This is a genomic window from Pseudomonas fluorescens, assembly GCF_019212185.1.
Classification (GTDB): domain Bacteria; phylum Pseudomonadota; class Gammaproteobacteria; order Pseudomonadales; family Pseudomonadaceae; genus Aquipseudomonas.
On record NZ_CP078138.1, the window covers coordinates 750,891 to 808,561 of the forward strand.

47 protein-coding genes (1 of these 47 only partly in view) are annotated in these 57,671 nt (G+C 59.7%); 30 read left to right on the top strand and 17 right to left on the bottom strand.

The window, feature by feature from the left end; translation table 11 throughout:
• The first annotated feature begins 152 nt into the window (after nt 1–152).
• The 9 genes from rpsF (at nt 153) to KW062_RS03270 (ending at nt 13,218) form a co-directional block, all read left to right on the top strand.
• Complete coding sequence (rpsF, locus tag KW062_RS03230; protein WP_003217491.1) at nt 153–575, top strand: 30S ribosomal protein S6; 423 nt, start codon at nt 153–155, stop codon at nt 573–575.
• 28 nt (nt 576–603) lie between these two features.
• The gene (gene rpsR / locus KW062_RS03235; RefSeq protein WP_002551829.1) at nt 604–834 is read left to right on the top strand and encodes a 30S ribosomal protein S18; all 231 of its coding nucleotides are present in this window, start codon (nt 604–606) and stop codon (nt 832–834) included.
• A 36-nt stretch (nt 835–870) separates the two neighbouring features.
• Nucleotides 871–1,764: a hypothetical protein gene (locus KW062_RS03240; protein ID WP_027617541.1), complete on the top strand. Its 894-nt coding sequence runs from the start codon at nt 871–873 to the stop codon at nt 1,762–1,764.
• Between the two features lie 19 nt (nt 1,765–1,783).
• Entirely contained in the window at nt 1,784–2,230 is a 447-nt protein-coding gene (gene rplI, locus KW062_RS03245; protein WP_027617542.1) for a 50S ribosomal protein L9, read from the top strand.
• Between the two features lie 122 nt (nt 2,231–2,352).
• A complete protein-coding gene (dnaB, locus tag KW062_RS03250) occupies nt 2,353–3,750 on the top strand; it encodes a replicative DNA helicase (RefSeq protein WP_027617543.1) in 1,398 nt (465 codons plus the stop codon).
• A gap of 149 nt (nt 3,751–3,899) precedes the next feature.
• Entirely contained in the window at nt 3,900–6,203 is a 2,304-nt protein-coding gene (locus tag KW062_RS03255) for a YgiQ family radical SAM protein (RefSeq protein ID WP_027617544.1), read from the top strand.
• Between the two features lie 288 nt (nt 6,204–6,491).
• A complete protein-coding gene (locus tag KW062_RS03260) occupies nt 6,492–9,767 on the top strand; it encodes a transglutaminase family protein (RefSeq protein ID WP_105754003.1) in 3,276 nt (1,091 codons plus the stop codon).
• A gap of 77 nt (nt 9,768–9,844) precedes the next feature.
• On the top strand, nt 9,845–12,331 hold the full coding sequence (locus KW062_RS03265; RefSeq protein WP_105754002.1) for a circularly permuted type 2 ATP-grasp protein: 2,487 nt from the start codon (nt 9,845–9,847) through the stop codon (nt 12,329–12,331).
• The gene (locus tag KW062_RS03270; RefSeq protein ID WP_105754001.1) at nt 12,331–13,218 is read left to right on the top strand and encodes a transglutaminase family protein; all 888 of its coding nucleotides are present in this window, start codon (nt 12,331–12,333) and stop codon (nt 13,216–13,218) included. The genes KW062_RS03265 and KW062_RS03270 overlap by 1 nt, the downstream gene beginning before the upstream one ends.
• Nucleotides 13,219–13,255: 37 nt before the next feature.
• Here the strand turns inward: KW062_RS03270 and KW062_RS03275 are convergent, their stop codons facing one another.
• Entirely contained in the window at nt 13,256–13,441 is a 186-nt protein-coding gene (locus KW062_RS03275; protein WP_027617548.1) for a hypothetical protein, read from the bottom strand.
• 68 nt (nt 13,442–13,509) lie between these two features.
• Complete coding sequence (locus KW062_RS03280; protein ID WP_105754000.1) at nt 13,510–14,097, bottom strand: TIGR00730 family Rossman fold protein; 588 nt, start codon at nt 14,095–14,097, stop codon at nt 13,510–13,512.
• A 342-nt stretch (nt 14,098–14,439) separates the two neighbouring features.
• Between KW062_RS03280 and azu the strand changes: the two genes are divergently transcribed.
• Entirely contained in the window at nt 14,440–14,886 is a 447-nt protein-coding gene (gene azu / locus KW062_RS03285; RefSeq protein WP_027617550.1) for an azurin, read from the top strand.
• 182 nt (nt 14,887–15,068) lie between these two features.
• Here the strand turns inward: azu and nadE are convergent, their stop codons facing one another.
• From nadE to KW062_RS03300, 3 genes are all read right to left on the bottom strand, one after another.
• Nucleotides 15,069–15,896: an ammonia-dependent NAD(+) synthetase gene (gene nadE / locus KW062_RS03290; RefSeq protein WP_105753999.1), complete on the bottom strand. Its 828-nt coding sequence runs from the start codon at nt 15,894–15,896 to the stop codon at nt 15,069–15,071.
• A gap of 3 nt (nt 15,897–15,899) precedes the next feature.
• Nucleotides 15,900–17,126 carry a nicotinate phosphoribosyltransferase gene (pncB, locus tag KW062_RS03295; protein WP_105753998.1) on the bottom strand — a complete coding sequence of 409 codons (1,227 nt, stop codon included), beginning with the start codon at nt 17,124–17,126 and terminating at the stop codon, nt 15,900–15,902.
• Between the two features lie 92 nt (nt 17,127–17,218).
• Nucleotides 17,219–18,118: a LysR family transcriptional regulator gene (locus KW062_RS03300; RefSeq protein WP_105753997.1), complete on the bottom strand. Its 900-nt coding sequence runs from the start codon at nt 18,116–18,118 to the stop codon at nt 17,219–17,221.
• A gap of 163 nt (nt 18,119–18,281) precedes the next feature.
• Between KW062_RS03300 and amaB the strand changes: the two genes are divergently transcribed.
• The 8 genes from amaB to KW062_RS03340 all read left to right on the top strand — a co-directional run bounded on the left by amaB (nt 18,282) and on the right by KW062_RS03340 (nt 28,212).
• A complete protein-coding gene (amaB, locus tag KW062_RS03305) occupies nt 18,282–19,772 on the top strand; it encodes an L-piperidine-6-carboxylate dehydrogenase (protein ID WP_105753996.1) in 1,491 nt (496 codons plus the stop codon).
• A 126-nt stretch (nt 19,773–19,898) separates the two neighbouring features.
• Nucleotides 19,899–21,182 (top strand): L-pipecolate oxidase, encoded by a 1,284-nt coding sequence (gene amaA / locus KW062_RS03310; RefSeq protein WP_027617555.1) that lies wholly within the window; start codon nt 19,899–19,901, stop codon nt 21,180–21,182.
• Nucleotides 21,183–21,543: 361 nt separating this feature from the next.
• Nucleotides 21,544–22,677, top strand: a complete 1,134-nt coding sequence (locus tag KW062_RS03315; protein WP_027617556.1) for an ABC transporter substrate-binding protein — start codon at nt 21,544–21,546, stop codon at nt 22,675–22,677.
• 225 nt (nt 22,678–22,902) lie between these two features.
• Nucleotides 22,903–23,817, top strand: coding sequence for an ABC transporter permease subunit (locus KW062_RS03320; protein WP_027617557.1), 915 nt, complete (start codon nt 22,903–22,905; stop codon nt 23,815–23,817).
• 3 nt (nt 23,818–23,820) lie between these two features.
• A complete protein-coding gene (gene livM / locus KW062_RS03325; RefSeq protein WP_105753995.1) occupies nt 23,821–25,128 on the top strand; it encodes a high-affinity branched-chain amino acid ABC transporter permease LivM in 1,308 nt (435 codons plus the stop codon).
• Nucleotides 25,121–25,993 (top strand): ATP-binding cassette domain-containing protein, encoded by an 873-nt coding sequence (locus tag KW062_RS03330; protein WP_027617559.1) that lies wholly within the window; start codon nt 25,121–25,123, stop codon nt 25,991–25,993. The genes livM and KW062_RS03330 overlap by 8 nt, the downstream gene beginning before the upstream one ends.
• Nucleotides 25,990–26,706, top strand: coding sequence for an ABC transporter ATP-binding protein (locus KW062_RS03335; RefSeq protein WP_027617560.1), 717 nt, complete (start codon nt 25,990–25,992; stop codon nt 26,704–26,706). Before KW062_RS03330 ends, KW062_RS03335 begins: the two co-directional genes overlap by 4 nt.
• A 738-nt stretch (nt 26,707–27,444) precedes the next feature.
• Nucleotides 27,445–28,212 (top strand): SDR family oxidoreductase, encoded by a 768-nt coding sequence (locus KW062_RS03340; protein ID WP_027617561.1) that lies wholly within the window; start codon nt 27,445–27,447, stop codon nt 28,210–28,212.
• A gap of 7 nt (nt 28,213–28,219) precedes the next feature.
• Here the strand turns inward: KW062_RS03340 and KW062_RS03345 are convergent, their stop codons facing one another.
• The 5 genes from KW062_RS03345 to ureE all read right to left on the bottom strand — a co-directional run bounded on the left by KW062_RS03345 (nt 28,220) and on the right by ureE (nt 31,889).
• The gene (locus KW062_RS03345; protein WP_105753994.1) at nt 28,220–29,353 is read right to left on the bottom strand and encodes an AGE family epimerase/isomerase; all 1,134 of its coding nucleotides are present in this window, start codon (nt 29,351–29,353) and stop codon (nt 28,220–28,222) included.
• 130 nt (nt 29,354–29,483) lie between these two features.
• Nucleotides 29,484–30,056: a HupE/UreJ family protein gene (locus KW062_RS03350; protein ID WP_027617563.1), complete on the bottom strand. Its 573-nt coding sequence runs from the start codon at nt 30,054–30,056 to the stop codon at nt 29,484–29,486.
• 37 nt (nt 30,057–30,093) lie between these two features.
• Nucleotides 30,094–30,708: an urease accessory protein UreG gene (gene ureG / locus KW062_RS03355; protein WP_105753993.1), complete on the bottom strand. Its 615-nt coding sequence runs from the start codon at nt 30,706–30,708 to the stop codon at nt 30,094–30,096.
• Nucleotides 30,709–30,717: 9 nt separating this feature from the next.
• A complete protein-coding gene (locus KW062_RS03360) occupies nt 30,718–31,392 on the bottom strand; it encodes an urease accessory protein UreF (protein ID WP_105753992.1) in 675 nt (224 codons plus the stop codon).
• Complete coding sequence (gene ureE, locus KW062_RS03365; protein ID WP_027617566.1) at nt 31,389–31,889, bottom strand: urease accessory protein UreE; 501 nt, start codon at nt 31,887–31,889, stop codon at nt 31,389–31,391. The genes KW062_RS03360 and ureE overlap by 4 nt, the downstream gene beginning before the upstream one ends.
• A 333-nt stretch (nt 31,890–32,222) precedes the next feature.
• Here ureE and KW062_RS03370 point away from each other — a divergent pair, with 333 nt between their 5' ends.
• Nucleotides 32,223–32,741: a C40 family peptidase gene (locus tag KW062_RS03370; RefSeq protein WP_105753991.1), complete on the top strand. Its 519-nt coding sequence runs from the start codon at nt 32,223–32,225 to the stop codon at nt 32,739–32,741.
• A 5-nt stretch (nt 32,742–32,746) separates the two neighbouring features.
• Here KW062_RS03370 and KW062_RS03375 read toward each other — a convergent pair whose 3' ends face one another.
• Together KW062_RS03375 and KW062_RS03380 are read right to left on the bottom strand one after the other, a co-directional pair.
• Nucleotides 32,747–33,379: a TetR family transcriptional regulator gene (locus KW062_RS03375; RefSeq protein ID WP_027617568.1), complete on the bottom strand. Its 633-nt coding sequence runs from the start codon at nt 33,377–33,379 to the stop codon at nt 32,747–32,749.
• A gap of 172 nt (nt 33,380–33,551) precedes the next feature.
• Nucleotides 33,552–33,893, bottom strand: coding sequence for a hypothetical protein (locus KW062_RS03380; RefSeq protein WP_027617569.1), 342 nt, complete (start codon nt 33,891–33,893; stop codon nt 33,552–33,554).
• 389 nt (nt 33,894–34,282) lie between these two features.
• Here KW062_RS03380 and KW062_RS03385 point away from each other — a divergent pair, with 389 nt between their 5' ends.
• The 3 genes from KW062_RS03385 (at nt 34,283) to KW062_RS03395 (ending at nt 38,154) form a co-directional block, all read left to right on the top strand.
• On the top strand, nt 34,283–36,352 hold the full coding sequence (locus tag KW062_RS03385) for an AsmA family protein (protein WP_105753990.1): 2,070 nt from the start codon (nt 34,283–34,285) through the stop codon (nt 36,350–36,352).
• A gap of 223 nt (nt 36,353–36,575) precedes the next feature.
• Entirely contained in the window at nt 36,576–37,394 is an 819-nt protein-coding gene (locus KW062_RS03390; RefSeq protein WP_105753989.1) for a hypothetical protein, read from the top strand.
• Between the two features lie 52 nt (nt 37,395–37,446).
• Complete coding sequence (locus tag KW062_RS03395) at nt 37,447–38,154, top strand: hypothetical protein (protein WP_105753988.1); 708 nt, start codon at nt 37,447–37,449, stop codon at nt 38,152–38,154.
• A gap of 45 nt (nt 38,155–38,199) precedes the next feature.
• On the opposite strand, the gene KW062_RS03400 is transcribed toward KW062_RS03395, so the two are convergent.
• Complete coding sequence (locus tag KW062_RS03400; protein ID WP_027617573.1) at nt 38,200–38,730, bottom strand: ferritin-like domain-containing protein; 531 nt, start codon at nt 38,728–38,730, stop codon at nt 38,200–38,202.
• A 171-nt stretch (nt 38,731–38,901) separates the two neighbouring features.
• On the opposite strand from KW062_RS03400, the gene KW062_RS03405 reads away from it, so the two are divergent.
• Nucleotides 38,902–39,792: an esterase/lipase family protein gene (locus KW062_RS03405; RefSeq protein WP_105753987.1), complete on the top strand. Its 891-nt coding sequence runs from the start codon at nt 38,902–38,904 to the stop codon at nt 39,790–39,792.
• Here the strand turns inward: KW062_RS03405 and KW062_RS03410 are convergent.
• Nucleotides 39,789–40,664, bottom strand: coding sequence for a DMT family transporter (locus KW062_RS03410; protein WP_105753986.1), 876 nt, complete (start codon nt 40,662–40,664; stop codon nt 39,789–39,791). The two genes, KW062_RS03405 and KW062_RS03410, sit on opposite strands and share 4 nt — an antisense overlap.
• 95 nt (nt 40,665–40,759) lie before the next feature.
• Here KW062_RS03410 and KW062_RS03415 point away from each other — a divergent pair, with 95 nt between their 5' ends.
• The 4 genes from KW062_RS03415 to KW062_RS03430 all read left to right on the top strand — a co-directional run bounded on the left by KW062_RS03415 (nt 40,760) and on the right by KW062_RS03430 (nt 47,640).
• Nucleotides 40,760–41,542: an AraC family transcriptional regulator gene (locus KW062_RS03415; RefSeq protein WP_027617576.1), complete on the top strand. Its 783-nt coding sequence runs from the start codon at nt 40,760–40,762 to the stop codon at nt 41,540–41,542.
• A 217-nt stretch (nt 41,543–41,759) separates the two neighbouring features.
• Nucleotides 41,760–46,091, top strand: a complete 4,332-nt coding sequence (locus KW062_RS03420) for a dermonecrotic toxin domain-containing protein (RefSeq protein ID WP_256350884.1) — start codon at nt 41,760–41,762, stop codon at nt 46,089–46,091.
• Nucleotides 46,092–46,214: 123 nt separating this feature from the next.
• The gene (locus KW062_RS03425; RefSeq protein ID WP_027617577.1) at nt 46,215–46,520 is read left to right on the top strand and encodes a PsiF family protein; all 306 of its coding nucleotides are present in this window, start codon (nt 46,215–46,217) and stop codon (nt 46,518–46,520) included.
• A gap of 106 nt (nt 46,521–46,626) precedes the next feature.
• A complete protein-coding gene (locus KW062_RS03430; RefSeq protein ID WP_027617578.1) occupies nt 46,627–47,640 on the top strand; it encodes an AI-2E family transporter in 1,014 nt (337 codons plus the stop codon).
• A gap of 9 nt (nt 47,641–47,649) precedes the next feature.
• Here KW062_RS03430 and KW062_RS03435 read toward each other — a convergent pair whose 3' ends face one another.
• Entirely contained in the window at nt 47,650–48,924 is a 1,275-nt protein-coding gene (locus KW062_RS03435; protein ID WP_027617579.1) for an Hsp70 family protein, read from the bottom strand.
• Nucleotides 48,925–49,216: 292 nt separating this feature from the next.
• Between KW062_RS03435 and KW062_RS03440 the strand changes: the two genes are divergently transcribed.
• The 3 genes from KW062_RS03440 to KW062_RS03450 all read left to right on the top strand — a co-directional run bounded on the left by KW062_RS03440 (nt 49,217) and on the right by KW062_RS03450 (nt 55,766).
• Nucleotides 49,217–50,158 carry a DnaJ C-terminal domain-containing protein gene (locus tag KW062_RS03440; protein ID WP_027617580.1) on the top strand — a complete coding sequence of 314 codons (942 nt, stop codon included), beginning with the start codon at nt 49,217–49,219 and terminating at the stop codon, nt 50,156–50,158.
• 39 nt (nt 50,159–50,197) lie between these two features.
• The gene (locus KW062_RS03445; protein ID WP_027617581.1) at nt 50,198–50,503 is read left to right on the top strand and encodes a chaperone modulator CbpM; all 306 of its coding nucleotides are present in this window, start codon (nt 50,198–50,200) and stop codon (nt 50,501–50,503) included.
• Nucleotides 50,504–50,831: 328 nt separating this feature from the next.
• Complete coding sequence (locus KW062_RS03450) at nt 50,832–55,766, top strand: NEL-type E3 ubiquitin ligase domain-containing protein (RefSeq protein WP_105753985.1); 4,935 nt, start codon at nt 50,832–50,834, stop codon at nt 55,764–55,766.
• Between the two features lie 58 nt (nt 55,767–55,824).
• Here KW062_RS03450 and ureC read toward each other — a convergent pair whose 3' ends face one another.
• Nucleotides 55,825–57,525, bottom strand: coding sequence for an urease subunit alpha (ureC, locus tag KW062_RS03455; protein WP_105753984.1), 1,701 nt, complete (start codon nt 57,523–57,525; stop codon nt 55,825–55,827).
• Nucleotides 57,526–57,613: 88 nt separating this feature from the next.
• On the bottom strand, nt 57,614–57,671 hold the 3' end of the coding sequence (locus tag KW062_RS03460; RefSeq protein WP_027617584.1) for an urease subunit beta. The gene runs 248 nt beyond the window's last position; 58 of the gene's 306 nt are visible here — the last part of the coding sequence; its start codon lies beyond the right edge, outside the window; it ends in the stop codon at nt 57,614–57,616.

A 57,671-nucleotide genomic window follows, 5' to 3' on the forward strand; every position in this document is an offset into this window, starting at 1 on the left:
TTACCTTGCACCTCTCCCGCCCCTTCTCTACAATTGCGCCCCTTGCTGTGACGGCAGGCACGCATGTGTCCATCGCCGGCAAGTCCATAAGTGTCATTCACTCCTTGTCTGACCGCTTTTGAGCGGCAGGCTACAACCCGTAAGGAGCATTCATGCGTCATTACGAAATCATCTTTTTGGTCCACCCGGATCAAAGCGAGCAAGTCGGCGGCATGGTTGAGCGTTACACCAAGCTGATCGAAGAAGACGGCGGCAAAATCCACCGTCTGGAAGATTGGGGCCGTCGCCAACTGGCCTACGCAATCAACAATGTTCACAAGGCTCACTACGTGATGCTGAACGTTGAGTGCACTGGCAAGGCCCTGGCCGAGCTGGAAGACAACTTCCGCTACAACGATGCAGTGATCCGTAACCTGGTCATCCGTCGCGAAGAAGCCGTTACCGGCCAATCCGAGATGCTCAAGGCTGAAGAAAACCGCAGTGAGCGCCGTGAGCGTCGCGACCGTCCTGAGCACGAAGGCGCTGAAAGCGCTGATAGTGATGACAGCGACAACAGCGATAACGCTGACGAGTAATCCACGGACCTTTTAAGGAGCCTATCAAATGGCACGTTTCTTCCGTCGTCGTAAATTCTGCCGCTTCACCGCTGAAGACGTGAAAGAGATCGATTACAAAGATCTCAACACTCTGAAAGCCTACGTATCCGAGACCGGCAAAATCGTTCCAAGCCGCATCACCGGTACCAAAGCTCGTTATCAGCGTCAGCTGGCCACCGCTATCAAGCGCGCCCGCTTCCTGGCCCTGCTGGCCTACACCGACAGCCACGGCCGCTGAGACCGGGCAGTCGATACGTAGCAAAGGATTGAATGCATGCGTGCCATAGCTGAGTTCATCATGCGCGGCCGTATGCAGGCCACTCTGGTAGTGGCTGGATGTGCAGCATTGCCGTTGTTGTATTGGTTGGGTGCTGCCGCCGGGAGCCTGGTGCTCCTGCGGCGCGGATTGAAGGACGCCGCTGGCGTTCTTGCTCTGGGAATGCTGCCAGCATTGATTTGGTGGCTGTATTCCGATGATCCACGGGCGCTCATGGTGCTGCTGGGATCGTCGGGCCTTGCGTTGGTTTTGCGCGCAAGCGAGTCCTGGAACCGCACGCTGCTGGTCAGCGTAGCGATGGGAGTGGTGTTTTCAGTGGTGCTGGGTGCGGTTTACCGCCCTCACATCGAGATGCTGGCGCAGGAACTGGTAAAGATTCTGCCGCTGGCCCTTGGTGACCTCTACCAACAATTGTCGGAAGAGGAGCGAGCGCGTCTCGCCGCCCTGATTGCTCCGGTCCTGACCGGCCTGATAGCGGCCTTGCTGCAAATCGTCAGTGTGCTGAGCCTGATTGTCGGGCGCTACTGGCAGGCGTTGTTGTACAACCCCGGTGGTTTTGGTCGCGAGTTTCGCGCCATTCGAATCCCGCTGGGGCCAGCGATGTTGCTGCTGGCGTGCATGCTTCTGGGGCCGAACTTCGGTACCCAGATGGCCATGCTGACGCCGTTGTGCAGCGTACCGCTGGTGTTCGCCGGGCTGGCCCTGATTCATGGGCTGGTGGCTGAAAAGCGACTGGCCAAGTTTTGGCTGGTGGGGTTGTACGTAACGCTGTTGCTGTTTATGCAGCTGATCTATCCGTTGCTGGTGGTCCTGGCCATTGTCGACAGCCTGATTGATTTTCGCGGTCGTTTGACGCCGAAAGACGTCGATAGCGCGAACGGTGAAGGTTAAAAGTTAAGAGGATTTCCACATGCAACTGATCCTTCTGGAAAAAGTCGCCAACCTGGGCAACCTGGGCGACAAAGTGAACGTTAAGGCTGGTTACGGCCGTAACTACCTGCTGCCTTACGGCAAAGCTACCGCTGCGACCGCTGCCAACCTGGCTGCGTTCGAAGAGCGTCGCGCTGAGCTGGAGAAAGCTGCAGCAGACAAGAAAGCATCGGCTGAAAGCCGCGCTGCCCAACTGGCCGAGCTGGAAGTGACTATCACTGCCACCGCTGGTGACGAAGGCAAGCTGTTCGGTTCGATCGGTACTCACGACATCGCTGACGCGCTGACCGCCTCTGGCGTTGAAGTTGCGAAAAGCGAAGTTCGTCTGCCGAACGGCACCATCCGCAACGTAGGTGAATTCGACGTAGCTGTGCACCTGCACGCTGAAGTTGAAGCCACCGTACGCGTTGTCGTGGTAGCAGCTTAAGCAGTACTTGTCGGCTGGCACCCTCGGGTGCTTGTCGGTAACATCGGGCACGATCCTGTTTTCAGGTCGTGCCCTTTGTCTTTCTGCAGTTCCTGATTTTCTCAATCTGATTCCAAGTGGCCATGAACGATATCTCCGCTCCTGAGCAATACGATCTGCAAACCGCCGCGCTGAAAGTGCCGCCACATTCCATCGAGGCCGAACAGGCTGTACTCGGTGGTCTGATGCTGGACAACAACGCCTGGGAACGCGTGCTCGATCAGGTATCGGACGGTGATTTCTATCGTCATGACCACCGCCTGATTTTCCGTGCGATCGCCAAGCTGGCCGATCAGAACATGCCGATCGACGTCGTGACCCTGGCCGAGCAATTGGACAAGGAAGGGCAGACCTCGCAAGTCGGCGGCCTGGGTTACCTGGGCGAGCTGGCGAAAAACACGCCATCGGTTGCCAACATCAAGGCCTACGCCGCGATCGTTCGCCAACGTGCGACCTTGCGCCAATTGATCGGTATCAGCAACGAGATCGCCGACAGCGCCTTCAACCCGGAAGGGCGTACGGCCGAAGAAATCCTCGATGAAGCTGAACGGCAGATCTTCCAGATCGCCGAGGCCCGGCCGAAAACCGGCGGCCCGGTGGGTGTCAACGACCTGTTGACCAAAGCCATCGATCGCATCGACACCCTGTTTAACACCGACAACGCGATTACTGGCCTGTCCACCGGTTACACCGACCTCGACGAGAAGACCAGCGGCTTGCAGCCCGCAGACTTGATCATCGTCGCCGGTCGTCCATCGATGGGTAAAACCACCTTTGCGATGAACCTGGTGGAAAACGCCGTGTTGCGCAGCGATAAGGCTGTTCTGGTTTACTCGCTGGAGATGCCAGGCGAATCGCTGATCATGCGTATGCTCTCCTCCTTGGGGCGTATCGACCAGACCAAGGTCCGTTCCGGCCAGCTGGAAGACGACGATTGGCCGCGCCTGACCTCGGCGGTCAACCTGCTGAATGATCGCAAGTTGTTCATCGACGATACTGCCGGCATCAGCCCCTCGGAAATGCGCGCCCGAACCCGTCGTCTGGCGCGTGAGCACGGTGAGATCGGTCTGATCATGATCGACTACCTGCAGTTGATGCAGATCCCAGGCTCCGGTGGCGATAACCGGACTAACGAGATTTCCGAGATATCCCGATCCCTGAAAGCCCTGGCCAAAGAGTTCAACTGCCCGGTGGTGGCGCTGTCGCAGCTCAACCGTTCCCTGGAGCAGCGTCCGAACAAGCGCCCGATCAACTCCGACTTGCGTGAATCCGGAGCCATTGAGCAGGACGCCGACGTGATCATGTTCGTGTACCGGGACGAGGTGTATCACCCGGAAACCGAGCACAAAGGCATTGCTGAAATCATCATCGGCAAGCAGCGGAACGGCCCGATCGGCTTTGTTCGGTTGGCGTTCATCGGCAAATACACGCGCTTTGAGAACCTGGCGCCGGGTAGCTATAACTTTGATGACGATGAATAAGTTGTCTAGTGCCTGAAAGGGCCCCCTCGTGGGCAAGTCGGATCGCCGCGATGAGTTCGCCGTAATTTCCGACCGTCACCGTCGGAATTGGTCAAAATTTGTGCTATATTCCGCGCCCGCGATTTTTCACCTCAACACCGGTCACCGTCATGCAAACAGCCAAGCCGTTATTTGACTATCCCAAGTACTGGGCCGAATGCTTCGGTCCAGCGCCATTCCTGCCGATGAGCAGGGAGGAGATGGATCAGCTTGGCTGGGATTCATGCGACATCATCATCGTCACCGGTGATGCCTACGTCGACCATCCATCGTTCGGCATGGCCATCATCGGCCGGCTGCTGGAGTCCCAGGGCTTCCGCGTCGGGATCATTGCCCAGCCAAACTGGCAGTCAAAAGACGACTTCATGAAGCTCGGCGAGCCGAACCTGTTCTTCGGCGTCGCGGCCGGCAACATGGATTCGATGATCAACCGCTACACCGCCGACAAGAAAATTCGTTCCGACGACGCCTATACCCCTGGCGGCATGGCCGGCAAGCGTCCGGATCGCGCGAGCCTGGTGTATAGCCAGCGCTGCAAGGAAGCCTACAAGCATGTGCCGATCGTCCTTGGCGGCATTGAAGCTTCCCTGCGCCGCATTGCCCACTACGACTACTGGCAGGATCGGGTGCGTAACTCGATCCTGATCGATGCCAGCGCTGACATCCTGCTGTACGGCAACGCCGAGCGGGCGATTGTCGAAGTGGCTCAGCGCCTGTCCTACGGGCACAAGATCGAAGACATCACCGATGTGCGCGGCACCGCGTTCATTCGTCGCGACACGCCAAAAGACTGGTACGAAGTCGACTCGACGCGCATCGACCGTCCGGGCAAGATCGACAAGATCATCAACCCGTACGTCAACACCCAGGACACCCAGGCCTGCGCCATCGAGCAGGAGAAGGGGCCGGTTGAGGATCCTCAGGAAGCCAAGGTCGTGCAGATCCTGGCCAGCCCGAAGATGACCCGCGACAAGACCGTGATTCGCCTGCCGTCGGTGGAAAAAGTCCGGAACGACGCAGTGCTTTATGCTCACGCCAACCGCGTGCTGCACCTGGAAACCAACCCGGGCAACGCCCGCGCATTGGTGCAGAAGCACGGTGAAGTCGACGTCTGGTTCAACCCGCCGCCGATTCCGATGACCACCGAAGAAATGGACTACGTGTTCGGCATGCCCTACGCCCGTGTCCCGCACCCGGCGTACGGCAAGGAGAAGATCCCGGCCTACGACATGATCCGCTTCTCGGTGAACATCATGCGCGGCTGCTTCGGTGGCTGCACCTTCTGCTCGATTACCGAGCACGAAGGCCGGATCATCCAGAACCGTTCCGAAGAGTCGATCATTCGCGAGATCGAAGAGATTCGCGACAAGGTGCCGGGTTTTACCGGGGTGATTTCCGACCTTGGCGGCCCGACCGCGAACATGTACCGCATTGCCTGCAAGACCCCGGAAATCGAATCCGCGTGCCGCAAGCCATCGTGCGTGTTCCCGGGCATCTGCCCGAACCTGAACACCGACCACTCGTCGCTGATCCAGCTGTATCGCAGCGCCCGTGCCTTGCCGGGTGTGAAGAAGATCCTGATCGCCTCCGGCCTGCGCTACGACCTCGCGGTCGAGTCGCCGGAGTACGTCAAGGAGCTGGTGACCCACCACGTCGGCGGTTACCTGAAGATCGCCCCGGAACACACCGAGGAAGGTCCGCTCAACCAGATGATGAAACCGGGGATCGGCACCTACGACCGGTTCAAGCGGATGTTCGAGAAGTACACCAAGGAAGCAGGCAAGGAGCAGTACCTGATTCCGTACTTCATCGCCGCCCACCCGGGGACCACCGACGAAGACATGATGAACCTGGCGCTGTGGCTCAAGGGCAACGGCTTCCGTGCCGACCAGGTGCAGGCGTTCTACCCGTCGCCAATGGCCACCGCCACCGCGATGTACCACTCGGGCAAGAATCCGCTGCGCAAGGTCACCTACAAGAGCGACGGCGTGACCATCGTCAAGAGCGAGGAGCAGCGCCGCCTGCACAAGGCGTTCTTGCGCTATCACGACCCTAAAGGCTGGCCGATGCTGCGTGAAGCATTGACCCGCATGGGTCGTGCTGACTTGATCGGGCCGGGCAAGAATCAGTTGATCCCGCTGCACCAGCCGTCCACCGACAGCTACCAGAGCGCTCGTCGCAAGAACTCGACGCCGGCAGGTAGCCACAAAGTGTCGGGTGAGAAGACCACCAAGGTCCTGACCCAACACACCGGGTTGCCACCGCGCGCCAGCGATGGTGGCAATCCGTGGGACAAGCGTGAACAGGCCAAGGCTGCGGCGTTCGCCCGCAACCAGCAAGCGGCCAAGGAACGCAAGGACGCCGCCAAGGGCAAGGGACCGAAGCCGGCCCGCAAGCCGGTGGTGCCACGCTAAACAAAACGCCAACCTCAGGGTTGGCGTTTTGCATTTATCCCTCCAGGAAATGCAGTGAAGCGACCGGCCCCATCTTAAGCAGCGGAGCGCAGCCCGGGCTCCCACAAGGTGCTGGGAAGGCTCGTTCAGACACTCGCCACATTTACGTGCAATCCTGCACCTGCCACTGGGCGGTCGCCCGGTTTTGGTGCTGTACTTCCCTCAGGATCAGGGTAAAGCGTCGCACGCGCCATATGGCATAAGTCTTGCGCGCTTTGCGTCACGCCCAAGGCTCGCAGGAGGCACGCCGTGTCGATTCATGTCGCTTTGCATCACGTCACGCACTACCGCTACGACCGCGCAGTCGAACTCGGTCCGCAGATCGTTCGCCTGCGTCCGGCTGCCCACAGCCGGACGCGGATTCTTTCTTACGCGCTGAAAGTGTTGCCCGAGCAGCATTTCATCAATTGGCAACAGGACCCCCAAGGCAACTACCTGGCGCGTCTGGTATTCCCGGAAAAAACCACAGAGCTGCGTATCGAGGTCGATTTGCTGGCCGAGATGGCGGTGTTCAATCCGTTCGACTTTTTCCTCGAACCCTATGCCGAGCAAATTCCCTTCACCTATGCCGCTGACGAGCGCAAGGAGCTGGCGCCCTACCTCGAAACGCTGCCCTTGACGCCCCAGCTGAAGGCCTACCTTGACGGGATTGATCGTACCCCGCTGCCGGCCGTGGATTTCCTGGTGGCGCTCAACCAGCGCCTGAGCGAGGACATCAATTACCTGATTCGCCTGGAACCTGGCGTGCAGACCCCGGAATACACCCTGGAACATGCATCCGGCTCGTGCCGCGACTCGGCCTGGCTGCTGGTGCAATTGCTGCGCAATCTCGGTCTGGCGGCGCGCTTCGTGTCCGGTTACCTGATTCAACTGACCGCCGACGTCAAAAGCCTCGACGGCCCGTCGGGCACTGAAGTCGATTTCACCGACCTGCATGCCTGGTGCGAGGTCTATCTGCCGGGCGCCGGCTGGGTCGGCCTGGACGCGACCTCCGGGCTGTTTGCGGGTGAAGGGCATATTCCGCTGGCCTGTAGTCCCGATCCTTCCTCCGCGGCACCTATCAGTGGCTTGGTCGAACCCTGCGAGTGCGAATTCAGTCATGAGATGTCGGTTGAGCGAATCTGGGAAGCCCCTCGGGTGACCCAGCCCTACACCGACGAACAGTGGCAGGCGATTCAAGATTTGGGGCGGCAGATCGACGCCGACCTGCAAGCCGGCGATGTGCGCTTGACCATGGGGGGCGAGCCGACCTTTGTCTCCATCGATGACCCGGATGGCGCCGAATGGAACACCGCCGCCCTCGGGCCTGATAAGCGTCGCTTGTCTGCCGAGTTGTTCCAGCGCTTGCGCCAGCGTTACGCGCCCCAGGGCCTGGTGCACTTTGGCCAGGGCAAGTGGTACCCCGGTGAACAGTTGCCGCGCTGGTCGTTGAATTGCTATTGGCGGCGGGACGGTGTGCCGATCTGGCATGAGCCGGCGTTGATCGCCGATGAGCAGCAGGATTACGCCGCCGACAGCACCCTGGCTGGGCGTTTCCTGGCGAGTGTGGCCGAGCGCCTGAAACTGCCTGCGCGCTTTGTGTTCCCTGCCTACGAGGACAGCCTCTATTACCTCTGGCGCGAAGGTGCCCTGGCGCAGAACGTCAGCGCTGAAGACTCCCGGCTGGAAGAGCCGCTGGAGCGTGCTCGCTTGCGCAAGGTCTTCAGCCAGGGCCTGGACAAGGTAATCGGTCAGGTGTTGCCGCTGGCTCGCACTGCCAAGGGCGATCAATGGCAGAGCGGACGCTGGTACCTGCGTGATGAGCATTGTCGTTTGGTCCCCGGCGATTCGCCCCTGGGTTATCGCTTGCCGCTGGGGTCACAGCCTTGGGTGAAAGCGGCCGATTACCCGTTTATTCATCCCGTCGATCCCAATCAGGACTTGCCGGCGTTGCCAGGCAGCGAACAACTGCGCGATCAGCAGCCCGCTGTAACGGCCGAGGAGCGTGCCCCGGCCTTTGACGAATCCGCCGACTGGCTGACGCGCACTGCGCTCTGTGCCGAAGCCCGGGAAGGGCGCCTGTACCTGTTCATGCCGCCGCTGCAGCGGGTCGAGGACTACCTGGAGCTGGTCAGTGTCATTGAGGCGACTGCCGAGGAGTTGCAGTGCCCGGTTTTGCTTGAAGGGTATGAACCGCCGAGCGATCCACGGTTGAGCAATTTCCGGGTAACCCCGGACCCGGGCGTCATCGAGGTCAACGTGCAGCCGTCCGCCAGTTGGGATGAGTTGGTGGAACGCACCGAATTCCTCTACGAAGAGGCACGGCAGACGCGCCTGAGCACCGAGAAATTCATGATCGATGGCCGGCATACCGGCACCGGCGGTGGTAACCATTTCGTCCTGGGCGGCGCGACTCCGGCGGATTCACCCTTTTTACGCCGCCCCGATCTGTTACGTAGCCTGATCAGCTACTGGCATAACCATCCATCGCTGTCCTACCTGTTTTCCGGACTGTTCATCGGCCCTACTTCCCAGGCGCCGCGGGTGGACGAAGCGCGCAATGACGCGTTGTACGAACTGGAAATCGCCTTCGCGCAGATGCCGGGACCTGGCGTCGAGTGCGCGCCGTGGCTGGTGGATCGCTTGCTGCGCAATTTGCTGATAGATGTCACGGGCAATACCCATCGGGCCGAGTTCTGCATCGACAAGCTGTATTCGCCGGACGGTGTCACCGGCCGCCTCGGCCTGCTGGAGCTGCGCGCTTTTGAGATGCCACCCCATGCCCGCATGAGCCTGGCTCAGCAACTGTTGCTGCGGGCGCTGGTGGCACGGTTCTGGCGCGAACCGTATACGCCCGCCAAGTTGGCACGCTGGGGCACGCAACTGCATGATCGCTTCCTGTTGCCGCACTTTATCGAGCAGGATTTCGCCGACGTCATCGCCGAGCTCAACGCGGCAGGTTATGGGCTGCGCACTGATTGGTTCGCGGCGCATCTGGAGTTTCGCTTTCCCAAGGTCGGTGACTACGCGGTCAACGGCATTGAACTGCAAGTGCGTCAGGCGCTGGAGCCGTGGCATGTGCTGGGCGAGGAGGGGGCGGCAGGCGGCACGGTACGTTACGTCGATTCGTCGCTCGAGCGCCTGCAGGTCAAGCTCACCGGGCTTGCGCCGCAGCGTTACAGCCTGACGTGCAACGGTATTCCTGTGCCGCTGCAACCGACCGGGCGCGTCGGCGAGTTCGTCGCTGGTGTGCGGTTCCGCGCCTGGCAGCCGGCTAATTGCCTGCAGCCGACCATCCCGGTGCATGCGCCCTTGGTGTTTGATCTGGTCGATACTTGGATGCAGCGTTCGCTGGGCGGTTGCCAGTATCACGTCGCCCATCCGGGTGGACGCAATTACGACAGCTTGCCGGTGAACGCCAATGAGGCGGAGAGTCGACGCATGGCACGGTTTTTCCGGTTCGGGCATAGCCCTGGGACCTTGTCTGTCGTGTCGCCGGTGATCGATGACGAGTTTCCCTTGACCCTCGATTTACGACGTTTCTGAAGCAGCCGCGACGCCGCGCACCTCGGCGTCACAGGTCTGCGTTACTGTGATATTTCCTTGTCTCCGCCGAGCTTTCCATGTCCGACCTGTTAGACCGTTACCCGCTCACGGCGGGCACCTACCATGAACTGCTCGATGACAAGGGCGGCGTGCGCGCGCATTGGCGGCGGCTGTTTGATCACTTGCAGCGCAGCACGCCCGGACAGCTGCGGCAGCGACAGACACTGCTGGCCCGGCAGATCCAGGAAAACGGCGTCACCTACAACGTCTACGCCGACCCCAAGGGCGCTGACCGGCCCTGGGAGCTGGACCTGCTACCTCATGTCATCGCCGCCGATGAGTGGCAACAGCTGTCGGCCGGGATTGCCCAGCGGGCGCGCCTGCTGAATGCCGTGCTGGCCGACCTGTATGGCCCGCAACGTTTGATCGCCGAAGGGCTGCTACCGGCTGAGCTGGTGTTCGGTCACAACAATTTCCTTTGGCCCTGCCAGGGCATCCAGGCACCAGACGGCATATTTTTGCACCTCTATGCAGTCGATCTGGCCCGCACACCCGATGGCCGCTGGTGGGTCACCGCCGACCGCACCCAAGCGCCCTCCGGCGCCGGCTACGCCCTGGAAAACCGCACCATCGTCTCGCGCGCATTTCCAGAGTTGTACCGCGATATGCACGTTCAACACCTGGCCGGTTTTTTTCGCACTCTGCAGGAAACCCTGGCCCGCCAGGCATCCTGCGACGACGAGGTACCGCTGGTGGTGCTGTTGACCCCCGGGCGCTTCAATGAAAGTTATTTCGAACACCTGTACCTGGCGCGGCAACTGGGTTATCCGCTGGTCGAAGGCGGCGACTTGACGGTGCGTGATGCCACGGTCTATCTCAAGACCCTCAGCGGCCTGCGCCGGGTCCACGCAATCATGCGCCGGCTCGATGATGACTTCTGCGATCCGCTGGAACTGCGGACCGACTCGGCTCTGGGTGTGCCGGGTTTGCTGGAGGCGGCACGTCGAGGGCGGGTGCTGGTGGCCAATGCCTTGGGCAGCGGAGTGCTCGAGTCACCGGGGCTGCTGGGATTCCTGCCGAAGATCAATGAGTTCCTGTTTGGTGAGGCGTTGATCCTGCCGTCGATTGCCACCTGGTGGTGCGGCGAGCCTCCCGTGCTGGCGCAAGCGCTGGAAAAGTTGCCGGAGCTGCTGATCAAACCAGCGTTTCCGTCGCAAAGCTTTTCGCCGGTTTTTGGCCGTGACTTGAGTGAAAAACAGCGTGAAGAGCTGGCTGAGCGCATACGGGCGAGGCCATACGCTTATGTCGCGCAAGAACTCGCACAATTGTCCCAAGCGCCGGTCTGGCAGGCCGAGACTGGCCAACTGCAGCCACGCGCCATCGGCATGCGGATGTATGCGGTGGCCGATGATGATGGCTATCGGGTGTTGCCGGGAGGCCTGACCCGGGTTGCCGGAGAGGCCGATGCCGAAGTGGTGTCGATGCAGCGTGGCGGTGCCAGCAAGGACACCTGGGTGTTGGGCCAACGGGCGCCGGTCGGCGAGCAGTGGAAGGCGCAACGAACCCTGGGCGTCCACGACTTGATACGCCGCGATCCCTACCTGCCCTCGCGCGTAGTGGAGAACCTGTTCTGGTTTGGTCGTTACTGCGAGCGCTGTGATGACAGCGCTCGGCTGCTACGCATCATGCTCAGTCGTTATGTCGATGGGGATGATCCGCGCACCTTGCAGGCGGCTGTCGAGTTGGGTGAAAGCCTGTTGCTGTTGCCCGATGAGGGTGAACTGCCCGAGCGCCTGCTCGCCGCGCTGCTGGGGGAGGATTGGTCATTTAGCCTGCGCGCTAACCTGCAACGCCTGCAATGGGCGGCGTCCCAGGTACGGGGCAAGCTGTCGCGGGAAAACTGGCAGGCGTTGGTTGAGCTGCAGCGCGAAGCCCTGGAGCTGGAAACCGAGGCCCCTGATTTCGGTGAACTGCTGGACTTCCTCAATCGCCTGGTGATGTCGCTGGCGGCCCTTTCGGGTTTTGCCCTGGATGACATGACCCGCGACGAAGGCTGGCGACTCCTGATGATTGGCCGGCGGATCGAGCGCCTGCAGTTCCTGAGCAGCAGCCTGGCGGGCTTCCTGCGCGGCGCTGGCGCCTTTGAACAGGCCGGGTTGGAGTGGCTGCTTGAGCTGGGGAACAGCAGTATCACCTACCGCTCGCGCTATCTGGCGGTGGCACAACTGATCCCGGTGCTCGACTTGTTGCTGCTCGATGAGCAGAACCCTCATGCGGTGCTCTTTCAACTGAAGCTGGTAAGCCGCAGCCTTAAGCGGCTGAACGATGATTTCGCCGCGCCTCGCGAGCTGGCGTTGCCGATACTGGTCGAGCGCCTGGCCAGCGTTGACCTGGGTTGCCTGGAGAACGCCCTGTTTGGCGACAGCAGCGTGCGTTCGGCGCTCAACGGGCTAGCGGACTTGCTGCAGGAAATCGCCGACGTCAGTAATCAGGTCTCGGATCGCCTGGCACTGCGCCATTTCGCCCATGTCGACGATATCAGCCAACGTACGGTGTCCGTGTAATGAGTGCCCGTTATCAGATTCTTCATGACACCCACTACCACTACGACAGTCCGGTATCCCTGGCTCAGCAGCTCGCCCATTTGTGGCCACGCGCCTGCGCCTGGCAACGCTGTACCGAACAACAGTTGCTGATTAGCCCGGACCCGACGACTCGCCGAGACGAGCTTGATGTATTCGGTAATCCGCTGACGCGCCTGGCGTTTGAGCGACCGCACGATGAGTTGCAGGTCAATGCCCGCTTGAGTGTCGAGGTATTGGACCGTCCGACGGTGGATTTCCAACGATCACCGGCCTGGGAGGCGACTCGCAGCGCCTTGACCTACAGCGGCCGGGCTGTCACTGAGGACCTGCTGCAGGCCTGTCGTTACCGCTTCGAGTCGCCCTATGTGCACCTCAAGAGTAGCTTTGTCGAGTTTTCCCACAGTTGCTTTCCTCCGGGAAGGCCGTTGATGCTGGGCGTCCAGGCGTTGATGGAGAAGATCTTCAGCGAGTTTACCTTCGACGCCGAAGCCACACAGGTTGCGACACCCTTGGTGGAGGTGTTGGAGCGGCGACGTGGGGTCTGCCAGGATTTTGCCCACTTGATGCTGGCCTGCGTGCGTTCGCGGGGATTGGCGGCGCGTTATGTCAGCGGTTACCTGTTGACGCAGCCGCCACCGGGCCAGCCACGGCTGATCGGTGCCGATGCTTCCCATGCCTGGGTTTCAGTGTTCTGCCCGGAGTTGGGCTGGGTGGATTTCGATCCGACCAACAATGTGCAGCCTGCGCTGGAGCACATTACCCTGGCCTGGGGCCGGGACTTTTCCGATGTCTCGCCATTGCGCGGGGTGATCCTGGGCGGTGGCAGCCACGATCCGGAGGTGAGGGTGACGGTGATGCCTTTGTAGAAGCGGGGGCTTACCCACTTCTACAAAAGATCGCGATTCAGGCCTCGGGGGCCAGGTCTTTCGGTGCCTCTACCGTGTCATCTGCAACCACTTCACTGTCGGCGTCGGGGTTCAGTGCGTCTGTTTCGGCAGCCGCTTTCTTGCGTTGCAGCTTTTCCTCTTTCTTCTGCTCCTTGGCCAAGTCTCTCTGACGTTTGGCGAAGGAGTAATTAGGTTTGGCCATGGGCGATCCTCTGGGGTCGAAGGTGAGGTTGGGCGGCGCGTATTCTGCCTTTAAACAGGGGACAAGGGTTAGTTGGGTTTTTGTCCGTCCCATTTTGGCGTGACGACGGGCTGCCAGGTATCCAGCGCATCCAGCAGATCTTGCGGCGATTCGCTGGTTTGCAGCATGTCACGGTGATGGCTGCGAACGAAGCCTTCGCCGACGACATGATCAAGAAAAGCGGTGAGTTTGCTGTAGAAACCATTCACTTCCAGCAAGCCCAGCGGCTTACCGTGGTAGCCGAGCTGGCCCCAGGTCCAGACTTCGAACAGTTCCTCGAATGTCCCCAGGCCGCCGGGCAGGGCGATGAAGGCGTCGCTGAGTTCGGCCATCCGAGCCTTGCGCGCATGCATGCCGTCGACCACTTCCAGGCGAGTCAGGCCGTTGTGCCCGATTTCCTTGCTTTTCAGGCTTTCGGGAATAATCCCGATCACTTCACCGCCTGCCGCCAGCGCGGCGTCGGCGACAATGCCCATCAGGCCGACGGCGCCACCGCCATAGACCAGGGTCAATTGGCGTCGGGCCAGCTCTTTACCGAGGGCGATGGCGGCTTCGCGGTAGGCCGGGTTGGAGCCAGTGCTGGCGCCGCAAAACACACAAACAGATGTTAGAGACATGCCTTACTCCGTGATCAGGGACGAGCGCAGAGTAATGGTTGGCGCCGGGTGCTCCAAGGATTAATCCGCGCGCCGGGGTTCTTCGCAGGTGCCGCTGGCACCACAGGCGTAGGCCGCGAGCAGGCTGCATAACAGGCTGTTGATGAACATGATGGGTACTCCAGGCTTGGGTCGATGGGCTGATCTTAAGCAGGCGCGAGGTGTCTGGCTGGTAGATTGTGTCGATGGGTCCCATAGCCCGAAAGTTGTATACAATTCTTGATTCAGGTCATATGAACTTCTGGAATTTTCAGGCAGTCTCTACACCATACGGATTTTTTAACCCTGCCTTGGAGATTCACCATGTTTGCCAAACTTGTTGCGGTATCCCTGCTGACGCTGGCCAGCAGCCAATTGATGGCTGCGGAATGCAAGGTCACCGTCGACTCCACCGACCAAATGTCCTTCAACAGCAAGGCCATTGAAATCGACAAGAGCTGCAAAACCTTCACCGTCGAGCTGACCCACTCTGGCAGCCTGCCCAAGAACGTCATGGGCCATAACTGGGTACTGAGCAAAGAAGCGGACATGCAGCCGATCGCCACTGACGGTCTGGCCGCCGGCATCGACAAGAACTACCTGAAAGACGGCGACGCGCGCATCATCGCCCACACCAAAATCATCGGTGCTGGCGAAAAAGACTCGGTGACATTCGACGTTTCCAAGCTCGATGCCAATGAAAAATACGGCTTCTTCTGCTCGTTCCCTGGCCACATCTCGATGATGAAAGGCACCGTGACCCTGAAGTAATCAGGCACACCGCGTCATCGCTCTTCGCTGGCAACCCAGCTCTCACAGTAATTTTCGGTGATCACACAATCTGTGGGAGCGGCCTTGCGCGAGAAGGGGCCATTCGCATCGACGCATGTTTTGGCCAAAGAAAAGCCCGCTGAAGCTCAACACTTCAGCGGGCTTTTTCATTCACTCACGCCTCAAGGCGCAAACGGCATCACGCGTTTGTGCTGGGTCTTGCGATAGGTGTCGCAGATGATCCGGAACGCTTCTTCGCGGACCGGCTCGCCGTGCAGGAAGGCGTCGATTTCGCCGTAGGTCACGCCATGGGACGCTTCATCCGGTTTGCCCGGGGACAGGTCCTCGAGGTCGGCGGTGGGTACTTTTTCCACCAGCGACTCGGGGGCGCCGAAGTGTCGGGCGATGGCCCGTACCTGGTTCTTCACCAAGCCACTCAGGGGGGCGAGATCGCAGGCACCGTCACCGAACTTGGTGAAGAAACCCATCACCGCCTCGGCCGCGTGGTCGGTGCCGATCACCAGGCCCTGGGCGGCGCCGGCGATGGTGTACTGAGCGACCATGCGCATCCGTGCCTTGGTATTGCCCAGGACGAAGTCCACCGCCGCCGCCGGCTTGCCTTCAAAGGCCGCGACTTCACTGGCCAGGGCCTTGACGGCCGGGCCAATGTTGACGGTGTGGCGCTCGTCGGGGGTGATGAAGTCCACGCAAGCCTGGGCTTCGTGTTCGTCGAATTGGGTCTGATACGGCAGGCGAACGGCAATGAACTTGTAGGACATGTCACCCGTGCGCTCACGCAGCTCGCGCATGGCACGCTGGGCCAGCAGGCCGGCGGTCAGCGAGTCGACGCCGCCGCTGATCCCCAGTACCAGCGTCTTGAGCCCGGAGTTGACCAGGCAATCCTGAATGAAACCGACTCGCCGGACGATTTCCGCTTCCAGGGCAGCCTGGTCGGCGAATGGCGGTTGAACCTTGAGCTGCTCAGCAATCTCACGCTGTACGGCTTGCATGAATTACTCCTTGCTTGAATGTGCGGATGGGGCGGCAGGTACTTGAAACACGTGTCGCAAATAGGCGACGAAATTCGGGTCCTTGCAGTGGGTCTTGCCCGGTTCATCGCTGATCTTGGCAACGGGCTGGCCATTGCAGGCAGCCATTTTAAGCACGATGCTCATGGGCTCGACACCGGGAATGTCGCAAGTCAGGTTGGTGCCGATGCCGAAACTGACATTGATCCGACCGCGCAGCGCCCGGAAGATCTCCAGCGATCGAGGCAGCGTCAGGCTGTCGGAGAATACCAAGGTCTTGCTCATCGGCTCGATGCCCAGCTTGTGGTAGTGGGCGATAGCTTTTTCAGCCCAGGCAATCGGGTCGCCGGAGTCATGGCGCAAACCGTCGAACAGCTTGGCGAAGTACAGATCGAAATCGTTGAGGAAGGCGTCAGTGGTGATGCAGTCGGTCAGGGCGATGCCGAGCAAGCCCCGGTACTCGCGGACCCAGCAATCGAGGGCGGCGCTCTGACTGTCGATAAGGCGTGGACCGAGTTGCTGGTGGGCCATGATCCATTCGTGGGCCATGGTGCCCAGGGGTTTCATGTCCAGCTCGCGGGACAGGTGCACATTGCTGGTGCCGACAAAACGACCGGGGAAATCGTGCTTGAGCACAGTCACCACTTCCTCCTGCACGCGGTAGGAAAACCTGCGCCGCGTGCCGAAATCAGCCACCTGCAATTCGCATAGTTCCTCGCTGCTGGCATTGGCGGTCAACCAGTCGAATTTGCGGTACAGCTGCTCGCGCGCCTGCTCCAGCACCACTTCGCGGTAGCGGTAGCGATTGCGCACTTCGCTAACAATCGCCAGCAACGGTACTTCGAACAGAATCACGTGCAGCCACGGGCCGCGCAGGCGGATAAACAGCTCGCCATTTTCGATGCCGGTATGGATGTAGCGCAGGTTGAAGCGAAACAGCCCGAGAAACCGCAGGAAGTCCGGCTTCAAAAAGCTGATGCGCTCGAGAAAGCCCAATTGGTCGGCGCTGAGGCTCAACTCGGCGAGGCGTTCGATCTGAACGCGGATTTCCGCCAGATAAGGGCGCAGGTCCTCGCTGTTACGGCAGCGAAACTCCCATTCAACCTCGACGTTGGGGTAGTTGTGCAGCACCGCCTGCATCATCGTCAGCTTGTAGAAGTCGGTGTCGAGCAGGTTCTGCACGATGCGATCGGCAAACACACTCTCGCTCATAACGGGGATCTCCAGGCTGGCCGCAGCCTATGCCGTGATTCAGGGAATGGGTCCAGTGGCGCATATCCACGAAGCCCAAGGCCAGTGTTTTTTCAGTGGGGCGTCTCGACCTGCTCCAGCATCCACTTGACGAAGTCGCGCACCTTGGGGACTTCCGCCGAATGCTCCGGGTAGGCCAGGTAATAGGCATCGCTGCTGGGCATTGCATGCTGCCACGGAATCACCAGCTTGCCGTCGGCCAACTCTTCCTCCACCAGAAAGCGTGGCAGCAGGGCGACGCCGCAACCGACCTGGGCGGCGCGGATGCACATGTAAAAGGTCTCAAAACGCGGGCCGTGGTAGCTGTGCTCGGTCTGAAAGCCCTGGCTGGCGAACCAGTCGTGCCAGGCCTGGGGGCGCGAGGCGTTTTGCAGCAGGACCAGTTCACTGAGCTGGGTCGGATCGGTAAACGGGGTGGCAGGCAGGCTGCCCGGCGCGCACACCGGAACCAGCTCTTCGCCGAACAATTTCAGGCACTCGGTGCCCGGCCGTGAGCCCTGGCCGAAGAAAAATGCGAGGTCACTGTGGCCTTGCAGCAGATCGTCGGCTTCCTGTTCATTGCGCAGGTCGAGGTGAATCTGCGGATGGCGCAGGCGCCAGCCCTTGAGGCGAGGCACCAGCCAACGTGCGCCGAAAGTGGATGGCGTAGAGACCCGCAGGACTTCAGTCTCGCCGCCGTAGGAGCGCAGGTAATGCGTCGACATCTCGACCTGGGTGAGGATTTTTCGGACTTCGACCAGGTACAAATCTCCGGCCGGGGTCATCTGCAGGCGTCGACGTACCCGGCGAAACAGCAGATGCTGCAGCAACTCCTCGAGCTGGGCCACTTGTTTGCTCACGGCGCTTTGCGTCAGGTTCAACTCTTCTGCCGCACGGGTGAAGCTCAAGTGGCGGGTGACCGCTTCGAAGCACTGCAGGGCAGTGATCGAGGGCAAATGGCGTTTATTCAGCATGGGGAGTCCCTTGTTCTTGTCGCGGCGCTTTGCATGAATAAACGGAATGATATCTCGCTTAATGGTCGTTTGTTGCCACGTCTTCGTAGCGCTACAACTAGAGTCCTGATCAGCCGTGTGATTGCGGCTGCACACTTTCTGTCTTTTGCTTGAGGAGTGACCCATGGTTGCCGCATTGCTTGATCGTTTGGGAGTGAACCCGGCCCTGTACCAGAACGGCAAAGTGGCGGTGCATTCGCCCATCGATGGCAGCCAGATCGGCGCCGTGAACTGGGAAGGCGCCGCGCAGGTCGAGCAGCACATCAGCCGCGCCGATCATGCCTTCGAACTATGGCGCAAGGTCCCGGCGCCGCGCCGTGGTGAGTTGGTCCGCCAATTGGGCGAGATCCTCCGTGAATACAAGTCCGACCTCGGTGAGTTGGTGTCGTGGGAGGCGGGCAAGATTACTCAGGAAGGCCTGGGTGAAGTGCAGGAAATGATCGACATCTGCGACTTCGCCGTTGGCCTGTCGCGTCAACTCTACGGCCTGACCATCGCCTCCGAGCGCCCTGGCCACCACATGCGCGAAACCTGGCATCCGCTGGGCGTCGTCGGGGTCATCAGCGCGTTCAACTTCCCGGTCGCGGTCTGGGCCTGGAACACCACGCTGGCGCTGGTCTGCGGTAACCCGGTGATCTGGAAACCTTCGGAAAAGACCCCGCTCACCGCCCTGGCCTGCCAGGCGCTGTTTGACCGCGTGCTGAAAAACTTCAGCGATGCACCACCGCACCTGAGCCAGGTGATCATTGGTGGCCGCGATGCCGGCGAAGCGCTGGTGGATGATCCTCGTGTGGCCCTGGTCAGCGCTACTGGTAGCACCCGCATGGGCCGCGAAGTGGCACCGAAAATCGCCGCACGCTTCGCCCGCAGCATCCTTGAGCTGGGCGGCAACAACGCGATGATCCTCGGCCCAAGTGCCGATCTGGACATGGCCGTTCGCGCCATCCTGTTCAGTGCGGTCGGCACCGCTGGCCAGCGCTGCACCACCTTGCGCCGGTTGATCGCCCACGAGTCGGTCAAGGAAGAGATTGTCACCCGCCTCAAGGCCGCGTATTCCAAAGTGCGCATCGGTCATCCGCTGGAGGGCAACCTGATCGGTCCGCTGGTCGACAAGCACAGTTTCGACAACATGCAGGACGCCCTGGAGCAGGCCTTGAGCGAAGGCGGCCGGGTGTTCGGCGGCAAGCGCCAACTCGAAGACCAGTTCCCCAATGCCTATTACGTCTCGCCGGCGATCGTCGAAATGCCGGAGCAGAGCGATGTGGTCTGCAGCGAAACCTTCGCCCCAATCCTGTACGTGGTCGGCTACAGCGACTTCGCCGAAGCACTGCGCCTGAACAACGCCGTGCCACAAGGCCTGTCGTCGTGCATCTTCACCACCGATGTGCGTGAAGCCGAGCAGTTCATGTCGGCGGTCGGCAGTGACTGCGGGATTGCCAACGTCAACATCGGCCCGAGCGGCGCGGAAATCGGCGGTGCCTTTGGTGGCGAAAAAGAAACCGGCGGTGGTCGCGAGTCCGGTTCCGACGCCTGGCGCGGTTACATGCGCCGCCAGACCAACACGGTCAACTATTCGCTGGAACTGCCGCTGGCCCAGGGCATTACGTTCGACTGATTAATGCTCCCCCTGTAGGAGCGAGCTTGCTCGCGATAGCGTCAGAGGCTGTGACGACGTCATCGCGAGCAAGCTCGCTCCTACATTTGACAGGTGTATTTGTTGGGTTTCTGCTGGAGTCTGGCAATGCCGTTACGCGAAGAGTGCTTATGGGAAAAACTGACGCCGCAGCGGCCTGACCGAGCGGCGCTCAAGGGTGAGATAACAGCAGATGTCTGCGTGATCGGCGCCGGTTTCACCGGTTTGTCGGCAGCGGTGCATTTGCTTGAGCAGGGCAAGACTGTCTGTGTACTGGAGGCCCAGCGCTGTGGTCAGGGTGGGTCGGGACGCAATGTCGGGCTGGTCAACGCCGGCATGTGGATCCCGCCGGATGAAATCGAAGAAGGCTTTGGCGAGGCCATTGGCAGCCAGCTCAACCGCATGCTCGGCGCTGCACCGTCGCTGGTGTTCAGCCTGATCGACAAATATAAAATCGACTGCCAGTTGCGCCGTGAGGGCACGCTGCACATGGCGCACAACGCGCGTGGCGAAGCTGATCTGCGCAGCCGCGAGGAGCAATGGAAGCGCCGCGGTGCTCCCGTGGAGTTGTTGACTGGGGCAGCTTGCGAGCAGGCGACCGGGACCAAAAAAATTGCCGCAGCCTTGCTCGATCGGCGTGCCGGCACGCTCAATCCGATGGCCTACACCAGTGGTCTGGCCAAGGCCGCAAGCGATCTGGGCGGTCGGTTGTTCGATCATTCACCGGTCACCCGCCTTGAGCGGCAGGGCCAGCGCTGGTCAGTGCAAACCGCTGCGGGTTCTGTGTTGGCCGAGCAAGTAGTGATCGCATCCAACGCCTACACCGAGGGCGACTGGACCGAGTTGCGGCGTAACTTCTTCCCCGGCTTTTACTATCAGGTGGCTTCGACGCCGCTGACCGAGGACGCTGCGCAGCAGATTCTGCCGGGTGGCCAGGGTTCCTGGGATACCCGCCAGGTACTCAGCAGCATTCGCCGCGACAAGGACGGCCGGTTGTTGCTCGGCAGCCTGGGCAACGGCAATCGCAAACCGACCTGGTTTCTCAAGGCCTGGGCCGATCGGGTGCAGCAACACTATTTCCCGTATTTGAAACCGGTGGAATGGGAGTGCACCTGGACCGGCTGTATCGCCTTTACGCCCGATCATTTGATGCGCTTGTACGAGCCAGCACCAGGCCTGGTAGCTGTCACCGGTTACAACGGCCGGGGCGTGACCACCGGAACCGTGGTCGGAAAAGCCTTCGCCGACTACCTGTGTAACGGAAATCCTCAAGCGTTGCCCATCCCATTCGCACCCATGCAGCCGGTGCTGGGGGTAGGGGTGCGCAGTTGCCTGTATGAGGCTGGTTTTTCTCTGTATCACGCGGGCCAGTGCCTGCGGATTGTCATTTAAGCAGCGGAATCTGCTCGCGCCAGCGGCAGTTTTCGAAGTTGCGACTAGCCTGTAGTGGTGCGGGTTGTAGCAGTCGCGCACCAGCAGTGTGCAGTTCGGTGACGCGTGCTGTTACAGGTCGGTTGCACGTCGTTTCTGCTTATGGTTGCAATGGTGGCACGCGGAGGTTGCGCCCAAAATAAATAGTGGTTTTACCTTCTGCGTTTTAGACGGTTGCACGCCCAATGAAAATGGGCTCGAAACAGTCGAAATAACAATAAAGCAGCGACTTGTTAACGAATAAAAAACCGATGGCACGGCCCTTGCTCTAAGCATGGAGTGAAGTCGCAGTGCCAACTAAAAAACCTTGGAGCACCACCTCATGTCCCAGACGTTTTACAAAAAAGGCTTTCTGGCCCTCGCAGTCGCTACTGCGTTGGGTGTTTCGGCGTTTGCTCAGGCTGACATCAAGATCGGCGTTGCGGGCCCCATGACCGGTGCAAACGCGGCATTTGGCGAGCAGTACATGAAGGGCGCACAGGCTGCCGCCGACGCGGTGAACGCTGCAGGTGGCGTCAATGGCGAGAAGATAGTGCTGGTCAAGGGCGATGACGCCTGCGAGCCAAAACAGGCGGTGACCGTCGCCAAGGACCTGACTAACCAGAAAGTTGCCGGTGTAGTCGGTCACTTCTGCTCCTCCTCGACCATCCCGGCGTCGGAGATCTATGACGAAGCGGGCATCATCGCCATCACCCCCGGTTCCACCAACCCGCAAGTTACCGAGCGCGGCCTGAGCGCCATGTTCCGTATGTGCGGGCGTGACGACCAGCAAGGCATCGTTGCCGGCGACTACATTGTCGACGTGCTCAAGGGCAAGAAAGTCGTGGTGCTGCACGATAAGGACACCTACGGTCAGGGCCTGGCAGATGCGACCAAGGCACAACTGGTCAAGCGCGGCGTGACGCCGGTGCTGTATGAAGGCCTGACCCGTGGCGAGAAAGACTTCAGCGCCGTGGTCACCAAGATCCGCGCTGCCGGTGCCGACGTGGTGTACTTCGGCGGCCTGCACCCGGAAGCCGGTCCGCTGGTCAAGCAACTGCGTACTGAGGGCCTGAAAGACGTCAAGTTCATGTCCGACGACGGCATCGTGACCGACGAACTGGTGACCACCGCCGGTGGCCCGCAATACGTCGACGGCGTGCTGATGACCTTCGGCGCCGACCCACGCATGCTGCCAGAGAGCAAGGCGGTGGTGGACGCGTTCCGCAAGGCTGGCACCGAGCCTGAAGGCTATACCCTGTATGCCTACGCCTCGGTCCAGGCACTGGCCGCCGGCTTCAATGGCGCCAAATCCAACAAAGGCGAAGACGCTGCCAAGTGGCTCAAGGCCAACCCGGTGAAAACTGTCATGGGCGAAAAAACCTGGGACGCCAAGGGTGACCTGAAAGTCTCCGACTACGTGGTTTACCAGTGGGACAAGGACGGCAAATATCACCAGTTGGAAAAACAGAAGTAAACGCGATCGGCTAGACGACATCGACTCCATGTAGGAGCGAGCCTGCTCGCGATGACGGACTGACAGGCGACATTTTTGTTGAATGTCCATCCGCTATCGCTGGCAGGCCAGCTCCCACAAGGGGATGTGGTGTTCTGCCTGACAGCGCTTCGACGTAAATCTGTATTTTTCCTAGAAGAACCGCACACCCAGGGTGTGCAGGTTCTCACTGCGTGAGATTGCGTTATGGATGGTATTTTCCTGCAGCAACTGGTCAACGGCCTGACCCTCGGGTCGGTCTATGGCCTGATCGCCATCGGCTACACAATGGTCTATGGCATCATTGGCATGATCAACTTCGCCCACGGCGAGGTTTACATGATTTCCGCTTACCTCGCGGCAATCAGTCTGGCACTGCTGGCGTACTTCGGTATTGAATCCTTCCCGCTGTTGATGCTCGGCACGCTGGTCTTCACCATTGTCGTCACCGGGGTGTATGGCTGGGTCATCGAGCGAATTGCCTACAAACCCCTGCGTAACTCGACCCGCCTGGCACCGCTGATCAGTGCCATCGGTATTTCCCTGATCCTGCAAAACTATGCACAAATCAGCCAAGGCGCTCGCCAACAGGGTGTTCCGACGCTGCTGACCGGTGCATGGCGCGTGGATATCGGTGAAGGTTTCGTACAACTGACCTACACCAAGATCTTCATTCTGGTCGCTGCATTCGCCGGTATGGCGTTGCTGACCTACATCATTAAGTACACCAAGCTCGGGCGCATGTGCCGGGCGACGCAACAAGACCGCAAGATGGCTTCGATCCTGGGCATCAACACCGACCGGGTGATTTCCTACGTGTTCATCATCGGTGCCGCCATGGCGGCGTTGGCCGGTGTGCTGATCACCATGAACTACGGCACCTTCGACTTCTACGCAGGCTTCGTCATCGGCATCAAGGCTTTCACCGCCGCGGTATTGGGCGGCATCGGCTCGTTGCCCGGAGCGATGCTCGGCGGAATCATCCTGGGGATCTCCGAATCGCTGTTCTCCGGCCTGGTCAACTCCGACTACAAAGACGTGTTCAGCTTCTCGCTGCTCGTTCTTGTTCTGGTCTTTCGGCCTCAAGGCCTGCTTGGCCGTCCTCTTGTGTCGAAGGTGTAAGCGATGTCTGCAACCCATAAGAAATCCATCGATATCAAACAAAGTGTGGTCGACGCGATTCTCGCCGGCCTGATTGCCCTCATCGTCTTCGGCCCGATTGTCGGGGTGGTGCTCGACGGCTACAGCTTCAATCTGGAACCGACGCGGGTGGCGTGGATCGTTGCCGTGGTCATGGCCGGGCGCTTTGCCCTGAGCCTGTTCCTGCAGACCAGCAAGGGCCGGCGGATTCTTGAAGGTTTCGAGTCCACCGGCTCTGGAGTACATGTGCTGGCGCCCGACTACAAGTCGCGCCTGCGCTGGATCATCCCGCTGATGATCGCGATTGCCGTGATCTTCCCGTTCTTCTCCAACTCCTACCTGCTGGGGGTGGTGATCCTCGGCTTGATCTACGTGTTGCTGGGACTGGGCTTGAACATTGTGGTCGGCCTGGCCGGCTTGCTCGACCTGGGTTACGTGGCGTTCTACGCCATCGGCGCTTACGGTCTGGCGCTGGGCTACCAGTATCTGGGTCTGGGCTTCTGGACAGTGCTGCCGCTGGCGGCAATCACTGCCGCGCTGGCCGGCTGCATACTCGGCTTCCCGGTGTTGCGCCTGCACGGTGACTACCTGGCAATCGTGACCTTGGGCTTCGGTGAAATCATCCGCCTGATCCTCAACAACTGGTTATCGCTCACCGGCGGTCCGAACGGTATGCCGGCGCCCTTGCCGACCTTCTTCGGCCTGGAGTTCGGCAAACGGGCGAAAGAGGGTGGAGTGCCGTTCCACGAGTTCTTCGGCATCGCCTATAACCCTGATGTGAAGTACTACTTCATCTACGCCGTGCTGTTCCTGGTGGTGCTGGCCGTGCTGTACATCAAGCACCGCCTGACCCGTATGCCGGTCGGCCGTGCCTGGGAAGCTCTGCGTGAAGATGAAATCGCTTGCCGGTCCATGGGCCTGAACCATGTACTGGTGAAGCTCTCGGCATTCACCATCGGTGCTTCGACCGCAGGCCTGGCTGGGGTGTTCTTCGCCACCTACCAGGGCTTCGTCAACCCGACCTCGTTCACCTTCTTCGAATCGGCGCTGATCCTCGCGATCGTGGTGCTCGGCGGCATGGGCTCGACCATTGGCGTAGTGATCGCCGCGTTCGTCCTGACCGTTGCTCCAGAGTTGCTGCGTGGCTTCGCTGAGTACCGGGTGCTGCTGTTCGGCATTCTCATGGTGTTGATGATGATCTGGCGGCCACGCGGCCTGATCCGGATCAGCCGGACGGGCGTGACCCCGCGTAAAGGTGCCATAGCGTATGAAAGGGGGCAGGGCCATGAGTGAAGTCGTACTCAGTGTAGAGAAGCTGATGATGCACTTCGGCGGTATCAAAGCCCTCAGTGACGTCAGTCTTAAAGTCCATCGCAACTCGATCTTCGCCCTGATCGGCCCCAACGGGGCCGGCAAGACCACGGTGTTCAACTGCCTGACCGGTTTCTACAAGGCGTCGGGTGGCAAGATCGAGCTCAACACCCGCGGCAAGCAAACCAATGTCATCCAACTGCTGGGCGAATCGTTCAAGGCGACCGACTTCGTTTCGCCGAAAAACTTCGCCTCACGCCTGTACTACAAAATGTTCGGCGGCACCCACCTGGTGAACCGCGCCGGCCTGGCCCGAACCTTCCAGAACATTCGCCTGTTCAAGGAAATGTCGGTGCTGGAAAACCTGCTGGTGGCCCAGCACATGTGGGTCAACCGCAACATGTTGGCCGGCATCCTCAATACCAAGGGCTATCGCAAGGCTGAGAGCGATGCGCTGGACTGCGCATTCTATTGGCTGGAGGTGGTCGATCTGGTGGACTGCGCCAACCGTCTGGCTGGCGAATTGTCCTACGGCCAACAGCGGCGCCTGGAAATTGCCCGGGCCATGTGCACTCGGCCGCAAATCATTTGCCTCGACGAGCCGGCTGCCGGCCTCAACCCGCAGGAAACCGAAGCGCTGAGCGCGATGATCCGGGTACTGCGCGATGAGCACGATCTGACCGTGGTACTGATCGAACACGACATGGGCATGGTAATGAGCATCTCTGACCACATTGTGGTGCTGGACCACGGCAACGTGATCGCCGAAGGCGGACCCGAAGCGATTCGTAGCGATCCGAAAGTGATCGCCGCCTACCTGGGTGCTGACGAGGAGGAGGTGGTATGAGCCAGCCGATCCTCGAACTTAAGGAGCTGGACGTGTTCTACGGACCGATCCAGGCCCTGAAGAAAGTCTCGCTGCACATCAATGAGGGTGAAACCGTCAGCCTGATCGGCTCCAACGGCGCCGGCAAGTCGACGCTTTTGATGTCGATCTTCGGCCAGCCGCGCGCCGCCGATGGGCAGATCATTTACCAGGGTGTGGACATTACCCACAAGTCGTCGCACTACATTGCCTCCAACGGCATTGCCCAATCGCCGGAAGGGCGGCGGGTTTTCCCTGACATGACCGTTGAGGAGAACCTGCAGATGGGCACTATCCCCATCGGCGACAAGTACGCGGCCGAAGACATGCAGCGCATGTTCGAGCTGTTTCCGCGGCTCAAGGAACGGCGTAACCAGCGAGCCATGACCATGTCCGGTGGCGAGCAGCAGATGCTGGCCATCGCCCGGGCGCTGATGAGCCGTCCCAAGCTGCTGCTGCTCGATGAGCCGAGCCTGGGGCTGGCGCCGATCGTGGTGAAGCAGATCTTCGCCACCCTGCGGGAGCTGGCGAGCACCGGCATGACCATTTTTTTGGTCGAGCAGAACGCCAACCACGCGCTGCGCTTGTCGGATCGCGCCTATGTGATGGTGAACGGGCAGATTCGTCTGACCGGCACTGGCAAAGAGCTGTTGGTAAACGAGGAGGTGCGTAACGCCTATTTGGGCGGGCACTGATTCGCGCGGTTATCCACAAGCCTCGACGCGCAAGCTCGGGGCTTTTTTACGTCTGGGTAAAAGCCTGCCTTGCGCCTCCACCGTTGAAATTGTGGAAAACAATTCGTACATGCTGCTAAAGCGCGACATAAAGCCGCTGCAAATGGCTGTTTTTCTGGGCTTTTGACTTGTCCCCGTTTGCTGTGGAGCGGGCTGTGGGTAACGTGGGTGCAACTCCACCAAGGCCTTATAAAACGTGGCTTCCAGGCGATTGATTGTTTTTTGATCAGTGCTTTTTTGCGAGTCGTAACCGCAGGATGTCAACCTTTTTATTGCTCGGCAAACCCAGTCAAATATGACTGGGCATGCCTGTGGATAAGTCTGTGGTTAAACTCTGGAAAGACCTCGCAAAGCGGCGTGGTTGCTGGCTTGGCGCCATTGCCAAGTTGACCGCGCGGTCGAATTGATGCGCAAGAGCTACACGGGTGAGGGGCCGGGTCAAGCAAAAAACTTTGCATTTTCCGCGCAAAGCCTTGTGGATAGCGGTGTGCAGGGTTTCGAGTTGCCCCCAGAGAATGTGGGCCGGACTGTGGATAAGGTGGGTGTAATGAGCTGCAGGCCACGGTTTTAAAGGCTTTGCGCAACCTGATCATTTTTTGTCCAATAAACCCGAGGTTGCCCACCGCAAGCGGGCCGGGCATGCTGCCGGCTGATGGTTCATTACACCGGCTGTGTAGCAGCCCGATCAAGGAGAGCACGATGTCCAACACCCTGTTTATTACCGGCGCCACGTCCGGTTTTGGTGAAGCCTGCGCCCGGCGTTTTGCTGCGGCTGGCTGGAAGCTGGTGCTGACCGGTCGTCGTGAAGAGCGTCTGAATGCCCTGTGCGCCGAGTTGTCGGCGCAGACCGAGGTCCATGGCCTGGTTCTTGACGTGCGTGATCGCAAGGCCATGGAAGCGGCCATTAGCAACCTGCCACCGTCGTTCGCCACCTTGCGCGGACTTATCAACAATGCCGGCCTGGCCCTCGGCGTGGATCCTGCGCCGAAATGCGACCTGGATGACTGGGACACCATGGTCGACACCAACATCAAGGGCCTGATGTACAGCACCCGCCTGTTGTTGCCGCGCTTGATCGCCCATGGCCGTGGCGCGGGAATCATCAACCTCGGTTCGATCGCCGGCAATTACCCGTACCCGGGCAGCCACGTGTATGGCGCAAGCAAGGCATTCGTCAAACAGTTCTCGCTGAACCTGCGTTGCGATCTGCAGGGCACCGGCGTGCGCGTCAGCAACATCGAGCCGGGGCTGTGTGAAAGCGAATTCTCGCTGGTGCGCTTCGGCGGTGACCAAGCGCGTTACGACGCCACTTACGCCGGTGCCGAGCCGATCCAGCCGGAAGATATTGCCGAGACCATTTTCTGGGTGCTCAACGCACCGGCGCACATCAACATCAACCGTCTCGAGTTGATGCCGGTGAGTCAGACCTGGGGTGGCTTTGCCATCGATCGTGGCGCCAAGGGCTGAGTAGTCCTCAGGCGCAGTAGGCGGCCAGTCCGGCGTAGCAGGTCGCCAGGTGGTAAGGCGTGGTCGAAGGCATGTCCTGGCGACTGACCACGCCTTGGGTATCGAGGCATTCGTACCAACCATCACTGTGCAGGAAGCGTTGCTGCAAGGCCGTCAATTGGCGCAGCAGCGCCGCCTGGCTGTGCGGACGCAGTGTCAGCGCACGCAGGTACTCGGCCTGGGCCCAGATGCGCTGGGTGGCATCGCGTGGCGCTTCGGCCTGATCCAGTTCCAGCATGGCGGCGACCGCACCAGTCTGCGGATCGACGCCTCGTTGTTCGGTGAAGGCAAACGCGCCGGTCAACGAAGCGTGTAACGGCGATCCCTGAAGGGTGGTCGACGAATCCAGGAGGAAAAACCATTCGAACTGGTGACCGGGCTCGAACCAGTTATCCACAGCTCCCAGCGGTTTCTCCATCATCACCCCGTGTCTTGGGTCGATGAAGTGTTTGTGCATCGCTGCGCACAGCGCGTTCAGCGCATCGCTGACCGGAGCGTCATCGCGTACTGCGAGGGTCGCGAGGAAGGCTTCGGCCAAATGCATCAGCGGATTTTGCAGAGGTCCCGAGTTCAATGACGACCAGTCGCGATCAAGGCTGGCTTCGTACAGACCGTCATCCGTGGCAAAGCGCTGGGCAATCACTTCCAGGGCGGCATTAAGTACGGACTCCACCAGCGGCTCCTTGACCCTGGACCAGTAGTGAGCGCAGGCAAAGAGGATGAAGGCGTGGGTGTAGAGGTCTTTACGGGTGTCGAGCGGTGCGCCCTGGGCATCGATGCTGTAGAACCAGCCGCCATGCTCGGCGTCGTGGAAATGCCGTTGCAGTGAGCGGAACAACGCCGCCGCCCGCTCCTCGGCACCTGTCACTTCGCCGATCAGGCTGGCGAACAGGTACAGCTGGCGCGCGCAGGCCATCGCCCGGTAGCGTTGTGGCGGCAAGGGTTGTTGCGCGGCGTTCAGCGCTTCGTAGGGCAGCGCCATGTCGGCATTCCAGCCCGGACCTTGCCACAGCGGCACGATGACCTGCCGGAAATGCGCTTGCACCGTGGCAAACAGAGCGGTCAGTTCAGGCTGGGGGGCAGAGCGGGGAGCATGGGGCATTGGCGGGCGTCGTCACGGCGGTAATGGTTGCGCGACATGGTAGCAGAGGAGCACAAGGTGCAAGCGGCAAGCCACAAGTTAATGCGCAGCCGCGTTGGCTCCTGATCGTGCTTGCAGCTTGCCACTGCTCTTATCCCACCATAAGCCAGGCGCCCATGCCGGCCGACACTGCCCCGGCTACCCGCACTAGCGGCGCAGCGGCTTGCGGCAATACCCGCACAAGCCCATAACCGGCTGCGTGCAAAGCCGCAGTGGCGAGGACGAAACCGGCGGCGTAGGTCCAGGGGCTCGACATGTCGGGCAGTTCCAGGCCATGGGCCACGCCATGGAACAGGGCGAACAGCGCTGTCGCCGTGACCGCCAGGCTTAGCGGTGGGCGTACGGCGAGCGCCACGGCCAGGCCCAGTGCCAGCACTGAGGCGGCTATTCCGCTTTCCAGCGCCGGCAGCTCCAGGCCCTCGAAGCCCAGCACGCCGCCCAGCAGCATGGTGCCGACGAAGGTGCAGGGCAGCGCCCAGCGTGCGGTGCCCTGTTGCTGGGCGGCCCACAAGCCGACGGCGAGCATGGCCAGCAGGTGGTCGAGGCCGCCGATCGGGTGGCTGATGCCGGCCAGCAGGCCATTATCACCGTGCCCCGGATGAGCGAAGGCCAGGGCCGGAGTGAGCAGTAGTGCCGCAGCGGCGAAAAGGCGATGAAGTGTCATGAATAAGCGTCCTTGTTGAGTGGCTTGTGGATAAGTGTCAGGCAGCGGTCAGCAGCCCCTGGCGTTCGATGAAGGCGATGATTTCCTCAAGGCCCTGGCCGATTTTCTGGTTACTGAAGACGAAAGGCTTGCCGTTGCGCATGCGCCGCGTATCGCTGTCCATCATCGACAGCGATGCACCCACCAGCGGCGCCAGGTCGATCTTGTTGATCACCAGCAGGTCGGATTTGCAGATCCCCGGCCCGCCTTTGCGTGGCAGCTTGTCGCCGGCCGAGACATCGATCACATAGATCGTCAGGTCGGAGAGTTCCGGGCTGAAGGTCGCCGACAGGTTGTCGCCACCGGACTCCACCAGAATCAGGTCCAGCCCGGGAAACCGGCGGTTCAGTTGATCCACCGCTTCGAGGTTGATCGAGGCGTCCTCGCGAATTGCCGTGTGCGGGCAGCCGCCGGTTTCCACGCCGATGATGCGCTCGGGGGCCAGGGCCTTGTTGCGCACCAGGAAGTCGGCGTCTTCGCGGGTGTAGATGTCGTTGGTGACCACTGCCAGGTTGTAGCGATCGCGCAGGGCCAGGCACAGGGCGAGGGTCAGCGCGGTTTTGCCGGAGCCAACCGGGCCACCGATACCGACTCGCAGGGGTTGTGTGTTCATGTGCTTCTCCTAGGAACGAAACAGGCGGCTGTACTGGCGCTCATGGGCCATGCACGCCAGGGACAGGCCGAAAGCGGCGCTGCCGCAGTGTTGGGGATCAATCGTCGAGGCATCCTGCTGGGCCTGTTGCAGCAGCGGCAGCAGTTCACTGGTCAGGCGCTGTGCGGCCTGCTGGCCCAGCGGCAAGGTTTTCATCAGCACCGCCAACTGGTTTTCCAGCCAGCTCCACAGCCAGGCAGCCAGGGCGTCCTGCGGGCTGATGTGCCAGACACGGGCGGCCAGGGCCCAAGCCAGGGCCAGGTGCGGTTCGGGATTTTGCTCAAGGAAAGCGCGGGCGCTGGCGTCCAGTTCCGGCAAGCCATTGAGCAGTTGTTGCAGGGAGTAACCCATCTGCCGGCTCTCCTGATGCAACTCGCGGGTTTCTCGACTGGCGCGGTGCTGTTCGCAGTGCTGGCTTAACAGCGGCCAGTCGTCCTCGGCGGCGGCGCGACAATGGGCGAGCAGCAAAGGCGCTTCGAAGCGAGCGAGGTTGAGCAGCAACTGGTCGCTGATCCAGCGCCTTGCCGTCCCGGGATCGCAGACGCGGCCGTTATCCACAGCCATTTCCAGGCCCTGAGAGTAGCTGTAGCCACCAATCGGCAGCTGCGGGCTGGCCAGGCGCAGCAGGGCCCATGCCGGATTCACAAGCGCACGCCAAACTGGTGCAGCTTCGGCGCGTAGTTGAAGTCTTCGTCGCCGTGTCGCGAATGATGATGGCCACCGCCGTAGGCGCCATGCTCAGGCTGGAACCCGGCCTCGATGCGTTCGGTGCGGGCGCCCAGTTGCTCGAGCATCGCCTGCAGGACGTAGTCGTCGAGCAGGCGCAGCCAGCCATCACCCACTTGCAGGGCGACATGCCGGTTGCCCAAGTGGTACGCGGCGCGTGTCAGTTCGAAGGCATTGGCGCAGGTGACGTGCAGCAGTTGTTCGGGGCGCGCGCAAACGCGCACGATGCGTCCGTCCTCTGCTTGCAGGCACTCGCCGTCGTAGAGCGGTGGTTGACCACGTTCGAGGAACAGACCGACGTCTTCGCCGTCGACACTGAAACAGCGCAGGCGGCTTTTGCTGCGGGCTTCAAAGCTCAGCAGCAGCTCTGCGGTCCAAAGGGGTTGTGGGGCGATTCGGCGACGGATTACCAGCATCAGGCAGCTTCCAGCGATGAGCAATAAGCACGCTAGAGCAAGGGGCTTGCCAACCCGCTCGGGTGTAGGAAAGTCCTGTAGGTATTGGCTATGTGCCAGGCGAGCCATGGACTACAGGTTGCGAAATGTTTCATTGTGGTGCGTGCGCAATGTTTATTGCGCCGAAACCGTGCGTCGTGTAGACGCCGGAAAAACGCACGGGAAATCAACAACTTGTTGTTCCATGCCTGATTTAAGGACTAGTCCTACAGGAATGACGGATCGGGCGTACATGTGCTTACTTTGCAGGCCACTAGGATGCCGCCCCGTGTTTAATCCGCGACGGTATCCGTTATGTGCAGGGTATTTACATTTTTAGTGCTTATTAGTCTGCTGCTCCTTACTTCAGCGGCCTGGGCCAATCTCGACTCGCGCAGCCTCACCCCAAAACCATTCGGCTCGGCGTTGCAGGCTGTGCCGCAGCCGTCCATCGAGAACGTTGTCGACCGTGCCCACCAACTCTTGGGCACGCCTTACAAATGGGGTGGCGCGACTCAGGCGCAAGGATTCGATTGCAGCGGTTTGCTGGTGTATCTGTTCAAGACCGAGGCCAATCTCCAACTGCCACGCACCACCGGGGCGATGCAACGTTCCAGTGCGGCAACCATCAAGCGCGGTGCCCTGAAACCGGGCGACGCGGTGTTTTTCAAGGGCAACGGGCGTCAGCAAATCAACCATGTGGGACTTTATGTAGGCGAGGGCAAGTTCATTCACTCGCCGCGCACAGGCAAGAACACCCGTATCGACTCATTGACCAACAGTTACTGGAAGAAAAACTTCACCTTCGGCAAGCGTTTTCACGCGGTGCGGTGATTGGGCTATTCGGTACTGCCCAATCCCTGCCAGTGCTTGAGGCCGATGAAAATGAAGCGCAACTGCTGGGTGATCTTCGCCTGCGGGGTCAGATGCTCGGGCAGCGCCTCGGCGGGCGGATCGATGATATCGGGCAGGGTAGCGAACACACTTTTGACGATCAGGTCGGCGATCACTGACAAGCCGGCCAGGTCCAGGTGCTGCAACTTGGGCATCAACGACAGGTCGGCAGCCAGGTCCGCGCTGATGTTCTCGCGCAATTGACCGATGGCCTGCCGTACCGGCAAAGAACCGCCGTATTGCTCGCGGGCGAGGAACAGAAACTGCGAACGGTTGGCGGCGACCACGTCGAGGAAGATCCGAACCGAAGCGTCGATGATGCCGCCCATGACGAATTCGTTGTGGCGTACCAGGCGAATGGTTTCACGGAAGGTCTGGCCGACCTCGCTGACCAGTTCCAGGCCCAGTTGATCCATATCGGCGAAGTGACGGTAGAACCCGGTGGGGACAATCCCGGCGGTTTTCGCCACTTCACGCAGGCTCAGGCTGCCAAACCCCCGGCCACACTCCATCAGATGGCGAGCGGCGTCCATCAGGGCGTGGCGGGTCTGTTGTTTCTGTTCGGCGCGGGGCGGCATCGGGTGGCTGACTTCTAATCAGGGACGGCGGCGCACTCTAGCAAATCGGCTTCGCTGGCGTCGAACTGGCATTGGCAGGTGCAGGCGAGAAGGGTGTCGCGGGGAAATGCATGGTTTACAAAGTCAAAGCCCGACTCCAGGGAGTCGGGCTTTTTTCCAGGCCACCATGGGCTCAGCTCACAGTGCTGTTGCGGTCGATCACACGGTCACCACCACCTTCGGCAACCACCTGACCTTGTGGGGTACGGTCATAGCCGTCTTCAACCAGACCTTTTTCTTCCAGGCGATCACGACCACCTTCGGCAATGGTCTGGCCTTGTGGAGTGCGGTCGAAGCCATCTGCGGCTACTTTGTTGCGTTCCAGCAGACGGTCAGAACCACCTTCGGCAACGGTCTGGCTGAACACCGAGTGTTCGGCTTTGACTTGCGGGGTTGCTTGCTCGGCGGCGGGCAGGGCAAATGCGTTGGCGGCAAGGATCGAGAGGGTCAGGCTCAGCAGTAATTGGCGTTTCATGATCGTGTGCTCCGTAGGTGGGCGACAAAGTGGGTACGAAGCCAATGCTACTCTCGATAAATCGATATAAAAGTTCATAAGGACAATGGTAATAATCAACGGAATTGATGGTTCTGCTGGAAGGCTCTAGAACGGGCGTTTCCGGCGAGCGTTTCAGCACTGATGTGGGTATTTTCGACTCAGGTGTGGGTCATAAAAGTGCGGGCGAGGTAACAGCTTGTTGTCGGATTGATCAGGAAAAAACCGCTTATTTGCCGCTGAATCGGCTTTTTCATTAAACCTGCGGGCCATTTGCCAGTCGTAGTTTGCAGAGACGGTCGATTTTCGGCCCGGAATTTTCAACGTGCGTCGCCGTCAGGACGCCGAGCAGTGATCAGGAGCTTTGTGCAATGACGCGCACCGGAAAAATTTTCGCCTGGGTCCTCGCCAGCCTGGTGCTGTTGTTGGCGGTACTGCTGGTGATCATCGCGTTCTTTGATTGGAACCGAATCAAACCGCCACTCAATGCCAAGGTCTCCGAGGAGCTGCATCGGCCCTTCGCGATCAATGGCAATCTGGCGGTGATCTGGAAGCGTGAACCCGACGAAGGCGGCTGGCGAGCCTGGGTGCCGTGGCCCCATGTGGTAGCCGAGGACATTAGTCTGGGCAATCCGGACTGGCTCAAGCAGCCGCAGATGGCCAGTCTCAAGCGCGTAGAGCTACGGGTTTCGCCGCTGGCCCTGCTGGCGCAACGGGTGGTGATTCCGCGTATCGACCTGACAGAGCCCAATGCCCAACTGCAGCGGTTGGCTGATGGGCGCGCCAACTGGACGTTCACCTTCGATCCCAAGGATCCGGATGCCGAACCGTCGAACTGGGTGGTCGATATCGGCTCGATCGGCTTCGACAAGGGCCACGTCACGCTCGACGATCAAAGCCTGAAAACCCGCCTCGACCTGCTGATCGATCCGTTGGGCAAGCCGATTCCGTTCAGCGACATTGTCGGTGACAAGCTCGCGAAGAAAACCCTGGAGCGGGGCGCGGCCCCACAGGATTACGCCTTCGCGATCAAGGTCAAAGGTCAGTATCACGGCCAGGCGCTCAACGGCCAAGGCAAGGTCGGTGGTTTGCTGGCCTTGCAAGACTCGGCCAAACCCTTTCCGCTGCAGGCTCAGGTGCAAATCGCCGCTACCCGGGTCGAACTGGCCGGGACCCTGACAGATCCGTTGAACCTCGGTGCTCTGGACCTGCGTCTGAAATTGGCGGGCAATAGCCTCGGTAATCTCTATCCGTTGACTGGCGTGACCCTTCCCGATTCGCCGCCTTACGCCACAGACGGGCACCTGAGCGCCAATCTGCGGGCGTCCGAGGGCGCGAAATTCAGCTACGAAGACTTCAACGGCACCATCGGCAGCAGCGACATCCATGGCAACCTGACGTATGTCGCCAGCCAGCCGCGACCCAAACTCAGTGGGGCGCTGGTCTCCAATCAACTGCTGTTCGCCGACCTCGCGCCGCTGATCGGTGCCGATTCCAACGCCAAGCAAAAGGCGCGGGGTGGAGAGAGCAAGCAGCCTGCGGACAAACTGTTGCCGGTCGAAGAGTTTCGCACCGAGCGCTGGCGTGACATGGACGCAGATGTCGAATTCACCGGCAAGCGCATCGTCCACAGCGAAAAACTGCCGTTCAATGACCTGTACGCCCACGTGATTCTCAATGACGGCCAGCTCAGTCTCGAACCGCTGCGCTTTGGCGTGGCGGGCGGCAAGCTGGACGCGCAGATCCGTTTGAACGGGCACGCCGCGCCGCTGCAGGGGCGTGCCCGATTGAGTGCGCGTGGCTTCAAGCTCAAGCAGCTGTTCCCGACCTTCGAACCGATGAAAACCAGCTTCGGCGAACTTAACGGCGATGCCGATATTAGTGGTCGCGGCAACTCGGTGGCGGCGTTGTTGGGGAGTGCCAATGGCGATCTGAAGATGTTGATCAATGACGGGGCAATCAGCCGCGAGTTGATGGAGTTGGCCGGGCTGAACGTGGGCAACTATGTGGTCGGCAAGATCTTTGGCGACAAGGACGTGAAGATCAATTGTGCGGCCGCCGATTTCGGTATCAAGGATGGCCTGGCCACCTCGCGTTTGTTCGTGTTCGACACCGAGAACGCAGTTATCTACATCGATGGCACGGCCAATATGGCCACCGAACAGTTGGACTTGACCATCACTCCCGAGTCCAAGGGATGGCGTTTGATTTCCTTGCGTTCACCCTTGTATGTGCGCGGCAAATTCATCAAGCCGGATGCCGGGGTCAAGTCGGTGCCCTTGATGCTACGCGGTGCCGGGATGGTTGCGCTGGGTGTCATTGCGGGACCGGCGGCCGGGCTGCTGGCGCTGGTGGCACCCAGTGGCGGTGAAGCCAATCAGTGCGCGCCGCTGTTGGAGCAGATGAAAATGGGGAAGGCGCCGAAGACGGTGAAGGGGTAAGAAGCTGCATAATCACTGTGCTGGAAAAACAAATGACGTTGAATGGGCGCTGATAACGGACTGGATGCGCTCCATGCGGGTGAAGTGCGAGGTTTGTTAAGTGCTTGGTAATTTGTTGTTGTAAATGTGCGTTGGTGTCGGTGATTGTATTTGTTTAGTTTGTGAGTGGCAGTCATTTGGCTGTTGTTCAGAAACCACCTATCATTTGAGTAAGGATATTTAAATGAGCAATCTTATGCCCGGTATCGAAGAGCGTATTGCGTTTTTTGATAGTGCTGTACTTGCACCCTTTCATGCTTCCAGGACTATCAGGTCCTTTGCAGGGGAAGATGAAGGTCTCAAGGAGGAAGGCGTCAAAGAAGAAGGCGGCCTGCTGCTTGTGGGTGACGACAAACCCGTCACACTTGCCTTTGCCGATAATCTTGATGGCGACATCGCGCAAGCGGCACGAGACAGTATTACCTATGCAGAGCGGTACGCCGACGGTAATGCCAACAAAGCCGAAACGCCAATGAGGTGGCACGCCAAGTATGCAACTGCCATGAAATATTGTGGCTGGTCCACCACCGGCTATAAGTATGCCAGTCATACCGTCAAGCAGAAAAGTATAACCATGGAGTCCATTGTCCTGGATATTATCGGTGCCGTTGCCGGGCCCAACAAAGCGGCAATGTTGAAGCTGTTGGGCGACGCCTTCGGGACGATAAAGTCCAACGATGGACTGATCACATTGTTTGACAAGAACAGTAAAAGCGGTAAAGACGCCGATTTTCGGATCGTTCCCTGCCTGTCATCAGCCAAGGGAACGGCCATTAGCGCGTTGCTCGCAATGGACTGTGAACTGAAGACAGAGCAGGGTGGGGCCTGGTTCTGGAAATGGAACATGTCCGAAGTGAAAATGAAAAAAGCCGCTGCGGTTATCGAACTTAATATAGACGAACATGAGCGGGTCAGGGACTGGATTCTTGAAGCGTTGGGTGCGAACAGTGAGGCCTTCTTCAAGTCGGCCAAGCTCGCGAGCTACGATGATTCAGATAGTTGAAGTTGCAGGCGGGCTAGTGGTTTAGCCCGCACTTGCTTCTCTGGAGATGTTCATGGGAAAGGATGACCTGTTACTCGTAGACGGTGGGCTGGTGTATGTTCCGCAAGGTTTTTCATCATCGTATCAAGGTGATGTCATTCGTGCGTTGCTCTATTGTTCTCTGTACGCAAAATCAAAATTCAATGTGTTTGCTGAGGCGCAAAGTTGGAGTGCGCGACATAATAAGGCCTTGCTTAATCTCAAGTGGAATCGAGAGCGCGATCGAGCGATTGTAGTTGAACAGAGTGGTGCGGGTTTTGTTCTGAGTAAGTTGCTTGAGGAGAAACTCTACCCCGTTCTCGGTGGCGGTCCTGCGCAAGACTTTGAGTCGGTAGTCGCCGGTGTCGAGCAGTTATCGACGGAACTTGGAAGTTGGAAAGCGCTTAGGGCGGCTACGGTACTGCAAAACAGCGGGGAAGAGGGCGCCCCGGCCTCACAGGTTGTGCTGCGGGTTAATTTGCTCGGCGCAGCAGCGAGTATCCACTCGGTATTTATTCATTTCAAAACCAATGAGGAGGTTGGCGCTGGCTTTTTCAACCAGCCTTTTGAGGCGGTGGATAATCTGCGCATAGACTTTACGCAATATTCGCTGAACAGTGAGGCCTATGAAAAAGGAGGGATTCGCACGCTGGTGCTGGAGCAACTCCTGGATGCACTCAATAAAAAAGTGCTCAGCCTGGGGTCCACGCCTGCGGATGACAAGTTTGTCGGTCTGCTTTGACTGCTGGCCTTGTTGTGGTGCACCACAACAAGGCTTTTCCAACCCCTACAATCCTTTCAGCAAATCCGCCATATCATCCGCATGCTCTTCTTCCTGAGCCAGGATGTCTTCGAAAATCCGCCGCGTAGTCGGATCCTTTTCGCCAATGTACTGAATAATCTCGCGGTAGCTGTCGATCGCGATACGCTCGGCGACCAAGTCTTCGTAGACCATCTCTTTGAGGGTGTTGCCCGCCACGTATTGGGCGTGGGAGTTTTTCGACAGCAAGTCGGGATTGAACTCCGGCTCGCCTCCCAACTGCACAATGCGCTCGGCGAGTTTGTCGGCGTGCTGGGCTTCCTGGGTGGCGTGCTCCAGGAACTCGTCGGCGGCGACTGCGGCTTTCAGGCCTTCGGCCATGAAGTAGTGGCGTTTATAACGCAGCACGCAGACCAATTCAGTGGCCAGCGATTCGTTGAGCAGGCGTAGCACCTCTTCGCGATTGGCGCTGTAGCCTTCAGTCACGGCACCGTTCTCGACGTGGGTGCGGGCGCGCTGGCGCAGGGTGTTTACATCGGATAACTGGATGTCACTCATTTCGGTTTCCTCGGGCTGATTCGGCAGGCATACGCTCTATTGGCGTGTTCTTTAGGTGTGAGTGGCGGGCCGTAGGAAAAGTTTTATCGGATTTTTCGTTGTCATAGACTGATCGTGAAGCTGTCATCAGCCCTGACGATGCTGGAACGCCCACTACAAGGAAGTCTGTCCATGACGCAGGACACCGCGACGCGTTACCCCTTGGTATTGGTCCCGGGCATGCTCGGATTTGTGCGTCTGGTGCTGTATCCGTACTGGTACGGCATCATCCCGGCCTTGCGCCGTGGCGGTGCCAATGTGATCGCGGTGCAGGTGTCGCCGGTCAACTCCAACGAGGTGCGCGGTGAAGAGCTGCTGCTGCAGATTCAGTCGATCCTGCGGGAAACCGGCGCAGATAAAGTCAATTTGATCGGCCATAGCCAAGGCTCGTTGACCGCTCGTTATGCCGCCGCCAAACGGCCCGACCTGGTGGCATCGGTGACCTCGGTCGCCGGTCCCAACCATGGCTCGGAATTGGCGGACTACCTGCATCGCCACTACCCGCCCGAGAGTGCCAAGGGGCGATTCTTGAGTGGCGTGTTGAACGTGGTCGCCTGGCTGATTGGGCTGCTGGAAACCGGACATCACGTGCGCAAGTGGCCGGTAGACGTCCACGCTTCCCACAACTCACTGACCAGCGCCGGTGTGGCGCTCTTCAACCAGCATTATCCACAGGGGCTGCCCGAGACCTGGGGCGGGCAGGGCGCCGAAGAGGTCAACGGCGTGCGCTATTACTCCTGGTCGGGCACCTTGCAGCCGGGCAAGACCGACCGTGGCGGCAACCTGTTCGATGGCAGCAACCGCAGTTGCCGCCTGTTTGCCCGCACCTTCGTGCGCGAGGCCGGGCAGTGCGATGGCATGGTCGGGCGCTACAGCTCGCACCTGGGCACGGTCATCGGCGATGACTTCCCGCTGGATCACTTCGACATCGTCAACCAATCGCTGGGGCTGGTGGGCAAGGGCGCCGATCCGGTGCGCTTGTTTGTCGAGCACGCGCAGCGTTTGAAAGCGGCGGGGGTTTAGGCGCGACCGAGGACCCGGGTCCAGCGCTCCGAGACAATCACTCCGCCCAGGGTCAGGGCGCCCCCCACCAAGTGGAACAGCGCAAGCTGCTCATGCAGCACCACAGCGGCAATCAGCGCGGTGAGCAATGGCAGCAGGTTGAAGAACTGCGTAGTGCGGCTTGGGCCCAGGCGCAACACGGCCTGCATCCACGCCAATGGCGCAACCATCGAGGCCAGCAGGCAGGCGTACAACACCAGCGGAATGTTGTGCAGGGTCGGGCCGACCTTGTCCGAGATGACAAACAACGGCAACAGCACCACCACCGCCACCAGCACCTGCAGGTACAGCAGCACCAGGGGCGGCAAGCGCAGTTGCCATTTCTTCAGCAGGGTGCTGTAGACCGCATAGGCCAGGGTCGCGATCAGCATCATCGCATCACCCAGGTTGACCCCATGCTCCAGCAGCGTGCCGAGGCTGCCGGACGACACCACGACCAGCACGCCGGCGAACGACAGCAGCGCACCGACCAGGGCGCCAGCGGTCAAGCGCTGGCCAAGGCTGATGATGGCCATTGCCAGCGACATCAACGGCATCAGCGACAGGATGATGCCCATATTGGTGGCCGTGGTCAGGCTCGCGGCAAAGTACGCCAGACTCTGATACACCGCCATACCGAGCACGCCGAGGATGAAAATCTTGCCCAGGCTGGGGCGTATCAGCGGCCAGTGGCTGATGACGGGTTTGAGCATGAACGGGGTGAACAGCAGGCCAGCGAGCAGCCAGCGATAGAAACCGATCTCGGCGGGGAAAATCGCCCCGGCCGACATTTTGGTGATGACGGTGTTGCCCGCCCAGATGAAGATGGCCAGCAGCGGATACGCGTATTGCATGGGGAAAACCAGAGCATTGATGAAGGGTGATTATCCGTTGTCTGGTTCAATGCTTATACTTCAAACCAGACAAACAACCTATGCATACGGACAACATGCCCCGTCAGCCCATTGATGTGCTGGATTTCAGCGAACTGCCGGCCCCGGTGTACTTTCGCTACGCCGATTTCGACGCACACCGTTTTGCTTCTGCGCATCGCCATCCGTGGGGCACCCTGGAATATTCGGCCCATGGTGTCTTGCACATGGAAGTCGCCGGGCGGCGCTTCATGTCGCCACCGCAGTACGCCGTGTGGGTGCCGCCGCAGACCGAACACAGTTTTTACAGTGATCAACCGATCAGCTACCGGGCGGTCTGCCTGGCGCCGTCGATCTGCCGCGATTTGCCGGGGCAGGGATGCACCCTGGCCATCAGTGACATCATCAAGGCGATCCTCCAGGACTTTGCCGGCCGTGACGTCAAGATCCCTGAGCATGCCGCCGACGCCCGTCTGGCGCAGGTCCTGGTCGACCAACTGCAACAGGCACCGGTGCATGAAGGTTTCCTGCCTTACGCCAGCAGCGCGGGACTGCTGGGCATTCTGGAAACCCTGCAAGCGGCGCCCGGTGATAACCGGACCCTGGCGCAGTGGGCTGACGGGATTCATGTCAGCGAACGGACCCTGGCTCGGCAGTTCGTCAAAGAATTAGGCATGAGCTTTGGCCAATGGCGCCAACGGTTGCGATTCGTCGCCTCGATCGAGGCACTGGACAGTACTCGCAGCATTCAGGAAATTGCCTTCGACATGGGGTACAGCAGCGCATCGGCGTTTATTGCCATGTTCCAGCGTCAGGCAGGGTGTACGCCGGAGTACTACCGTCGCTATAAAGTTCTTTGAATAACCCGGAATTAAACTAATCACCGCTCAGGATTAGACAAGTCTTACGTCATTGTCGGAATCTAACTTCATCTGCACTGATTTGAGCGCTGTAGGGTTTGCCGGGGTCTTTTACGGTAGGCGGTAGTCGCTGTTAATGGGCGTAGCTCGTGGTGTTGATTGGGCCACTGTCTACGTTGAAAGACCCGCTCAATTCATTTCAAGCGGGTATTATTCAATGGCATCAACTTCAAATAAAGATGTACTAGCGGGCATGGGCTCGCCAGTCAGCATTCACCGCGATTTTTTCAAGAAAGCTGTTCCTGTCTGGTTGGCCAAGGCTGACCCTGCGCGCGTGGCGTCTTTACAGACCAGCCGAATCGTCTTGCCTGATTGGGCCAAGACACTTTCCGAAGCCGAACAGGCCGATCTGAGGCGCGCGATCAGCGCCAGCTGGTCGGCGCAGACCGCCGTCGACAAGATGTTTGCCGAACTCCAGGACGCCTATGCCTTCGGTGAGCCACGGCTTCGCCAGAAAATCATCGAAATGTACGGGGTGGATGTCGACGTCAAGGAGACCTTTGTGAAGTTGTACCGCGGCGGTGTCGGGAAAACCCTTTCCCTGCTCGATGCCGCGTTGCAGAACTTCTCCGCGTCAGACAAATTCCGCGACTCGAATTATATGGGGCGGCCGTCGGCTGACGGGCGTTATGAGATAAAGCCGATTGACCAGAACATGAGCATCAGGCAGTTCACGCAACTGTGCCGAACATTGGACCTGGGCAAGCAGTATCAAGACTATCTCAATGAATACATGAATGTTTCCGACCCGTTTTCCGTAAGGGTGGTGAAACTTCGTGTTATTGAAAGCCATCGCTGTGCTTTCAAGGCCGCCCTGGAACTTGCTCGATTGAGAGACCACATCAGCCCTGACGCCTATCGGGTGGCCAATGGTTTGTATAACGGTCATAAAAACTTGTTTCTCGACGGCGCCCCCGTGCGTTTTTACAACTTGCAGATAATGGACTCGCGATTGTTCGGGATCGTGCTGATCGCTCCCGATTTGCAGGCCCCGGCGAGTGGCAACCGGCGAGTCATTGCTTACGTGCCGCACGACCCGGAACACCCGTTGAAGGAGTACCCTTCTTCCCTGGAGTTCCTCAATGACCTGACCCGCAAACTTCGCGACACTTCGGCACCGACCGGCGGCAAGCCGAGCTATCAGCAGTTTTTCAGTCGATTCGTTGCTCACCGTCAACGCGGTCACTTCTTTGCCAATCTCCGGCAACGGCTGAATAAGGTGATCTGGCACCCGTACGAGCCCGGATCCAACGTGCCCAGTTGGCGGGAGACGCCGGTAGAGTCGCCCAGGCTGCATTTTGGTGTACTGGCCTTTGGAGACGACAACATCCAGCGCTTCCGCGGGGATCTCTGGGAGTATCTCTATGAACAACAGCTGAACAAAGTTTTCAGCGATGCTCGCGAGTTGCTGATCTCCACCGCCGATGCCGACGACGAGGCCTACTGGCATTGGATAGACGACCTGGAAAACATCCTCTCCGAGGTTTTTCAGGCCGCGTTGATGGTGGTGACGCCTTTTGTGCCCTTTCTGGGCGAGGTGATGCTGGCCTACACCGTCTATCAATTGACCAGTGAGGTGGTGGAAGGCGTGGTCGACCTCTCCGAAGGGCAGTACGCCGAAGCGGGCGAACACCTGATTGGCGTGGTGCAGAACCTGGCGCAGGTTGCCGCTTTCGGCGCCGCATTCGCTGGCGCCAAACTGGTGCTGTCACCCTTGATCGAAAGCGCCGTGCCGGTGACGCTGAGCAGCGGCAAGGAAAGGCTCTGGACGCGAAACCTCGAGCCTTATCAACACGACCTGAGTCTGCCTGCCGAATCGAAACCAGACGAGCGAGGATTGCATCAATATCAGGGCAAGGCGGTGCTGCGTCTGGATGACCTTCATTATCAACTGAAGGGTGATCCTCAGAAAAATCAGCTTCGGCTCGTCCATCCGCAGCGTCCCGACGCTTATCAACCGCTGGTGCACCATAACGGTAGAGGCGCTTTCGTGATTGAGGGTGAACGACCGTCGCAGTGGAATGAGCAAACCCTGATGGCACGCCTTGGGCCTGAGGTCGACGGCTTGCAGGATGCCGGCCCGGCCATTCGCACGATCAGTGATTCACCGATCTCGGCGATGCGCCGCATGTATGCCAATAACGAGCCGCCCTTGCCGCTGCTCAGTGACACGCTGACGCGCATGCACATTGATCGCTCGCTGCAGTCGTTCTGTGAGCAGATCGCCAGCTCCCGGCCTGAGGAGTACCTGCAGGCCGATATCCCGACTCAACTGCAATTGCTCGACGGATTGTGGCCCAGTGAACGAAGGGTTCAGGTGCTTGCCGCAGATGGCCGGACCGTCCTTGGCGAACTGGGTTCGTCCAGCGCGCCACGTGAGCGGGTCTATGCCGACCAGTTGCTGAATCAGGATTTGCTGCAAACCCTGTTAGCCCATCTGAGCGAAGAGCAAATCGAGCAGTTGATTGTGCGTGAGCTGGGCGCCTCGACGCTGACACCGCAAGCGAATGCGCAAACGCTGAGGACGGAGCTGGCACAGCGGGCGGTGTACAAGCGCGGTCATTTGTTCGAGCGCCGCTATGCGGCGCATGAGCGGCAATGGGGCGCGTCGATTCAGTGGGTGCGCGATCAGGTGCCGGGCTTGCCAGGAGCGGTGGTCCAGGAGTTGCTGGCCATCGCCAGTCCTGTGGAGTTGCAGGCCGTGGCCGGCGGGCGTCTGCCTGCGCGGCTCGAAGGGCTGGCGCGCTTTGCCCTGGAGGAGGTGCGCGTCACGCGGGCTTACGAGGGGATTTATCTGGCCTCGGTCGAGAGCTTCGACACCGACAGGCTGGTGCTGCACTCCGTGGAAAATCTGCCGGGTTGGCCGAAGGATTTGCTTATTCAAGTCAGGCGTTATGGCGCAGAAGGGCAACTGCTGGACAGCATCGGTCCACAGGAGGCTCGACTCCAACGCACGATCGTCCTCGGCGCGGATGGCGGTTTTGAAGTGTCAGATGAGCAGGGAGTCGTGCTGGGGGAGCGCAATGATTTTCACGGGGCCATTTTATTGGCCTTGCCGGATGTTGATCTGATGACCCTGGGGTTCGCTCGCAATCAGATGCAAGGGTTCAAACAGGCCGTTCGCGGACACTTGCTGGCGCGTGAAAAATTGCCACAGGTGTTGGGTCGCTATCCCGAGACTGCGCCACCGCCCTATGACCCACGCCTGTTGCGTCTGCGAGGAGGCGCTCCGGGGGATGTCAGGCCGTTGTCAGACGCGGAAATGCTGAATATCTCCGGCGATCACCTGCTTTTTTATGCTTATGGCAACGCACAGATACCTCCGGCGATAGAGGCCAATTATCGCCAGGCGATCAGTTTGGTCCATGAGCGCTTTGGGATTGATGGGCTTAACAACCTGGAGACGGCCTACGTTGAAGGGGTGACGGATACCCTGGATATGGTCATTCTCAGGCAGAGCATTGAGTCTTTACCCGAGTTGCGCGGCTTGTTGGCGCCGGAGAAATTCTCCGAGCTGCTGGATAACCTGTTACGGCGTCCGACCATTCCCTTGGCCGCTGAACAACGCGCCTTGGCCCAAACCGGGCGTTATCTGCAGGCAACCGGACGATTAGCCGAGTATCAGGCGCTGCTCGATTCTGTACGGGAAGGCGAGAGCCCGGCGGACGTCAAAGCTAACTTGGCTGACTATGCTGAATTGTTAGGTCAAGACCCGGTACCGCCTACTCCGATCATTGAAGTGGACTCGCAAACCATGGCCAACCTGCGCCTGGCGCAGCGCACGATCGAACGCAGCAGGGAGTTGCTGCCCTTGTCTGGCAATCAGAAGCCGAGTATCTGGGAGAAAGGCGGCTCGGCTATCGCCAAGCTGAAAAACCTCAGGAAAATCGATCTGGCGACAGGATTGCCCACCGCCAATCTGACCATCGCCGAAGCGGCCAGGGGGGCGATTGAAATCAAGGGTGGCAACTGTTCGGAAAATTCGAAAGTGACTTTCTCGATCCTGGCCAGCCAACCCCGTGACAGTGCGATTCATATTGTCAAAGCGCCTAGATATGACCATCAATTCGTCGTTATCGGTGACTTGAAGGGGCCAAAAGAGCAATTGGTTGTCGCTGACTCCTGGCCAGAGTTTCCCGCCGCCCACCTCGCCAGCGAGTGCTACTTCAAATATGACATAGAGAATCCGGTGATAAGCCTCCCCCCAGGACCTGCCATCGCCGAGTACAGCTTCATCGACGATGCTGCCCCTGGGCCGGCGGTGCTTCCTCCGCGCGGTACGGATGATTCGACCTTGAGGTCGATCAAGGTCCCCAAACTGCATTTGAAAGGCGCGTATGCCCAATGGACCTCATTGGAAGAGCTGGGCAGCACATACGCGGAGCCGCAGGGGCAAGCTGTTTCCTTCCAGCGGCATGATGCTGCGGTGATTGAGCGGCGAATCGACGCTTACGGCCAGTACTTGACCGCGCTCAACCCCGAGAAGTGACGCGCAGGATCAGGGGCCACAAAGCTGTTGCCCCTGATCGCTACCGAGCTGTAGGTGTAACAGGCTTTGTCTACACTCCAGTGCAAGCTGCGCCGTTCGGCGCAGTAATCAGGAGAACATGTCATGAAGATGTTGCGTATCCCGCTGTTGATGGTCGGCCTGTTGCTGTGCGCCCAGGGCTTTGCCGCCACGGCGCAGCAGGACAAAATGACCACCTGCAACGCCGACGCCACCACCAAGGCCCTCAAGGGTGATGAGCGCAAAGCCTTTATGAGCAATTGCCTCAAGGCGACCCCGGCCGCCAACGACGCCAAGGCGCTGACCCCGCAGCAGCAGAAAATGAAAACCTGCAACGCCACGGCTGCCACCCAGGCGCTGACCGGCGATGCGCGCAAGACCTTCATGAGTGACTGTCTGAAGAAAAAATAAGCCACCTGGCGCCGGGGCATACTCTGTGTAGTCTGCGGTGTACTCGCTTCAAGACGCGAACGCTGGCAGACTGCCAATCCTTTCACGCTGTTTGTTTTGAGGCTGTATGCCAACGTTTTCTCAGCGTCACGTGTTGCTGTTGGTCAGTTGGGTGATCATTTTCGGTGGTTTGCTGCTGGTCCTGCCATTGCGCTTGCTGCCCAGCCTGCTGGCCGGGTTGCTGGTCTACGAACTGGTCAACATGCTGACCCCGCAATTACAGCGCCTGATCGAAGGGCGGCGGGCACGCTGGCTGGCGGTGGCGTTGCTGGGCACCCTGGTGGTCAGTGTGCTGGCGTTGATCTTTGCCGGCGCTTTCAGCTTTCTCCTGCATGAAGCGGAAAACCCCGGCGCCTCACTGGACAAATTCATGGGCGTGGTCGATAAGGCGCGCGGTCAGTTGCCGCCGTTTGTCGATGCCTACCTGCCCGCCAGCGCCGCCGAATTTCGCGTGGCCATCGGCGAATGGTTGAGCAAACACCTGAGCGAGCTGCAATTGGTGGGCAAGGATGCCGCCCACATGTTCGTCACGCTGCTGATCGGCATGGTGCTGGGCGCGATCATCGCCCTGCAGCGGGTGCCGGACGTGACCAAGCGCAAACCCCTGGCCGCCGCCCTGTTCGACCGCCTGCACCTGCTGGTCCAGGCGTTCCGCAACATCGTCTTTGCGCAGATCAAGATTTCCCTGCTCAACACCTTCTTCACCGGGATCTTCCTCGCGCTGATCCTGCCGATGTTCGGCATTCACCTGCCACTGACCAAGACCCTGATCGTCCTGACGTTCCTGCTGGGCCTGCTGCCGGTGATCGGCAACCTGATGTCCAACACCCTGATCACCATTGTCGGCCTGTCGTTATCGATCTGGGTGGCAATGGCGGCGCTGGGCTACCTGATCTTTATCCACAAGCTGGAATACTTCCTCAACGCGCGGATTGTGGGTGGGCAAATCAGTGCCAAGTCGTGGGAGTTGCTGCTGGCAATGCTGGTATTCGAAGCCGCGTTCGGCCTGCCAGGGGTGGTGGCAGGGCCGATTTATTACGCGTACTTGAAGAGCGAGTTGAAGCAGGTGGGGATGGTTTGATCCGCTGGATCAGTCCATGGAACCGTAACGCTTGGCCGCCTCGATCGCCAAGCCGCTACCAATACTGCCAAAGATGTTGCCTTCGACATGTCGAGCGTTTGGCAGCATCGCCGACACGCTGTTGCGCAGCGCCGGGATTCCGCTCGAACCGCCAGTGAAGAACACCGTATCGACCTGGTCAACGCGCACATTGGCGTCGCTCAACAGTTGGCTGACGCTGCCGCGCACCCGATCCAGCAAGCCGTCGATGGCTGACTCGAACAGTCCCCGGCCGAGGTCCACGGCCAAGCCCGCCTCGATGCGATCCAGCGCTACGTGGCGGTTGTCGGCATGGGTCAACTGGATCTTGGTTTCTTCCACTTCCATCGCCAGCCAATGCCCGGCGCGCTGCTCGATCAGCTTGAACAGGCGGTCGATGCCGCCGGTGTCCTCGATGTCGTAGCGCATGCTGCCCAGGGCCAACTGGGACTTTTGCGAGTACACCGAGTTGATGGTGTGCCAGGTCGCCAGGTTCATGTGGTGGCTGGTGGGCATGTAGGCGCCGCTCTTCATTCGGCTGCCGTAGCCAAACAGCGGCATCACGCCCTGCAGGCTCAATTGCTTGTCGAAGTCGGTCCCGCCGACGTGCACGCCGCCGGTGGCGAGGATGTCGTCCTGGCGGTTATCCACAGTCCGTCGCTCTGGCGACAGGCGCACCAGGGAGAAGTCGGAGGTACCGCCGCCGATGTCGACGATCAGCACCAGCTCTTCTTTATCGATGGTCGACTCGTAGTCGAATGCCGCGGCGATCGGTTCGAACTGGAACGACACGTCCTTGAAGCCGATCTTGCGCGCCACTTCCACCAGTGTGTCTTCGGCTTCCTTGTCAGCCACAGGATCGTCATCGACAAAAAATACCGGCCGACCCAGTACCACCTGCTCGAACTCCCGACCGGCGGCGGCCTCGGCGCGGTTCTTGAGTTGGCCGATAAACAGTCCGAGCAAGTCCTTGAACGGCATCGCCGTACCCAGGACGCTGGTGTCGTGCTTGATCAGCTTGGAGCCGAGCAGGCTTTTCAGCGAACGCATCAGGCGCCCTTCATAACCTTCCAGGTACTCGTGCAGCGCCAGCCGGCCGTACACCGGGCGGCGTTCTTCGATATTGAAGAAGACCACCGACGGCAAGGTGATCTTGTCGTCCTCCAGCGCAATCAGCGTTTCCACGCCGGGGCGGAGCCAGCCGACAGTGGAGTTGGACGTGCCAAAGTCGATACCCAAGGCACGGGCTGGAGATGCATTGTTCATGTCTTTCAGGTTCCGGTTAAAAAACGGCCGCGCAGTGTATGTCAGTGCGCCGCAGAATCGAAGGCCGACTATCCGCTAAATCTCGGCTTTAAATGCCTTGAAAGACTATCCTTGCTCCCCAAACTTACAGGCATGGCTTGGCAGCCACGGCGCGATCAGCTGATTCGTGCGGCTGCCGATAAACTTCTGACGCGCTGTCCGGTCACAATCCTGAGATCGGTCAAGCCTGCTGCAGCTCACGAGCGCATGCTGGCAGGCGGCGCGATATCGATAACGGATGGTGATTCCCGCGATGGACTTCAAAGACTATTACAAGATTCTCGGTGTGGAACCGACCGCTGACGACAAGACGATCAAAGCCGCCTATCGCAAGCTGGCGCGTAAATATCACCCTGATGTCAGCAAGGAAAAGGATGCCGAGGCCAAGTTCAAGGACGCCTCTGAGGCTTATGAAGCGCTGAAAAGTGCTGACAAACGCGCCGAATACGACGACCTGCGGCGTTACGGCCAGCACGGGCAACCTTTTCAGGGACCTCCGGGCTGGCAGAGCCGTGGCGGCTTTGGTGGCGGTCAGGACACAGGCGACTTCTCGGACTTTTTCAGTTCGATCTTTGGCAACCGGGGCCCGGGCTTCGGTGGCGGACAATCCGGGCGCAGCGCCGGACGGCGAGGGCAGGACGTGGAAATGGAGCTGGCGGTGTTTCTCGAAGAGACCCTGTCCAACGAGTCGAAGAAGATCAGTTTCCAGGTGCCGCAGTACAACGCCGCCGGGCAACACGTCAGCAATACCAGTAAAAGCCTGAACGTGAAGATCCCGGCCGGGGTTACCGATGGCGAGCGCATCCGCCTGAAAGGCCAGGGCGCACCGGGCATCGGTGGCGGCGCCAATGGCGACTTGTACCTGACCATTCGCTTTGCGCCGCATCCGAAATTCGATGTGGAAGGCGAAAACCTGATCATCACGTTGCCATTGGCACCGTGGGAGCTGGCGCTGGGCACCGAAGTGGCCGTGCCAACCCTGACCGGCAAGATCAACCTCAAGGTTCCGGCAGGCAGCCAGAACGGCCAGCGCATGCGCGCCAAGGGCCATGGCCTGTTGAACAAGGCGGGTGAGCGCGGCTACCTGTTTGTGCAGCTCAAAGCTGTGATGCCGAAAACCGCCGACGACGAGGTCAAGGCCTTGTGGCAGGAATTGGCGAAGAAAGCCGCGTTCAACCCACGCGAGCATTTTTGATCGAGAACATTCGGTTCCAGAAAACTGGAGACACTGACTATGAGCAGCCCCCTGATCGTTCAACTGGACATGGCGCAATTTTGTGAGGCGACCGATCTACCGGCCGTCTACGTGATCGAAATCGTCGAACACGGCATCCTCGAACCCCAGGGGGCACAGCCCCAGGACTGGCGCTTCAACGATTATGAACTGCTGCTGGCCAAACGCGCCGCCAAGCTGCGGCGCGATCTGGAGCTGGAGTGGGAGGGCGTCGCCCTGGCGCTCGACCTGCTGGAAGAAGTCCAGCAACTGCGTTCCGAGAATCAGATGCTTAAACAGCGACTGGCGCGTTTGGTGGTGCTATGAAACTGAGCGTGGCCGAGTGTGAGTTGAGGGCTTTTTAAGTGTCGGCTGTGCGTTATATATATATTTTATATATTTGAAACTTTGACGGCTTGGGTGATATTTGCGTCGCTATTAGTTGGGTATTTGATTTATTAAAAATGACGGATGTTTGCTAGGTTGGGCGCTCATTAAATAAGCATGAGTGTTCCGACATATGGCTTTATCAGGTGTAACTTCTGTGGGTGATGCCCCGGCTTCATCATCCGCGGATAAGGGGCGACACTACCAGTTTGTCAAAGACAAACTTCCGCCCTGGCTGGTCAGCGCAACACCTCACAGGCAGCGCGATTTGCGCAAGGTTGGACTGAAGATCCCCTACGGGTACGCCCAGGCTTCTGCCGCGCATAAGCAGGCGTTCAAAACCAGCAGTCAGCAGGGTTTCTCCTCGCAAAGCAGCGTTGATAAGGTGTTGGCCGGCCTGCAAGAGGTCAAGGCTTTCGCTCGCCCGTTATTGCAAGCCGCGATTGTTGAGCAGTTCAAGATTACGGTGGATGTAGATCGCACTGTCTTGCGTCATTGGGTCGCCAATCTCCAGCCCCTTTCCGATGCTATTCAACTGTCCAACAGTCTGTTGGATGCGGCCTTGCACAACTTCACCGAAGACGACGAAACAGCCATCTATGGCAGCACTCGCAGTGTGGACACGGTTTTGTTGCTGTCACCCCAGGGCAAATTGCCATTCAGTGCCGAGCAATTTGCCGAGTTGTGTCGCAAGTTGGATCTGGGCGCCAAGTATCAAGCCCATGTCAATTCGGTTTTGGGTATGGGTAACAGCGCTGATGAAGTTAAACTGCAAGCCAGTATCAAACTCAGCCAGCAAGACACTTTTGCGACCGCAATCGAACTGGCCCGACTGCAGGGCGATATTCACGGAGATGATGTTTATACGTTGTTGCACAAGGTCAAGGACCAGGCGCCTCACCTGGTGCTGGATGGCAAGCCGGTTCAATTGAATGGCTTGCGCCTGCTGGGTGACACCGACTTGAGCGGGGTGCTGCTGATCGGCCCGCAGCGTATCGCCAGCGACGTGGTGCAGCGGCTGATTGTCTACATTCCCCATGACCCGGTGAGTCCTATCAAGGAGTACGCCTCTGCGCAGCAGTTTCACTTGGCGTTACGCGAGAAACTGCGCGATCCGGCCTATCAGCAGTTCTTTAGCCGGTTCATCAAACAGTCGGACAAGGCGCGTTTCTTTCAGCGCCTGAACGATCGTCTGACCCCATTCAAGGCAGTGTCAGGCAGCAAGGTGCAGGTGCGAGTCCCTGACCCAAACGCCAGGATTGCCATGGAGGAAACGCCGGTCACTGGCAACTACTGGGTGTTCCTGGTCAATCAACAACTGAACAAGTTGCTGGACGATACCAGGAGTCTGGCGGTGTCCACCGCGGACGCTGATGCCCAGGCGCGGCATGACAAGATGCTGAGTTACTTGGGGATTGCGCTGTCGGTGCTCAATGTCGTGGCGTTGTTTGTCCCGCCCTTGGGCGTGGCGATGATGGCCGTCATGGCGGTGCAATTGACCGATGAATTGGTCGAGGGTGTCGAGGCGCTGGCGCAGGGGGAAAAGGACGAAGGATTCGCCTACCTGATGGATGTGGCGCAAAACGTCGCCCAGCTGGCGCTGATGGCGGCGGCAGGGGGCGGGAGTGGCGAGCAGGTCACGGGTGTGGGGCGCTCGGAGTTTTTTGCGAGTCTGAAGCCGGTCACCCTGGCCAATGGCGAGGTTCGTTTATGGAAACCCGACTTGGCGCCCTATGAACACAAAGGGGCGCTGCCGGAGGACCTCAAACCCAATGAGTTGGGGTTGTTGCAACATGACGGTCAGGAATTCCTGCCCTTGGCTGACAAGCGATATGCAGTGAGCAAGGACCCTGTCAGCGGCAAGTATCGAATTGCCCACCCGGAGCAGGCGGACGCTTATTTCCCTGAGCTGCACCATAACGGCAGTGGCGCCTGGCGCCACGAACTGGAGCGCCCGCAGACTTGGCAGGGGCCTGAGCTGATGAGGCGCCTGGGACATCGTGTCAGCGATTACAGTGACGTCGAGCTGGAGCAGGTTCGGCGGGTCAGCGGTGTCGACGAAAGTATCCTGCGCCGGATGCATCTGGAAAACCAGGCACCGCCCAAGGCACTCGACGATACCCTCAGGCGATTTGACGCCTACCGCCAGGTCGAACGCTTTATCGCTGACCTGCAGGGGGGCGAGCCACGGGACGTCAGAGAACATTCGATCAATCAATTGCATGTCCTGACCCGCTACGGCCAATGGCCGGAGGCGTTAGCGGTACGCCTGCTCGACGCACAGGCCGCAACGGTCCGGGAGTTCACGGTGCAGGGCGCGCAAAAGATCACTCGCGTAGTGAATATGCAGGCCCGGCAACTGACCGATGGCCGCCTGTTGCAAACCTTGCTCGATGCCCTGGAGCAGACAGACACCAACGCCCTGCTGGGAAGGAAAGCTGACAGTCCACTCGATAAGCAGGACACGCAAATCGCCCGCTTGAAGGAACAGATCGTCAAGCTGGCGCAGGTGCATAAAGTCGAATTTTTCAATGATCTTTATAGCGTCGCCGACTCAAGCAGTGACCCCAGACTGACAGTGCTGCAATCACGCTTTCCCAGCGTATCGCGCCAGGCAATCGAGGAACTCCTGGCCAGCGCCAACCGTGCCGAGCAGCGGCAAATGGCGCGCTGGAACTTCACCGATAGGCTGCAGACCAAGCCCATTCCATTGCGCCTGGCCGAAGAGTTGCGCAGCCTCCAGCGAGATGTGCGGCTGTCGCGAGCCTATGAAGGGCTGTTTCTGGAGGGATTGATCAATCGCGATGCCGAAGTTCTCGTCCTCAATTCACTGGAGAAGCTGCCGGGTTGGTCGGGTGATGTGCGCCTGGAAATTCGTGAAGCTGAGTTCAATGGCGATCTGCGGGTCAGCATCGGCGCCGAAGAGGCGGCCAGTCGCAAGGTTCTGGTGCGCGTTGAGCAGGGGCGGTACGAGGCCCGCGATCAGGACGACGGGCATTTGCATGGTGCCGATGATATCTATGCTGCCCTCCAGCACGCCTTGCCCGATGCACAGCGCCAGGCTATAGCATTACCGCATGTGGGGCAGGGGGCTGAGTTGAAAGCCTTGATCAGGCAGCATCTGCTGACACCTGTCGAGCTGCGTACGCGCTTGGGCATGCAACCGGTCAAGCCCGGGTTCAGAGCACCAAAGCGTCTGGCCGATGGTCGGCTGGGCTATCCATTGAGTGGGCGTGGCGCTGGTGTGAGTCCGCAGCAGGCCGCGGATGAGGCGCGGGTACGCAATCTTTTTCCCGGCTACACCGATGGTCAGGTGAGTCGTTTTCTGCTGACCCTGGGGCAGGACCGTGAGTTCTATCTGGTCAACTTCGAGGCGGATTACCAGCGCTTGCTCGAGAGCACTCGGCAGTGGCTGGCATCGCCTACCTCTCGCACGCTGGCCGATGGCAGCGAGGTTGCGGTCGACGCGCACGACAAACAAGCGGTGGTTGAGTTGCTCAAGCGCAGTTGGCGCAAACTCAGCACCCGCTATAGCGCCTTTGGCTACCCGCGTGGCTATGAACTGGTATTGCGCGGCCGCACGGTTGGGGCGCTGCCGATTCTGGAGACCAGTTTCAGCGGTGTGGAGTTTGTCGACATGAGCGGTATGGACCTGATGGCCGCGCCGAACGAGTTTCTCGATTCTTTTCCCGATGTGCGCTGGCTGGATCTGCACGCAAACCGAATGGCCGACATCCCAATGCGCCTTGGTCAAATGGATAATCTGGTCGGCCTCAATCTCTCCGGTAATAACCTTCGCTTGAGCGCCGAAGAAGCGGCATCAGTGTCGAGTCTGAAAAAACTGAAGAAACTGCAGCTCAGCCATAACCCGTTGGAGCGCGTGCCGGATTTCAGTCAAATGCGCGAGTTGAGCGAGATTCGCTTGCAAGGCACCGGGATCAGCCAGTGGCCTGATGGTTTGATTGGGCTGAATTCGCTGGAAAAACTGGATTTGCGCGATAACCAGATCACCGAGTTTCCCTTATGGGCGGTGAGTCCGCCGCCCGAGCAAGTCGATGCGATCGACCGTCTGCTGAAAATCACCGAGTTGAACGGCAACCCGCTGTCACCACAGGGCGTGCAGCAGTACGCGGACATTCTGGAGCGTATTTATCGGCGGGAAAACGAACCCGGCCTGATCCCTGGGCCGGTTGATGAGCCTGCCGCACGGGGAGCCGAAGGAGGTGTTCTGGCGTCTTCCACGCAGCGGCTCGAGCGCTGGTTAGGTGAAGTACCAGAGGCGCAAATGGCCAGGCGCAAGGAGCTCTGGCAACGGCTCGACACTGAATCGCTCGACCGAGAAGAGGCGGGTGGGGAGCTCGGACGCGGCGTCAGTGAAAGCGAAGAGTTTTTCCGTTTGCTGGAGAAGCTCAGTCAATCCGCAGAGTTCAGGAAAGCCTACGGCGATCTGCAGGCTCGGGTCTGGATAGTTCTCGAGGCGGCGGCAGACAACACGCAATTGCGCGAGGAGCTATTCAGGGCGGCCGGCGAGCCGCAGACCTGCAGTGATCGCGCAGCGTTGATGTTCAGTGATCTGGAAGTCAGGGTGCAGATCCATAAAGCCCTGGCTCGGGTGGGGGAGGAGGGCGCGGGTCGCGAACTGCTCAAATTGGCCAAAGGCCTGTTCCGTCTCGATCAGGTCGAAGCCTTTGCGCTCAAGGACATCCGCGAGCGGGTGGCAATTATCATGCACTCGGGTTTGACCAAGCGCGAAATTGGCCGGCAGTTGGTACTGCTGGATCAAATTGAAGTTCGCCTGTCCTATCGGATCAGTCTGCGACAGCGGCTCGATTTGCCGGGACAGCCTGTTCAGGCCGATTACACCGGCGTGCAGTATGTGCCCGAGCCCAAGCTGGCGGAGGCGGAGGCGGAGCGGCAGATCAAAAGCCTGAAGAATTCGCTGGCGGAGATCGACTCGATTACGCAACGGGATTTCTGGCGCGAGTACCTCAAAGACAAATACCGCTCACGCTTTGATTTGGCCTACGAATCAATCATTGAGCGCATGGAGCACCTTGAGCTGATCAAGGAGACGCTGACCAGCGAGGTCTATAACGCACGCTACAAAGCGCTGCGCGACGAAGCCGAAGCCGTGCAGGTCAAGTTGATCAATCTGTTGACTCCTCAGGAAATACTCAACCTGGAGGAAGAACAGACGCCGTAACCGAAAAAGGTGGTGAACAAGGCCCCGAATGCGCGCATTTGGGGCCTTGTCCGTATGGCTAGAACAAAAAGTAACGCTGCGCCATTGGCAGCACGTCCGCCGGTTCACACCACAGCAATTCACCGTCGGCCTTGACCTGGTGGGTCTGCGGATCCACCTCGATGTCCGGCAGGTAGTCGTTGTGGATCAGGTCGGTTTTCTGCACGTCGCGGCAGCCCTTGACCACGGCGATGGTCTTCTTCAGACCCAACTGTTCCGGCAACCCAGCCTCGTGCGCGGCCTGGCTGATGAAGGTCAGGCTGGTGGCGTGCAGCGAGCCGCCGAAACTGGCGAACATCGGTCGGTAGTGCACCGGTTGCGGGGTCGGAATCGAGGCGTTGGCGTCACCCATCAGGCTCGCCGCAATGGCGCCGCCCTTGATGATCAACGTCGGCTTTACGCCAAAGAATGCCGGACGCCACAACACCAGGTCGGCCCATTTACCCACTTCGATCGAACCCACTTCATGGCTGATGCCGTGGGTAATCGCCGGGTTGATGGTGTATTTAGCGATATAGCGTTTGGCACGGAAGTTGTCGTTGTCCGCACCATCGCCGGGCAACGGGCCGCGCTGCTTTTTCATCTTGTCGGCAGTTTGCCAGGTGCGGGTGATGACTTCGCCAACCCGGCCCATGGCCTGGCTGTCGGAGCTGATCATCGAGAACGCGCCGAGGTCGTGCAGGATGTCTTCGGCGGCGATGGTTTCGCGCCGGATGCGGCTCTCGGCGAAGGCCACGTCTTCGGCAATGCTTGGATCCAGGTGGTGGCAGACCATCAGCATATCGAGGTGTTCGTCGATGGTGTTGCGGGTGAACGGCCGGGTCGGGTTGGTCGAGCTGGGTAGCACGTTGGCAAAACCACAGGCCTTGATGATGTCCGGAGCGTGCCCGCCACCGGCGCCTTCGGTGTGATAGGTGTGGATGGTCCGGCCTTTGAAAGCCGCGAGGGTGGTTTCGACGAAGCCCGACTCATTGAGGGTGTCGGTGTGAATCGCCACCTGCACATCGAACTGATCGGCCACGCTCAGGCAGTTGTCGATGCTTGCCGGGGTGGTGCCCCAGTCTTCGTGCAGCTTGAGGCCTATGGCGCCGGCCCTGACTTGCTCGATCAACGGCTCTGGCAGACTCGCGTTGCCTTTGCCGGTGAGACCGATGTTCATCGCGAAGGCATCGGCGGCCTGGAGCATGCGCGCCAGGTGCCAGGGGCCCGAGGTGCAGGTGGTGGCGTTGGTGCCGGTGGCCGGGCCGGTGCCGCCGCCGATCATGGTGGTGACACCGCTCATCAGCGCCTCTTCGATTTGCTGCGGGCAGATGAAGTGGATGTGGGTGTCGATGCCGCCGGCGGTGAGGATCATGCCTTCGCCGGCAATCACTTCGGTGCTGGCGCCAATCGCGATGTTCACGTTGGGCTGGATATCCGGGTTGCCGGCCTTGCCGATGGCCGCAATGCGCCCATCCTTGAGCCCGATATCGGCCTTGACGATGCCCCAGTGATCGATGATCAGCGCGTTGGTGATCAGGGTGTCGACGACTTCTGCGGCGAGTAATTGGCTTTGGCCCTGGCCGTCACGGATGACCTTGCCGCCACCGAATTTCACTTCTTCGCCGTAGGTGGTGAAGTCCTTCTCGACCTCGATCCACAACTCGGTATCGGCCAGGCGGACCTTGTCACCGACGGTGGGGCCGAACATGTCGGCGTAGGCTTGACGGGAGATTTTCATGGAGTTGCCTTGGGATTCAATTGAGGTTGAGACCGCTCGCGGTGCTCGCTATCGCGGGCAAGCTCGCTCCTACGGGGGCAGGCGTTGTTTAGAGGTCGCCCATGATCCTGCCGGCAAAGCCGAATACTCGGCGCAAGCCCGCCAGT

Coding starts and splice junctions, on each gene's coding strand:
- rpsF (WP_003217491.1), top strand. CDS start 153: ATGCGTCATTACGAAATCATCTTTTTGGTCCACCCGGATCAAAGCGAG.
- rpsR (WP_002551829.1), top strand. CDS start 604: ATGGCACGTTTCTTCCGTCGTCGTAAATTCTGCCGCTTCACCGCTGAA.
- KW062_RS03240 (WP_027617541.1), top strand. CDS start 871: ATGCGTGCCATAGCTGAGTTCATCATGCGCGGCCGTATGCAGGCCACT.
- rplI (WP_027617542.1), top strand. CDS start 1,784: ATGCAACTGATCCTTCTGGAAAAAGTCGCCAACCTGGGCAACCTGGGC.
- dnaB (WP_027617543.1), top strand. CDS start 2,353: ATGAACGATATCTCCGCTCCTGAGCAATACGATCTGCAAACCGCCGCG.
- KW062_RS03255 (WP_027617544.1), top strand. CDS start 3,900: ATGCAAACAGCCAAGCCGTTATTTGACTATCCCAAGTACTGGGCCGAA.
- KW062_RS03265 (WP_105754002.1), top strand. CDS start 9,845: ATGTCCGACCTGTTAGACCGTTACCCGCTCACGGCGGGCACCTACCAT.
- KW062_RS03270 (WP_105754001.1), top strand. CDS start 12,331: ATGAGTGCCCGTTATCAGATTCTTCATGACACCCACTACCACTACGAC.
- KW062_RS03275 (WP_027617548.1), bottom strand. CDS start 13,441: ATGGCCAAACCTAATTACTCCTTCGCCAAACGTCAGAGAGACTTGGCC.
- KW062_RS03280 (WP_105754000.1), bottom strand. CDS start 14,097: ATGTCTCTAACATCTGTTTGTGTGTTTTGCGGCGCCAGCACTGGCTCC.
- azu (WP_027617550.1), top strand. CDS start 14,440: ATGTTTGCCAAACTTGTTGCGGTATCCCTGCTGACGCTGGCCAGCAGC.
- nadE (WP_105753999.1), bottom strand. CDS start 15,896: ATGCAAGCCGTACAGCGTGAGATTGCTGAGCAGCTCAAGGTTCAACCG.
- pncB (WP_105753998.1), bottom strand. CDS start 17,126: ATGAGCGAGAGTGTGTTTGCCGATCGCATCGTGCAGAACCTGCTCGAC.
- KW062_RS03300 (WP_105753997.1), bottom strand. CDS start 18,118: ATGCTGAATAAACGCCATTTGCCCTCGATCACTGCCCTGCAGTGCTTC.
- amaB (WP_105753996.1), top strand. CDS start 18,282: ATGGTTGCCGCATTGCTTGATCGTTTGGGAGTGAACCCGGCCCTGTAC.
- amaA (WP_027617555.1), top strand. CDS start 19,899: ATGCCGTTACGCGAAGAGTGCTTATGGGAAAAACTGACGCCGCAGCGG.
- KW062_RS03315 (WP_027617556.1), top strand. CDS start 21,544: ATGTCCCAGACGTTTTACAAAAAAGGCTTTCTGGCCCTCGCAGTCGCT.
- KW062_RS03320 (WP_027617557.1), top strand. CDS start 22,903: ATGGATGGTATTTTCCTGCAGCAACTGGTCAACGGCCTGACCCTCGGG.
- livM (WP_105753995.1), top strand. CDS start 23,821: ATGTCTGCAACCCATAAGAAATCCATCGATATCAAACAAAGTGTGGTC.
- KW062_RS03330 (WP_027617559.1), top strand. CDS start 25,121: ATGAGTGAAGTCGTACTCAGTGTAGAGAAGCTGATGATGCACTTCGGC.
- KW062_RS03335 (WP_027617560.1), top strand. CDS start 25,990: ATGAGCCAGCCGATCCTCGAACTTAAGGAGCTGGACGTGTTCTACGGA.
- KW062_RS03340 (WP_027617561.1), top strand. CDS start 27,445: ATGTCCAACACCCTGTTTATTACCGGCGCCACGTCCGGTTTTGGTGAA.
- KW062_RS03345 (WP_105753994.1), bottom strand. CDS start 29,353: ATGCCCCATGCTCCCCGCTCTGCCCCCCAGCCTGAACTGACCGCTCTG.
- KW062_RS03350 (WP_027617563.1), bottom strand. CDS start 30,056: ATGACACTTCATCGCCTTTTCGCCGCTGCGGCACTACTGCTCACTCCG.
- ureG (WP_105753993.1), bottom strand. CDS start 30,708: ATGAACACACAACCCCTGCGAGTCGGTATCGGTGGCCCGGTTGGCTCC.
- ureE (WP_027617566.1), bottom strand. CDS start 31,889: ATGCTGGTAATCCGTCGCCGAATCGCCCCACAACCCCTTTGGACCGCA.
- KW062_RS03370 (WP_105753991.1), top strand. CDS start 32,223: ATGTGCAGGGTATTTACATTTTTAGTGCTTATTAGTCTGCTGCTCCTT.
- KW062_RS03375 (WP_027617568.1), bottom strand. CDS start 33,379: ATGCCGCCCCGCGCCGAACAGAAACAACAGACCCGCCACGCCCTGATG.
- KW062_RS03380 (WP_027617569.1), bottom strand. CDS start 33,893: ATGAAACGCCAATTACTGCTGAGCCTGACCCTCTCGATCCTTGCCGCC.
- KW062_RS03385 (WP_105753990.1), top strand. CDS start 34,283: ATGACGCGCACCGGAAAAATTTTCGCCTGGGTCCTCGCCAGCCTGGTG.
- KW062_RS03390 (WP_105753989.1), top strand. CDS start 36,576: ATGAGCAATCTTATGCCCGGTATCGAAGAGCGTATTGCGTTTTTTGAT.
- KW062_RS03395 (WP_105753988.1), top strand. CDS start 37,447: ATGGGAAAGGATGACCTGTTACTCGTAGACGGTGGGCTGGTGTATGTT.
- KW062_RS03400 (WP_027617573.1), bottom strand. CDS start 38,730: ATGAGTGACATCCAGTTATCCGATGTAAACACCCTGCGCCAGCGCGCC.
- KW062_RS03405 (WP_105753987.1), top strand. CDS start 38,902: ATGACGCAGGACACCGCGACGCGTTACCCCTTGGTATTGGTCCCGGGC.
- KW062_RS03410 (WP_105753986.1), bottom strand. CDS start 40,664: ATGCAATACGCGTATCCGCTGCTGGCCATCTTCATCTGGGCGGGCAAC.
- KW062_RS03415 (WP_027617576.1), top strand. CDS start 40,760: ATGCCCCGTCAGCCCATTGATGTGCTGGATTTCAGCGAACTGCCGGCC.
- KW062_RS03420 (WP_256350884.1), top strand. CDS start 41,760: ATGGCATCAACTTCAAATAAAGATGTACTAGCGGGCATGGGCTCGCCA.
- KW062_RS03425 (WP_027617577.1), top strand. CDS start 46,215: ATGAAGATGTTGCGTATCCCGCTGTTGATGGTCGGCCTGTTGCTGTGC.
- KW062_RS03430 (WP_027617578.1), top strand. CDS start 46,627: ATGCCAACGTTTTCTCAGCGTCACGTGTTGCTGTTGGTCAGTTGGGTG.
- KW062_RS03435 (WP_027617579.1), bottom strand. CDS start 48,924: ATGAACAATGCATCTCCAGCCCGTGCCTTGGGTATCGACTTTGGCACG.
- KW062_RS03440 (WP_027617580.1), top strand. CDS start 49,217: ATGGACTTCAAAGACTATTACAAGATTCTCGGTGTGGAACCGACCGCT.
- KW062_RS03445 (WP_027617581.1), top strand. CDS start 50,198: ATGAGCAGCCCCCTGATCGTTCAACTGGACATGGCGCAATTTTGTGAG.
- ureC (WP_105753984.1), bottom strand. CDS start 57,525: ATGAAAATCTCCCGTCAAGCCTACGCCGACATGTTCGGCCCCACCGTC.